The organism is Cupriavidus numazuensis (assembly GCF_905397435.1).
GTDB classification, from domain to species: Bacteria; Pseudomonadota; Gammaproteobacteria; order Burkholderiales; family Burkholderiaceae; genus Cupriavidus; species Cupriavidus numazuensis.
The window spans coordinates 113,550-162,369 of the sequence record NZ_CAJPVI010000013.1; the positions used below are offsets into that span (position 1 = coordinate 113,550).

General features: G+C 65.2%; 39 protein-coding genes, 1 rRNA gene and 1 riboswitch (1 of these 41 running past the window's edge). Of the genes, 16 read left to right on the forward strand and 24 right to left on the reverse strand.

What is annotated here, in order from left to right; genetic code table 11:
* The 6 genes from pqqE to KHO41_RS12725 all read right to left on the reverse strand — a co-directional run.
* Nucleotides 1-993, reverse strand: the 5' portion of a protein-coding gene (pqqE, locus tag KHO41_RS12700; protein WP_211953668.1) for a pyrroloquinoline quinone biosynthesis protein PqqE. The gene continues 159 nt to the left of window position 1, outside the view; only the first 993 of its 1,152 coding nucleotides appear in the window; it begins with the start codon at nucleotides 991-993; its stop codon lies off the left edge, out of view.
* A complete protein-coding gene (gene pqqD / locus KHO41_RS12705) occupies nucleotides 965-1,237 on the reverse strand; it encodes a pyrroloquinoline quinone biosynthesis peptide chaperone PqqD (protein WP_211953632.1) in 273 nt (90 codons plus the stop codon). The genes pqqE and pqqD overlap by 29 nt, the downstream gene beginning before the upstream one ends.
* On the reverse strand, nucleotides 1,234-1,926 hold the full coding sequence (gene pqqC, locus KHO41_RS12710) for a pyrroloquinoline-quinone synthase PqqC (RefSeq protein ID WP_211953633.1): 693 nt from the start codon (nucleotides 1,924-1,926) through the stop codon (nucleotides 1,234-1,236). Before pqqC ends, pqqD begins: the two co-directional genes overlap by 4 nt.
* Entirely contained in the window at nucleotides 1,923-2,840 is a 918-nt protein-coding gene (gene pqqB, locus KHO41_RS12715; protein ID WP_211953634.1) for a pyrroloquinoline quinone biosynthesis protein PqqB, read from the reverse strand. Before pqqB ends, pqqC begins: the two co-directional genes overlap by 4 nt.
* A gap of 97 nt (nucleotides 2,841-2,937) precedes the next feature.
* Nucleotides 2,938-3,012, reverse strand: coding sequence for a pyrroloquinoline quinone precursor peptide PqqA (gene pqqA, locus KHO41_RS12720; protein WP_012355514.1), 75 nt, complete (start codon nucleotides 3,010-3,012; stop codon nucleotides 2,938-2,940).
* Between the two features lie 365 nt (nucleotides 3,013-3,377).
* Nucleotides 3,378-5,393 (reverse strand): sigma-54-dependent Fis family transcriptional regulator, encoded by a 2,016-nt coding sequence (locus KHO41_RS12725; RefSeq protein WP_211953635.1) that lies wholly within the window; start codon nucleotides 5,391-5,393, stop codon nucleotides 3,378-3,380.
* Nucleotides 5,394-5,677: 284 nt separating this feature from the next.
* Between KHO41_RS12725 and pedF the strand changes: the two genes are divergently transcribed.
* Nucleotides 5,678-6,157 carry a cytochrome c-550 PedF gene (pedF, locus tag KHO41_RS12730; protein WP_211953636.1) on the forward strand — a complete coding sequence of 160 codons (480 nt, stop codon included), beginning with the start codon at nucleotides 5,678-5,680 and terminating at the stop codon, nucleotides 6,155-6,157.
* A 43-nt stretch (nucleotides 6,158-6,200) separates the two neighbouring features.
* On the opposite strand, the gene KHO41_RS12735 is transcribed toward pedF, so the two are convergent.
* Both KHO41_RS12735 and KHO41_RS12740 read right to left on the reverse strand, forming a co-directional pair.
* A complete protein-coding gene (locus KHO41_RS12735; protein WP_211953637.1) occupies nucleotides 6,201-7,730 on the reverse strand; it encodes an argininosuccinate lyase in 1,530 nt (509 codons plus the stop codon).
* A 138-nt stretch (nucleotides 7,731-7,868) separates the two neighbouring features.
* The gene (locus tag KHO41_RS12740) at nucleotides 7,869-8,429 is read right to left on the reverse strand and encodes a hemerythrin domain-containing protein (RefSeq protein ID WP_211953638.1); all 561 of its coding nucleotides are present in this window, start codon (nucleotides 8,427-8,429) and stop codon (nucleotides 7,869-7,871) included.
* Between the two features lie 334 nt (nucleotides 8,430-8,763).
* On the opposite strand from KHO41_RS12740, the gene KHO41_RS12745 reads away from it, so the two are divergent.
* Both KHO41_RS12745 and KHO41_RS12750 read left to right on the forward strand, forming a co-directional pair.
* Nucleotides 8,764-9,831 (forward strand): porin, encoded by a 1,068-nt coding sequence (locus KHO41_RS12745; protein WP_211953639.1) that lies wholly within the window; start codon nucleotides 8,764-8,766, stop codon nucleotides 9,829-9,831.
* Nucleotides 9,832-10,098: 267 nt separating this feature from the next.
* Complete coding sequence (locus KHO41_RS12750) at nucleotides 10,099-12,309, forward strand: penicillin-binding protein 1A (protein WP_211953640.1); 2,211 nt, start codon at nucleotides 10,099-10,101, stop codon at nucleotides 12,307-12,309.
* Nucleotides 12,310-12,357: 48 nt separating this feature from the next.
* Here the strand turns inward: KHO41_RS12750 and KHO41_RS12755 are convergent, their stop codons facing one another.
* A complete protein-coding gene (locus KHO41_RS12755) occupies nucleotides 12,358-12,798 on the reverse strand; it encodes a hypothetical protein (protein WP_211953641.1) in 441 nt (146 codons plus the stop codon).
* 156 nt (nucleotides 12,799-12,954) lie between these two features.
* On the opposite strand from KHO41_RS12755, the gene KHO41_RS12760 reads away from it, so the two are divergent.
* Together KHO41_RS12760 and KHO41_RS12765 are read left to right on the forward strand one after the other, a co-directional pair.
* Complete coding sequence (locus KHO41_RS12760; protein WP_211953642.1) at nucleotides 12,955-14,160, forward strand: M48 family metalloprotease; 1,206 nt, start codon at nucleotides 12,955-12,957, stop codon at nucleotides 14,158-14,160.
* Nucleotides 14,157-19,664, forward strand: coding sequence for an AAA domain-containing protein (locus KHO41_RS12765; protein ID WP_211953643.1), 5,508 nt, complete (start codon nucleotides 14,157-14,159; stop codon nucleotides 19,662-19,664). The genes KHO41_RS12760 and KHO41_RS12765 overlap by 4 nt, the downstream gene beginning before the upstream one ends.
* An 8-nt stretch (nucleotides 19,665-19,672) precedes the next feature.
* Here KHO41_RS12765 and hisN read toward each other — a convergent pair whose 3' ends face one another.
* On the reverse strand, nucleotides 19,673-20,464 hold the full coding sequence (gene hisN / locus KHO41_RS12770) for a histidinol-phosphatase (protein WP_211953644.1): 792 nt from the start codon (nucleotides 20,462-20,464) through the stop codon (nucleotides 19,673-19,675).
* A gap of 90 nt (nucleotides 20,465-20,554) precedes the next feature.
* Nucleotides 20,555-20,893 carry a hypothetical protein gene (locus KHO41_RS12775; RefSeq protein ID WP_211953645.1) on the reverse strand — a complete coding sequence of 113 codons (339 nt, stop codon included), beginning with the start codon at nucleotides 20,891-20,893 and terminating at the stop codon, nucleotides 20,555-20,557.
* 353 nt (nucleotides 20,894-21,246) lie between these two features.
* On the opposite strand from KHO41_RS12775, the gene KHO41_RS12780 reads away from it, so the two are divergent.
* The 3 genes from KHO41_RS12780 (at nucleotide 21,247) to KHO41_RS12790 (ending at nucleotide 23,703) form a co-directional block, all read left to right on the forward strand.
* Nucleotides 21,247-22,533, forward strand: a complete 1,287-nt coding sequence (locus KHO41_RS12780; RefSeq protein ID WP_211953669.1) for an MFS transporter — start codon at nucleotides 21,247-21,249, stop codon at nucleotides 22,531-22,533.
* A gap of 115 nt (nucleotides 22,534-22,648) precedes the next feature.
* The gene (locus KHO41_RS12785; RefSeq protein WP_211953646.1) at nucleotides 22,649-23,113 is read left to right on the forward strand and encodes a fumarate hydratase; all 465 of its coding nucleotides are present in this window, start codon (nucleotides 22,649-22,651) and stop codon (nucleotides 23,111-23,113) included.
* A gap of 92 nt (nucleotides 23,114-23,205) precedes the next feature.
* The gene (locus KHO41_RS12790) at nucleotides 23,206-23,703 is read left to right on the forward strand and encodes a hypothetical protein (RefSeq protein ID WP_211953647.1); all 498 of its coding nucleotides are present in this window, start codon (nucleotides 23,206-23,208) and stop codon (nucleotides 23,701-23,703) included.
* Nucleotides 23,704-23,796: 93 nt separating this feature from the next.
* On the opposite strand, the gene KHO41_RS12795 is transcribed toward KHO41_RS12790, so the two are convergent.
* The 5 genes from KHO41_RS12795 to KHO41_RS12815 all read right to left on the reverse strand — a co-directional run bounded on the left by KHO41_RS12795 (nucleotide 23,797) and on the right by KHO41_RS12815 (nucleotide 28,274).
* Nucleotides 23,797-24,567: a ferredoxin--NADP reductase gene (locus KHO41_RS12795; protein ID WP_211953648.1), complete on the reverse strand. Its 771-nt coding sequence runs from the start codon at nucleotides 24,565-24,567 to the stop codon at nucleotides 23,797-23,799.
* Between the two features lie 135 nt (nucleotides 24,568-24,702).
* The gene (locus KHO41_RS12800; RefSeq protein ID WP_211953649.1) at nucleotides 24,703-25,701 is read right to left on the reverse strand and encodes a Bug family tripartite tricarboxylate transporter substrate binding protein; all 999 of its coding nucleotides are present in this window, start codon (nucleotides 25,699-25,701) and stop codon (nucleotides 24,703-24,705) included.
* Nucleotides 25,702-25,788: 87 nt separating this feature from the next.
* Complete coding sequence (locus KHO41_RS12805) at nucleotides 25,789-26,547, reverse strand: SDR family oxidoreductase (protein WP_211953650.1); 759 nt, start codon at nucleotides 26,545-26,547, stop codon at nucleotides 25,789-25,791.
* A gap of 63 nt (nucleotides 26,548-26,610) precedes the next feature.
* Complete coding sequence (locus KHO41_RS12810; RefSeq protein WP_376988880.1) at nucleotides 26,611-27,291, reverse strand: fumarylacetoacetate hydrolase family protein; 681 nt, start codon at nucleotides 27,289-27,291, stop codon at nucleotides 26,611-26,613.
* A 29-nt stretch (nucleotides 27,292-27,320) separates the two neighbouring features.
* Nucleotides 27,321-28,274: a 2-hydroxyacid dehydrogenase gene (locus KHO41_RS12815; RefSeq protein ID WP_211953652.1), complete on the reverse strand. Its 954-nt coding sequence runs from the start codon at nucleotides 28,272-28,274 to the stop codon at nucleotides 27,321-27,323.
* A gap of 107 nt (nucleotides 28,275-28,381) precedes the next feature.
* Between KHO41_RS12815 and KHO41_RS12820 the strand changes: the two genes are divergently transcribed.
* The 4 genes from KHO41_RS12820 (at nucleotide 28,382) to KHO41_RS12835 (ending at nucleotide 34,092) form a co-directional block, all read left to right on the forward strand.
* Complete coding sequence (locus KHO41_RS12820; protein ID WP_244873814.1) at nucleotides 28,382-29,524, forward strand: citrate/2-methylcitrate synthase; 1,143 nt, start codon at nucleotides 28,382-28,384, stop codon at nucleotides 29,522-29,524.
* A gap of 187 nt (nucleotides 29,525-29,711) precedes the next feature.
* Nucleotides 29,712-31,367: a S53 family peptidase gene (locus tag KHO41_RS12825; RefSeq protein ID WP_211953653.1), complete on the forward strand. Its 1,656-nt coding sequence runs from the start codon at nucleotides 29,712-29,714 to the stop codon at nucleotides 31,365-31,367.
* A gap of 40 nt (nucleotides 31,368-31,407) precedes the next feature.
* A complete protein-coding gene (locus KHO41_RS12830) occupies nucleotides 31,408-33,018 on the forward strand; it encodes a S10 family peptidase (RefSeq protein ID WP_211953654.1) in 1,611 nt (536 codons plus the stop codon).
* Nucleotides 33,019-33,246: 228 nt separating this feature from the next.
* A complete protein-coding gene (locus KHO41_RS12835) occupies nucleotides 33,247-34,092 on the forward strand; it encodes a class II glutamine amidotransferase (protein WP_211953655.1) in 846 nt (281 codons plus the stop codon).
* A gap of 38 nt (nucleotides 34,093-34,130) precedes the next feature.
* Here the strand turns inward: KHO41_RS12835 and KHO41_RS12840 are convergent, their stop codons facing one another.
* Nucleotides 34,131-34,637: a CBS domain-containing protein gene (locus KHO41_RS12840; RefSeq protein ID WP_244873815.1), complete on the reverse strand. Its 507-nt coding sequence runs from the start codon at nucleotides 34,635-34,637 to the stop codon at nucleotides 34,131-34,133.
* 102 nt (nucleotides 34,638-34,739) lie between these two features.
* Here KHO41_RS12840 and KHO41_RS41670 point away from each other — a divergent pair, with 102 nt between their 5' ends.
* Complete coding sequence (locus KHO41_RS41670; RefSeq protein ID WP_280519696.1) at nucleotides 34,740-34,868, forward strand: hypothetical protein; 129 nt, start codon at nucleotides 34,740-34,742, stop codon at nucleotides 34,866-34,868.
* A gap of 36 nt (nucleotides 34,869-34,904) precedes the next feature.
* On the opposite strand, the gene KHO41_RS12845 is transcribed toward KHO41_RS41670, so the two are convergent.
* From KHO41_RS12845 to rpoD, 7 genes are all read right to left on the reverse strand, one after another.
* Nucleotides 34,905-35,249, reverse strand: a complete 345-nt coding sequence (locus KHO41_RS12845) for a DUF190 domain-containing protein (RefSeq protein ID WP_211953656.1) — start codon at nucleotides 35,247-35,249, stop codon at nucleotides 34,905-34,907.
* Nucleotides 35,250-35,340: 91 nt separating this feature from the next.
* The gene (locus KHO41_RS12850) at nucleotides 35,341-36,651 is read right to left on the reverse strand and encodes a voltage-gated chloride channel family protein (RefSeq protein WP_211953657.1); all 1,311 of its coding nucleotides are present in this window, start codon (nucleotides 36,649-36,651) and stop codon (nucleotides 35,341-35,343) included.
* Nucleotides 36,652-36,727: 76 nt separating this feature from the next.
* Nucleotides 36,728-36,807, reverse strand: a riboswitch (Fluoride riboswitch).
* Between the two features lie 58 nt (nucleotides 36,808-36,865).
* Nucleotides 36,866-37,774: a DMT family transporter gene (locus KHO41_RS12855; protein ID WP_211953658.1), complete on the reverse strand. Its 909-nt coding sequence runs from the start codon at nucleotides 37,772-37,774 to the stop codon at nucleotides 36,866-36,868.
* A 77-nt stretch (nucleotides 37,775-37,851) separates the two neighbouring features.
* Nucleotides 37,852-40,632 carry an Hsp70 family protein gene (locus tag KHO41_RS12860; protein ID WP_211953659.1) on the reverse strand — a complete coding sequence of 927 codons (2,781 nt, stop codon included), beginning with the start codon at nucleotides 40,630-40,632 and terminating at the stop codon, nucleotides 37,852-37,854.
* Nucleotides 40,633-40,649: 17 nt separating this feature from the next.
* Entirely contained in the window at nucleotides 40,650-42,494 is a 1,845-nt protein-coding gene (locus KHO41_RS12865) for an Hsp70 family protein (protein WP_211953660.1), read from the reverse strand.
* Entirely contained in the window at nucleotides 42,491-43,075 is a 585-nt protein-coding gene (locus KHO41_RS12870; protein ID WP_211953661.1) for a DUF2760 domain-containing protein, read from the reverse strand. Before KHO41_RS12870 ends, KHO41_RS12865 begins: the two co-directional genes overlap by 4 nt.
* Before the next feature lie 295 nt (nucleotides 43,076-43,370).
* Nucleotides 43,371-45,332 (reverse strand): RNA polymerase sigma factor RpoD, encoded by a 1,962-nt coding sequence (gene rpoD / locus KHO41_RS12875; RefSeq protein ID WP_211953662.1) that lies wholly within the window; start codon nucleotides 45,330-45,332, stop codon nucleotides 43,371-43,373.
* Nucleotides 45,333-45,927: 595 nt separating this feature from the next.
* On the opposite strand from rpoD, the gene KHO41_RS12880 reads away from it, so the two are divergent.
* From KHO41_RS12880 to KHO41_RS12890, 3 genes are all read left to right on the forward strand, one after another.
* Nucleotides 45,928-47,247: a sensor domain-containing diguanylate cyclase gene (locus KHO41_RS12880; protein ID WP_342344458.1), complete on the forward strand. Its 1,320-nt coding sequence runs from the start codon at nucleotides 45,928-45,930 to the stop codon at nucleotides 47,245-47,247.
* Between the two features lie 264 nt (nucleotides 47,248-47,511).
* A complete protein-coding gene (locus tag KHO41_RS12885; RefSeq protein ID WP_244873816.1) occupies nucleotides 47,512-48,174 on the forward strand; it encodes a hypothetical protein in 663 nt (220 codons plus the stop codon).
* A 544-nt stretch (nucleotides 48,175-48,718) separates the two neighbouring features.
* A 16S ribosomal RNA gene (locus KHO41_RS12890) occupies nucleotides 48,719-48,820 on the forward strand; the annotation flags it as partial.

The following is a 48,820-nucleotide window of genomic DNA, read 5'->3' on the forward strand; positions in this document are numbered from 1 at the left end:
CAGGAGAGCCTGGCAGCGGCAGCCGCCGTGGTCCTCCTCCCGGTGGTCACATGAGCGGCAGGGCTCCTGCATCCACGCGGTGCCACGAAAGCGGCGGAACGCCTCGCTGTCGCACCAGATCTCACGCAGTCCTTGCGTCGTGACGTTCGGCAAAGCCAGGCCGGGCAGCATGCGCGCCGCGTGGCACGGCAGCGCAGTCCCGTCCGGCGCCACGCCCAGGAAGGTCGTGCCCCAGCCATTCATGCACTTCTTGGGCTTGCCTTCGAAGTAGTCGGGCACCACGAACAGGATCTGGCACTGCTTGCCGATGCGCGCGCGGTATCGCCTGACGACGTCTTCGGCCTCAAGCAATTGCTCCTGCGTCGGCATCAGCGCCAGACGGTTGTGCCATGCCCATCCGTAATACTGCGTGTTGGCCAGCTCCAGGTACTCGGCGCCCATCTGCAACGCCATTTCGATGATGGTGCCGACATGGGGCAGGTTGTGCCGGTGCAGCACGCAATTCATCACCATCGGGTAGTCGTGCGCCTTGATGAGCTTCGCCACGCGCTGCTTGAGGTCGAAGGTGCGGGTGCTGGACAGGAAATCGTTGAGTTCCCGGGTGGAGTCCTGGAATGAGAGTTGAATATGGTCAAGGCCCGCCTCGCGCAGCGCAGCGAGCCGGGCATCGGTCAGGCCAACGCCGGAGGTAATGAGGTTCGTATAGAAACCAAGCCCGTGCGCATGCCGCACCAGCGCTTCCAGATCCTTGCGCAACAGCGGCTCGCCGCCGGACAGTCCGAGCTGTACCGCACCCAGCGCGCGGGCTTGCGTGAATACATCGCACCATTGCGCGGTGTCGAGTTCAGCCGTGTGCCGGGCATAGTCCACCGGGTTGGAGCAGAACGCGCAGTGCAGCGGGCAGCGGTAGGTCAGCTCGGCCAGCAGCCACAGCGGCGGGCCTGGCTGTTCGGCGGCACGGGGCTCAGACCAGCCAGCCGCGTTCGGTCGCATGTTTGACAAAGGCGTGTACCTCAGGGGCGATGCCCTGCACGCCGAATGCGGCCTGCAGGTCGTCAATCACCATGTCCAGCGTATGGCTGCCATCGCAGCGCTGCAGGATGGCGGCAGCGCTGTCGTTAAGGGTCACCATGCCTTCGGGGTAGAGCAGCACCCAGCTCTGCTGGGCCTCTTCCCACTGCAGGCGGAAGGTCCGGTGCAGGACCGGACGGGCGAGGTCTGGCGGATCGGTCGTCATGGGTTGGCTAGCTGGATGGCATCGAGCATCGACCACAGCACGTCGAGCTTGAATTGCAGGATATCGGCGGCGCGCTGCTGTTGCTCCGGCGTGCGGAAGTAGTCCAGCGTCACGCGCAGGCCGTGTTCGACATCGCGCTGCGCGAGCGGGATGCGCGAGCGGAAGTAATCGAGACCGGCGGGCTCGATCCACGGGTAATGCGTGGGCCAGCCTGCGAGCCGCTCCTTGTGGATCTCCGGCGCAAACATCTCGGTGAGCGAAGAACACACCGCTTCCTGCCACGGCGCGCGCCGCGCGAAGTTGACATAGGCGTCGACGGCGAAGCGCACGCCTGGCAGCACGTGCCGATGGTCGAGCAATGCCTCGCGCTCGAGTCCTGTGGCCTCGCCAAGGCGCAGCCAGGCTTCGATGCCACCGGGCTGGGTATCGGTGCCGTCGTGGTCGAGAATGCGTACTACCCACTCGCGGCGCGTGTCGCGGTCGGGGCAGTTGGCCAGGATGGCGGCGTCCTTCAGCGGGATATTGGCTTGATAGTAGAAGCGATTGGCGACCCAGGCGCGAATCTGCCCGGGCGAACACAGTCCGGCCGCCATGCGTTGGTTGAACGGGTGATGAATGTGGTAGCCCGTTTCTTTTGCTCGCAGCCGGGCTTCGAATTCCGCAGGGCTCGATGCGGTGGAATATGTCATAGCGCGATCTCCATGCCGTCGTACGCCAGCTCGATGCCGTGCCGCGCCAGCACGGCGCGCTCCGGCGAGTCTTCCACCAGCACGGGATTGGTATTGTTGATGTGGATAAGGATCTTGCGGCTCGCGGGCAGCCGGGCGAGGATCTCGATCATGCCGCCGGGGCCCGACAGCGGCAGGTGGCCCATATCGGCGGCGGTCTTGGCGGAGAAGCCGAGCGACTGCATCTCGTCCTCACGCCAGAACGTGCCGTCGACCAGCACGATGTCCGCGCTGCGCAGCTCGGCGAAGACATGGTCGTCGATGCTGCCCAACCCCGGCGCATAGAACGCGCGACGCCCGCTTTGGCGGTCTTCGATACGCAAGCCGATGTTGTCGCCGACGCGCGGCGCGTGGCGCCCGGGCGAATAGGGCGGCGCCTTGCTTTGCAATGGCACTGCGGTGAGCATGACACCGTCCAGCGGCGGCACGGAAAACGACGTGCCGTCGCAGGGCAGGGTATGCGTCTCCAGACCGCAGTAGTGCGACAGCATGCGGGTGAGCGGGAACGCGTGGCTCAGGTCGTCGAGCACCGCGGCCGTGGCAAACAGCGGTAACGCCTGGCGATGCTCGCGCAGCATCAGCAGCCCGGTGACATGGTCGATCTGCGCATCCATCAACAACACCGCGGCGATTGCGGTATCGCGTGGCGTGCGTGCCGGCTGCAGCGCGGGCGTCTGGCGCAGTTGCTGCAGGATATCGGGCGATGCGTTGACCAGGATCGAATCCGGCCCGTCGCTGGTCAGGGCGATCGATGACTGCGTGCGCGGCGTGGCGCGTACGGTGCCGCGGCGCACGCCATCGCAGTTGTGGCAGTTGCAGTTCCACTGCGGAAAGCCGCCGCCGGCGGCCGATCCGAGTACGCGAATAGTTGTCATGGCGTGAGCGAGTCGGGGTGGCTCATCACGGCACGGGGCGGGCGTGCGGCCCGGCATGCCGGACCGCACGCAGGCACGCCGCCGCGTGCAGCAGGCTTCAGCGGTTGGCGATGTACATCGTGATCTCGAAGCCCAGCCGCAACTCGGTATAAGCAGGCGTGGTCCAGGTCATGTCTCTCTCCTTGGTTGGCATCGTTAGTGACGTTCGTCTTGGCGCGGCAGACTGGCTGCCGCGTCCACCAAAGGCAACATCCATGCCCAGAGTGATTTCAGCTTATGTCTGCGTCGAACCGCGTATGCCGGATGCTCGTTACGTGCGTGAGCGGCCCCACGGTTGGGGGGGCATGGCTGGCGGGGAATGGCGGTGTGGCCCACGCCTTTGCGCCGCGCGGCGGCGGGCGATGCATGCTGCGATGCATCAGGCCGCACAGTGAGCGTTTACCGCATGCAAGCAGTTGCCTGCTCGCTGTGTCATCACTGCTTTAGCGTGGGACACCTGTTCAGAAATGGGACACTACTGTCTCGCGGCGATCGGGATCAGCCCGGAGGTTGCGACAGCCCGCGCGCCTCTTCCATCTTCCGATAGACCGTATTGCGCGAAATCCCCAGCGCCTTGGCCGCCGCCGAGATATTGCCGTGGTGCGCATTCACCGCGGCGACGATGGCAAGCGCTTCGACCTCTGACAGCCGTGTGGGTTGCGCGGCCGCCTGCCCGACAGATAAGGCCGCGGATGCCGGCACCGCCTGGGCCACCGGCGTCACTGCCTGCTCCTGTCGTTCGCGCAGGTCGTCCAGGAAGTCGTCGGGCAGGTGGTCTTCGGTGATCTCGGCTTCGCCTTCCGCCATCAGGCGCGCCGTGCGCAGCAGGTTGCCGAGCTGGCGCATATTGCCCGGCCAGTGATAGCGCCGGAACATTTCCATCACGGCGTCGCTGATGCGGGGTGGCTCACCGCCGGCATGGCCCTGATCCTGGCGCAGCAGCTTGCCCGCTACCACGTCGAGGTCGCTGCGTTCGCGCAGCGCCGGCAGCCGCACCACGAGCCCGTTCAGGCGGTAGTACAAGTCTTCGCGGAACTGGCCGCTGGCGACCATCTCGCGCAGGTTACGGTTGGTGGCGCACACCACCAGGACATCCACCTGGATCACCTTGCTGCTGCCCAGCGGCTGGACAGCGCGCTCCTGCAGCGCGCGCAACAGCCGCCCCTGAAGATGCAGCGGCATGTCGCCGATCTCGTCCAGAAACAGCGTGCCGCCGTTGGCCAGCAGCATCTTGCCGATGCCGCCTTTCTTGCGCGCGCCGGTGAAGGCGCCTTCCTCGTAACCGAACAGTTCCGACTCGATCAGGTTCTCGGGGATTGACGCGCAGTTCACCGCGATAAAGGGGCCAGCATGGCGCGGGCTGTCCGCATGGATCGCGCGTGCCATGAGTTCCTTGCCCGTGCCGGTTTCGCCGAGCACCATGACCGGGATGTCCTTGCCGATGACCTTGCGCAGCTTTCCGATCACGGTTCGGACCTGCGCGTCGCCAGTGTCCAGATCAGCCAGCCCTTCAGGCCGGGCGGAGGCAGCGCAGAGGCGCCGCGGTGCCGCGACGGCCTCCGGTGTGCTCGTGGACATTGCCGTGGCTGGCATCGAGGCCGGATTGGCTTTCCATTCCATGCGTGCGCTGACCTTGACGCCGCTCGGCATCTGCAACTGCACGATACCGGCCGGCGCGCCGCGCACGGCATCGAAGAACAGGGACAACGGCATCCCGAACAGCGAAGAGAAAGTATGCGCCTGCAGCGCCTTGTTGGTCAGGCCCAGCTGGAAATGTCCGCTGCGGTTAGACGACAGGAAGCGCCCGCCCGGCGTGAACGAGACGATGCCTTCCACCAGCGTGCCCAGGAACTCCGCGCGTGAATGAAAGTGGATGCATACCATGTCGCGGAACGCGTTGCCGAACAACTGGTTTTCGATCATCTGCGCCGACATGCGCACCAGCGCCATGGTGTGCTTGTGGAAACCCCGCTGGTCGCCCGTCACATCGAGCGCTCCGACTGTCTTGCCGTAGGCGTCGAGGATGGTCATGCACGAGCAGGTCAGGAACTGGTTGGCCTGCAGGAAGTGGTCAGCACCGTGGACCAGCGTGGCGCGGTTCTCGGCCAGCGCGGTGCCAATGGCGTTGGTGCCGCGGCTCTCTTCCGACCAGTCCGCGCCCGCGCGCAGCGCCACCTTGTCGGCACGCGCGAGGAAATCGTCGTCACCCAGCGAGTGCAGGATCAGGCCGTCGGCGTCGGTCAGGATCACCATGCTCTGCGTGTTCACGATCTGGTCGTAGAGCGTCTCCATCACCGGCAGCGCGTAGGTGAAGAGCGACTGGCTGCGTTCGATGCGGGTCTTCAGCTCGCTTTGGAGCACCGGGCAGAAGTCCGGCGACTCGTACGGGCGGAGGCCATAGGAGGCGGAACGCTGATGGGCCTGCGCGATGAGTTCGGCTCGCTCGGGCGGGGCAGCCCCGTCGCCCGTCTCTCCGGAGATGGCAGGGCGAGTGGGCTCCGCTGGGATGGTCATGTCTGGGTCTCCTATGGTCATCGCCCGCGATCTGTTGCGCGGGTCGCAGCCGGCCTTCATCGCCGTAGCCGGGCGGGTGGTCGACAGTGTTGCGCCATGAAGCAAAACGCTTGCCAGAGTGTGGCATTCCGGGACACCGACGCGGCGATGGTGCGCCGCACACACGGATGCGTGCGCCGGAAAGCCTGATGCAACGCCGTGCAGCGCCTGTTGCGGCGCGCTGGTATGTCTCTTGCGGAAATGATGGCAAACAAAAATCCCATCCACAACTGTAGGAGACACTCATGAGAACGCAGCGCCGCCTGCTTGCCTTGTTTTCGCTCTGCGCCATGCTTAGCGCTGTCCCGCCCGGGACAGTCTGGGCCCACGGCGATGTCACGCCGCAAGTCGTCGACACCAAATCCTTGCCGCAACTGGGGGACGAATGGCGTCCGGACAACCCCTATCGCGCCGGCGCCGAGCAAAAGGAGGCCCAGCGTATCGGCAGTTCGGCCTACAACCAGAACTGCGCGCGCTGCCACGGCCTGGAAGCGGTGTCTGGCGGCATCGCCCCCGACCTGCGCCAGCTCGATGGCGATTGCGTGTCGCTGGGCGATGCCAAGAAGAAGCAGGCCTGCATGACCGAGATCTCGCAATACTTCACCACCACCGTACGCAAGGGCCGCACCCGCGACGGGCGTGTCTATATGCCGCCGTTCGATGGCGTGCTGAGCCAGGAAGCCGTGTGGGCAATCAAGACCTATCTGGAATCGCGGCACGAGTGAGGCAGCATCGAGCGGGCGGCCTCGCTGGGAAGGCCGCCACGCCTTACTTCAACAGCTTGCTGAAATCCCGATCCAGCCGGGCCAGTGACGCATCGATCGTGCCGCGCGTTGTCTTGATCCACGCGTCCTGTTGTGCAATTTTCTGGTCTTCCTCTTTCAGCATGCGTGCCATCTCCGCGGGTTGCGGTCCGCCGCTCGTGACGCGATGGTTGACGATGGCCACCGGATCCAGCGCCGCGCGAAATTCGGCCTCGCTCATCGGGAAATCCGCGTTGCTGCTGTAGCTGCGTACCGCCTCGGCATAGATGCGCCGCGCCTCGGCGTAGGGAAATGCGCTCGGGCGGATGTCATGCGCCTTCGCGTACTCGACCAGCTCCGACGCGAAATGATGGCCGACGCGGAACGGCAGCTTGTACTTGCGCATCAGTTCATCGGCCAGTTCCTGCGATGCGGTCCAGTCGCTGTCCAGTTCCTCCAGCGCGCGCTTCGGATCGATGACGAGGGCTTGCATGATCTTGTCCCAGCCCTGCAGTACGCGGATCGCGCTGTCGACCATCTCGCCGTTGACGACGGCATCCTTGGCGTCGGACATGCCGGGCGGCAGGTTGTGTGCCCGCATGACGGGTCCCATCGCCAGTGTCAGCGCGGTCGACGCGCGTTCCCGTGTGGAATTCAGCAGTCCGGGGTTCTGCTTCTGTGGCATCGCGCTCGATACATAGGTATTGCCGCCGCCTTCGCGCAGGAGAATCCACGGACGCGGCTGGGCATACTGGGTCATCACATCTTCGATGAAGCTTCCGGCGTGCAGGCCGATGCTGGTCACGATCGACGCCACCTCGACCGGCAGATCGACGGCGCTGATCTGCGACGCGTCATAGGCGTTGTCGACGAGTGCGGAGAAGCCGAGGTAACTCGCCATCCTCGTACGATTCAGCGGCCAGCCGGTGCCATTGAGCACGGTCGTGCCCATCGGCGAGCGGTCGATGCGGCGATAGGCTTCACGGAGCCGCTCGGCATCGCGGTCGAGTCCGGCGGTAATGCCGAGCAGGTAATGCCCGTAGCTGTTCGGCTGCGCGGCTACGCCATTGGTGTAGTTGGGCACGACGGTGCCGGCATGCTGCCTGGCCAGTCCGACGATGGTCGCGGAGGTCTTGTTCAGCTGGTCGGCCAGCGCCAGGACCTTGTCGCGCAGCATCGCCGCGCGGACCGTGGCCAGCATGTCCTGGCTGGAACGGCCGGCGTGGAGCAGGGTGACCTCCTGGCCTGCGGCCTGGATCATCAGCGGCTCGAACGTAATGACGGTCGACGGACGTTTGCCGCCTGGCTTGTCGCCGTTGGCGAGCACGGTGGCAATGCCTCCGGCAACCTTCGGCGCCAGCGACTTGTCGAGCAGGCCTTCGTCGGTGTTGATGACGGCGGATGCCTTGTTGATCTCGCCGAGCCAGTAGAAGGCGTCGTGGTGGACGCCCTCCGCGGCGAAAGCCGGACAGGGTGCTACCGAGGCGGCAACCAGGACGAGGGCGGACGATCTGAGGAGGCGCGAGGTATTGCGCTTCCACCGCGTGAGGGGCATGGCATCTCCTGTATCTGGGGGACGTTTATTGTCGGCAATGTTCGCGCATCATTGCGCGTTCGTCGACCGGTCCAGCCAGGATTGTTGCCGGATGCCCATTCGGGCCGATGGATTGACGCTTCTCTGCTACCTCCCGAGTCAGTGCATGTATGCCTTCGCTTCCCCGTCGATCTGTTTGCGCAAGTTCGCGAAACGTTCCTGCACCCTGGCGCCGAACAGCGGATCGGCAATGGCCGAATCGGCGGCAGCAATCTCTGCCCAGTCCGCTTCGGTCAGCAACTGAGCCGCACGCGGCATGACCAGTCCCTCTTCAGTCGAAAGGTGGTTGCGATAGTAGACAAGGTACATGGCTGCCGCAGCTTCCAAAGCGGCTCGCGACGTAACGATCTCGCTCTCTGCTTCGCGCAGACGGCTGAGCAGTTCTTCGCCCACCGTGGCAATCACGCGATGCTCCTGCAGCAGTCGGCTGAGGATAATCTGCATGCCTGGATCGCGCTCGACGAGCAGGGCATAGGCGACATCTTCGCGCGGGTGGTGCAACAGATCGCCGTAGTTCCGCATGTAATAGATGATCGTGCCCATCAAGCCGTAGTTTGGCTCCTCTCCCCGGTGAAAGGCAGTGACCTGCTGTTCCAGCAGGTTGAGCAGGCTGGCGAAATGGATATGGTCGGTATGCCAGACGGCGAGTGGGTTGGCCATGGTCCCCTCCTGGGAAGCTCGTCAAGTTGGTGGTCGAATCCGCTGCTCGGGTTCGCGAGGCCCGTGTGCACACGATAGTCGTCGGCCACCAATTGGAACTGATCCAGATCAATAGAACGGTTCACGCATAGTGGTCAGACGCGTGCCAACGCCCACCCGGCGATTGTTCGTGATTTTGGAAAGACCATTCTGGATTCCGTGTAATTGTTTACTTATGGGTGTCACATTGCTGACGCAGTATCTGGCGGGCCGAAACGGTAGTGCCGTCGCGGGCTTGAGAGCCGCTAACGCCACCGTGAGGAACAACCGCAAAAAACAGATACTGGAATCGACAGTGAACAAACATCTCTTCGCCGTGGCAGCCGCAGCTTGCGCCGTGTCCGGTGCCGCCTTCGCCCAATCGTCGTCCAGCGTGACGCTGTACGGCATTGCCGATGCCGGCATCAGTTTTCAGAACCACGTCAACGGTGGTGCCAATGGCAGTGGCTCGGTCACGGGCGTGACGTCCGGCGGCCTCTCTGGCTCGCGCTGGGGCCTGCGCGGCGCCGAGGACCTTGGCGGCAATCTGAAGGGCATCTTCGTGCTGGAAAGCGGGTTCGACATCGACACCGGCAAATCGGCCCAGGGCGGCCGGCTGTTCGGCCGGCAAGCCTATGTCGGCCTGCAGGGCGACTTCGGTGCCGTCACGCTGGGCCGTCAGCAGAACTCGCTCTATGACCTGTTCGGTGCTTACGACCCGATGGGGGCCGGGCCCGTCTACTCGCTGAATTCCGTTGATAACCAGTTCAATGGCCGCGCCGACAACGCCATCAAGTACACCGGCAAGTTTGGCGGCCTGACGGCAACCGGCTTCTACAGCTTCGGGCGCGATGTCAACGCCGGTCTTGGCGGTGAAGTCCCTGGCCAATTCAAGGTCGGCACCAATTTCGGCGGTGGCCTGGCCTACGCGAACGGCCCGTTCTCGGTGGGCGCCGCCTATGACCAGTACCAGGGCAGCACCATCGCCACGTCGGACCTCAGCGCCCGGCGTGCGGCAATCGGTGCGTCGTATGCGTTCGGTGATGCCAAGGCGTTCGCCGGCTACCGCTGGATGCGCGACGAAGTCACCACCGGTACTGCGCGCCACGACAACCTGTACTGGCTGGGCGCGCTCTACAAGTTCACCCCGGCCTTCACGCTGACCGGCGCGGCGTACTACACCGACGCCCGGACGGACAGCAAGGATTCGTGGATGTTCGTGCTGAATGCCGACTATGCGTTCTCCAAGCGCACGGACGCGTATGTGCTGCTGGGCTACGTCACGAACAAGGGTAATGCGACGTATGGCGTGACGGGGACCCCCAATACCCTGCCGGGCCAAAACCAGACCGGTGCAATGGTGGGCGTGCGTCACCGCTTCTGATTCGCCTCAGCACGAGAACTGGCTCGCCGCCAGGCAGCCAGGACAGTTCATATCGACCTTGACGTGTCACTGAGTCAGGGATTTTCAGGCCGGCAGTTATGCCGGCCTTTTTTGTCATGGTCGCGAGGGCCGGCGGAACATGATCTTTGCGCAGTCGAAACATTTGTAATCGTCTGTTAATGCGGTGCGCCCGCAGCCTGATTGGGCCGGGGAAGCGTCCTTTCCCTTTGATACGATCGCGCTCTTTCCGCAACGCGCCCCGTCCCCGTGAATCGCCGCTATGTATCGTTGTTTCGTGAGTCTTGCGCACGGGGGCTCGTCCACATCCAGCCGCTGGCCAGAGCCGGCATCGCGGTAGCCAGTCGCGCGCTGGGGGGCGCGCTGCGCCGCCTTCGCCGGCCGACGCGGCGCGGCATCCTCCTGGCGCTCGCCGCTGTGCCCGCGCTGTTCCTGCTTTACGCGCTTGCACTCGTGCCTTTCACCCCGAGCATCGGCGACATCCGCAAGGCTCGCATCGATCGTCCCGCGCTGATCGTGTCGGCCGATGGCAAGGTCATTGACGAGTTCAAGCCGGTCAACCGCGAATGGGTGCCGCTAGGGCAGATCTCGCCATACATGGTGGATGCATTGATCGCCACCGAAGACCGCCGCTTCTACGAGCACCACGGCATCGACGGGTTGCGGATCGCGTCAGCGGCGCTGCATACGTTCTCCGGTGACCGACAGGGCGGTTCGACCATCACGCAGCAACTCGCGCGCAACCTGTATCCCGACGAAATCGGCCGCGCACCGACGCTTGCGCGCAAACTCAGGGAAGCGATCACGGCGCTCAAGATCGAGGCCGTATACAGCAAGGCGCAGATCCTTGAGACATACCTGAACAATGTGCCCTTCCTGTACAACGCCTACGGCGTGGAAATGGCCGCGCGTACCTACTTTGGCAAATCCGCCCGCCAACTCGACATACTCGAAAGCGCGACACTCGTCGGCATGCTGAAGGCCAACAGCACCTACAACCCCGTGCTCAATCCCGAGCGTGCCTTGCAGCGGCGGAACACGGTGCTCGGGCAGATGAACAAGTACGGGACGCTCAAGCCCAGTGCCTACTCGTGGCTCAGACGGCAACCGCTCAATGTCAATTTCCAGTTGCAGACCGCGTCACGAAGCGCGGCACCGCATTTTTCCGCGCAGCTGCGCCGGTGGCTGAGCGCGTGGGCAGATCGCAACGGCTACAACCTCTACGCCGATGGTCTCGTGGTGCGCACGACCCTGGACTCGCGCCTGCAGGCCATGGCGGTGCAGGCGATGGCCTGGCAGGCGAACCAGCTGCAATGGGTCGCGAACGGGGCATGGAACGAATACACGGGTTGCCGGGCGGGCAACGAGCTGTTCCGGACGTTCATGCGGCAAACGTCTGAGTATCGCGCGGCACGCGATGCCGGCGAATCGGACCCGGCCGTGCTCAGGAAGCTCGGTGCGAACCCGAACTTCGTGCGCGCCCTTTGCCGCAGCAAGACGCAGGTGCAGGCGGGCTTCGTCGCGATCGATCCGCGTAACGGCGATATCAAGGCATGGGTGGGCAGCCGCGATTTCAGCGACGCGCCATTCGATCACGTGCTGCAGGCCCGGCGCCAGCCGGGTTCAACCTTCAAGCCGTTCGTCTACGGGGCGGCGTTCGCGGACGGTGCGCGCCCGAGTGACACGCTTTGGGACCGGAACGTTGCCATCCCAACGGCCGGGCAGGTGACCTGGCGGCCTACCGACGCCGAACCGCCGACCGACCAACCGATGACGCTGCGCGACGCGCTGGTGTATTCGCGCAATCGCGTGACCGCCCAGCTCATGCTGAAGGAAGGACCCGAGAAGGTCGCGCGGCTCGCGCGTGCAATGGGCGTTCGCGACAGTGCGCTGGAGGCGGTACCGTCGCTCGCGCTCGGTACCAGCCCGGTCACGCTCAAGGAAATGGTCTCGGCGTACAGCACGATCGCGAACCGCGGCGTTTATCTAGAACCGCGCATGGTGACTCGCATCGAGGACCACGACGGCAAGGTACTCGCTCAGTTTGCCAGCGCGGCGCCCGAACAGGCCCTGCCGGCTGGCGCGGCGCAAACGCTTGTCGATGTGATGCACGACGCAGTGGTTCGTGGCACCGGTGCGGCGATCCGGACGCGCTTCGGCGTCCGCGCGGACGTGGCCGGCAAGACCGGCACGACGCAGGACAACGCGGATGGCTGGTTCATCCTGATGCATCCGCAACTGGTGGCCGGCGCGTGGGTGGGATTTGACGACGGACGCGTGACGCTCGGCGACTACTGGGGGCAGGGTGCGCGCAGCGCGCTGCCGATGGTGGGCGCGTTCTACGATATGGCGCTACGGGGGCGAGTCATCGATCCCGATGCGCGATTCAACCCTGAGAGCCGGCCGCCGCGGAAGGCCCGTCCGCCACGGCATCACCGCTTCCTGTTCTGGAACTTCTGATGCCGTGGCTGGCGGCGAGCACTATCGCCGGCGTGCCCGTCGCGTTGCTCAGTCGTCGTGGCGATGCTTTTTCTGGCCCTTGTGCTTGCCGCGATTGCCGTGATCGTGGTCATCGGCATAGTTGTTGCGCGACACGTTGCCGCCCAGCGCCGAACCCGCTGCGCCACCGGCCGCGGCACCGACGATGCCGCCGGTTCGGCCGCCCAGCGCGTTGCCGGCCGCTGCACCCGCACCGCCGCCCAGCGCGCCACCGACGATGGCACCGGTGCGTTCCTTCTTGTTCGACGTGACCGCGCCGCCGGCGCCGCCACCCAGCGCACCGCCGATCACGGAACCCGTGCTGCCGCCCAGCGCACCGCCGACGGCTGCGCCCGCGGCACCGCCCAGGCCCCCGCCTACCGCGTTCTTCAGGTCATCGGCCAGCGCCGGCGTGGTGGCTGCGGCAAGCAGGAGTGTCAGGCACAGGGTACGAAGTGGTTGTCGAGTCATGTTTTTTCTCAATTCAGGAATGGTTGGCGTCTGGCCAGTGCGCGAGTTTACACGGTGCGCCGAGGCAATCCCTCTGTTCGGCAGGCCGCGGCTGGCCATCCTCTCCCCAATCGTGGCCTGTAGAATCGGCGACCACGCAACCCTGGAACGACCTGCATGGACTCTCACGCTCCGGATCGCGGCGCGCTGATGCCGCTGGCCTATCACGCAACGGTGGTCGATTACCTGCGCCAGCACGAGCCAGAGGTCTGGCGCTGGGCCAACGCGCGCGCGACCGGCGCCGACCACCGCGAGGCATTGCGCGCGATGCTGCTGCGCGACACTTACCGCATCGAGGCGGACGCCCACGCCGATGTACACGCGGTGCTGGCACTGGCGATGGCGCGGCTTGGCATCGACGCACCCGCGACGCTCTACCAGTCCCCGGGCCAGGACATGAATGCGTCGCTGTTCTATGTGCCCGGCGAGATCCACATCGTCCTGCAGGGGCCGCTGCTGGAACGGCTGGCTCCGCCGGAGTTGCTGGCCGTGTTCGGCCACGAGCTCGCGCACTACCTGCTGTGGTCGTGCGACGAGGGCCAGTTCCTGGTGGCCGACCGCATCCTGAACGACGCGCTGGCGGCGCCCGGTGTCAGCGCGAGCCATCGGGAAACCTGGCGCCGCTATGCCTTGCACACCGAGCTGTTCGCGGATCGCGGTGGCGCCGTGGCTGCGGGGGCGGTGGCCCCGGCCGTGTCGACACTGGTGAAGGTGCAGACCGGCATGGGCAGCGTGGACGCGGCCGCCTACCTGCGCCAGGCGGCCGAGATCGAATCCGGCGAGGCAGGCGCGAGTGCCGCCCACAGCCATCCCGAGACGTTCATCCGAGCCCGCGCGCTGGCGTTGTGGTGGGAAGGCGAGAGCCATCTCGATACATGGATTGAATCGCGCCTGCACGGCCCCTTGTCGCTGGAGAAGCTCGACCTGCCGGGGCAGGTCCGGCTGCAGGCGCTGACGCGCGGCTTTCTTGCGCACTTCCTTGCCGGCACGCCGCTGGCAGGCGACGCGGTGCTCGCACAGGTGCGGATGATGTTCCCCGACTGGCGCGACGACGAGCCGGCAATCGGCCCCGAGGGCCTGGGCCCGGACGTGGCTGATGACAGCGTGCGCGGCTACCTCAACGCGCTGATGATGGACCTGTCGCTTGCCGACCCCGACCAGCAGGACGCAGCGCTCCTGCGCGCGGGTCACGTGGCACAAGCGCTCGGCAGCCTGGAGGCGTTTCAAGGCAACCTGCGCCGCGACGCCGGCTTTGGCAAGCGCGAGCTGGACCGATACCAGCGCCAACTCAACCGCCAACTGGCCAGGGAGGGCCAGTCATGACCGATAGCACCACCCACGCCACGAACACGATTCCGGAAGCAACCGGCGGCAACGATCCGCGTACGCTACGGGCCCTGATCGATGCACAGGCGGGCGCGGCGCTGGCGACCGACGACGTGCTGGTGCTCGTATTGCCGCTGTTCTCACAGGTCGCCGCGCTGCACGCGCGGGGCAGGGTGGCGGCCCTCGATCCCGACAGCATCCTCGTGGACGAGGAAGGCGCGCTGCGCCTGCGCCGGCCAGACGGCGAGACGCCGGCGATGGACATCGGTGCGATCCATCGCGTGCAGCCACATCCGACCTCGGCCCTGAACATCGTCGGCGCGCTGCGGCTCGGCCACGCCGATAGCGGGCAGCGCGACCAGGCCGACCTGGCACTGCAACTGGATCTGGCGGCGCCCATCGAACGCCCGGTCTTCCTGCCCGGACCGGCTAGCTGGGAAACGCTGATCGGCCACCACGACGAAATCGGCGACGTCTTCCTGCTCGGCATGGCGCTCGCGAGCCTGGCGTGCGGCCTGGACTTCACCGACGAGGACGACCTGCGCAGCTTCGTGGCACATCGCCGCAACCTGTTCCTGCTGCATGAACGGCTGCATCCGATCGTCGCCGCGGTGATTGTCGAGATGACCGAGATCAATCGCCACGACAGGGCCACCGATGTCGCCGCGCTGGCAACCCGGCTGCGCACCTGGCGCGACCAGCCGGCGGCCCTGGATGTGGAACGCGCGCTGGCGGGCACTGCCGGCGCCACGCCGCGCCGTGCCGCCGTGCTCACGCACCTGCGCGACCGCCTGTTCGACCTGTCGCGGCGCAACCGCCTGCTGCATTTCCGGCCGACCGCGGCCAGCGTCAACCTGACCGTGGCCAGCGTGCCCCTGATGCTGCAGATCGAAAGCGTGCGGCCCGAACACATCTGCACCTGGGGCGGCCCATTCGCCGCGGACCTGGTGGCGGGCAAGCCGGTGTCGCTGCAGCACTGGCTGCGCTTTGACGACCAGCCCTACCTGCCGGCATCGCTCGACCGCCTGATCGCCGAAACCCGCCGCGACCGCGCCGAATACGGCTTCAGCAACCTGCGGCTGGTGGTGGCGTTCCTGCGCTGGCACAACCTGAAAGAGGCGCCGGACGAGCGCATCGTGACGCCGCTGCTGTGGCTGCCGGTGGAACTGGTCAAGCGCAAGGGGGTGCGAGACCAGTATGTGATCCAGAGCGCGGGCGGCGAGGCCGAGTTCAACCCCGTGTTGCGCCACTACCTGAACCAGCTTTACGGCATCCAGTTGGATGAGACCGTCGATCTCGGCAAGACCTCGCTCGAAGAGATCCATGCCGGCATCCTCGCGCAGATTCGGCAATCGGAACCTTCGGTGGAGTTGCGCCTCGTCGACAAGGCGGCGGTGCGGCTCGTGCGGCAGAAGGCGCTGCAGCGCATGCAGCAGTTCCAGCGCCGCAAGCCAGGCACGGCTGTCGCGCGCACCGGTGGCTGGCTGCCGCCGTACAGCTATGCGCAGGACGATTACCGGCCGCTGGGGCGCGCGCTGTTCGAGCATTGGGTGAGGCCGAGCGCGCTGCCACAACGTTTCGAGGCCGGCGCTGCCCCGAGTGCCGGCCCGCGCCAGCCGCAGATGAGTGGCACAGCCACGGCGGAGAGCGAAGAGCGCCAGGGCTACGTGCTTGAGGAGTCCGAGGGCCACCGCTATGCCTGGGACCTGGACCTGACGCAGGTGACGCTGGCGAATTTCAACTACCGCAAGATGTCGCTGGTACGCGACTACGCGCAGTTGCTCGACGAGCCCGGCGCCAATCCGGCGTTCGATCGCGTCTTCTCGATCGACCCGCGCGACGTGGAGACGGACGCTCCCGCGCCACTTGCACCGTCCGAGCAGTGGAATGTGGTGGCGGCCGACGCCACGCAGAACGCGGCGGTCGGCCTGGCACGCAGCGCGCGCAGCTTCATCATCCAGGGGCCGCCGGGCACGGGCAAGTCGCAGACCATCACGAACCTGATCGCCGACTACGCCGGACGTGGCAAGCGCGTGCTGTTCGTCTGCGAGAAGCGCGCCGCGCTAGACGTGGTGTTTCACCGGCTCAGGCAAAGCGGCCTCGACTCGCTGTGTTGCCTGATCCACGACTCGCAGGCCGACAAGAAGGCCTTTATTGCCGACCTGCGCGCGTGTTACGAGCAGTGGATCGCGCAGCCGCACGACGGCGATGCCCTGGCGGCGCGCCGCGCGCAGGTGGCGGATGCGCTGAGTGCGCACCAGCAGCGCATCGATGCGTTCGAGTCGGCGATGGCTGCCGTGCCCGAGGCGCTGGGCGACAGTGTGCGGGCGCTGCTGCGCCGGGTGGCGGCACTGCCCGCCGCGCCTGATACCGGGCCGGCCATGCGCGAGCGCCTGCCGGCGCTGGCCGCATGGGACCGGCAGCGTGATCTCGCGCACCGTGTGCATCGCGCCATGCGCGAGCGCTTTGGCCTGAACAGCCTGGCCGCGCATCCGTTCGCGCGCTTGTCCCCGCCATTGCTCGCAGACGAGCGCGCGTATGGTCGCGCCGAGCAGCTTTGCAGCGACGTCGAGGCGTTGTTCGACGCGCTCGATCCGCTGCTGGACAGCACTGCGAGCCTGACTGGCCAGGACACCGCGCTGGAGCAGGCGCGCACGATCTCCGCCGACAGCCAGTGGCTGCTCGATACAGGCCTCGCTGCACACCTGGACCTGCTGGATCCGGCCTCGCCGGCACAGGCCGCTCTGCGCGAGATTCGCGCGGAACTGGGGCGGCGCACGCAGGCACTCGCCGATGCGCAAGCTGCAACAGCGAATTGGCAAGACAAGCTGAGCCCCGGCGATACCGAGTCTGCGCTCGCGCTCGCGCGGCGACTGGAGCCGTCGTTCGCGCGCTGGCTGCAGCCCGCATGGTGGCGACTGCGCGGCGAACTGAAGCGCCGCTACGATTTCGGCAAGCACGCCGTTCATCCGGGCTTCGGCAAGGTGCTCGAAGCGCTGGCGGCCGAGCATGCCGCGCATGCTGCGCTGGCGGCGGCCGATGCCGACAGCCGCCGGCGCTACGGCGTGAGCGAGATGCAGGCCTTCCTGCGCGCGCTGGGTGAACTCGAACAGCGCCTGCAGTCGGCCACAGGTCCGCGCGAACTGGTCGCGCATCTGCGCCAGGCCGTCGATCCGATCGCAGTCGCGCGTGCCGAGGCCGGTGCGCGTGAAGCGCTGGAAAAGCTCGCACAGCGCGTGCGCGACGGGTTGGTGCTGCACGGCGACGCGCGTCTTGGCGACATCGCCGAACTGCTGCGCGACCTGCGCGAAGCGCTGGACGAGTTGCCGGACCTGTTGCCACTGCTGCGCGCCGTGCACGCCGGCGATCCCGCCTGCGCTGCCACGCTGCAGTGGCTCGATCACGAGCCCGCCCAGCTGGAAGCGTTGGTGGCCGACGAGGCGCTGCGTCGCCTGACGCGCGAAAGCCCGTTGCTCGCGCGCTTCGGCGGCGCTGCGCTGGCGCAGGCCGCGCGCGCTGTGGCGCAGGGTCAGCGCGAACTGCTCGCGCTGAATGCGCAGGTCGTGCGCGCCAATCGCCATCAGCAGTTTGCCGAGCATGTGCGCACCTCCTCGTTGTCGGCCACGATGCTGGACGCCGACGGCAAGGCGTTCAAGAAGCAATTCGCCACGGGCCGCCGGGAACTGGAGCACGAGTTCGGCAAGAGCATGCGCCACCGCTCGATCCGCGATCTTGCCGACGACGAGACCGGCATCGTCATCAACGACCTGAAGCCGATCTGGCTGATGAGCCCGTTGTCGGTGTCCGACACGCTGCCGCTGTCGCCGGACCTGTTCGACGTCGTGATCTTCGATGAGGCGAGCCAGATTCCGACCGAGGAGGCCGTGCCCGCGCTGAGCCGCGCGCGCCAGGTGGTGGTGGTCGGCGACGAGATGCAGTTGCCGCCGACGAACTTCTTTACGGCCGGCGGCGCGGACGGCGACGACGAGATCGTCGTGGAAGAGGAGGGCGAGCGCATCGCGATCAACCTGGATTCCGACAGCCTGCTGAACCAGGCCGCGCGCAACCTGCCCGCCACGCTGCTGGCGTGGCACTACCGCAGCCGCCACGAGTCGCTCATCAGCTTTTCCAATGCGGCGTTCTACGACGGGCGTCTCGTCACCATTCCTGACCGTGTGCTGGAAACGGCCGAGCACGACGCACCGCCGCTCCGGTCGGACCAGGACGATGCGGGCGTTGCCGGTGCGGACGCATTGCTGGCGCGCCCGGTCAGCTTCCATCGACTGGCCGATGGTGTCTATGCGGAGCGCCGCAATGCGCCCGAGGCCGTCTACATCGCCCGGACCGTGCGCGAGATGCTCCGTCGCGAGACGGGCCTGAGCCTCGGTATCGTGGCGTTCTCCGAGGCGCAGCAGGGTGCCATCGAATCCGCGCTTGAAGCATTGGCTGCCGAGGACGCGGACTTCGCGATGCGTCTCGAGCGCGAATACGTGCGCGAGGACGACGACCAGTTCAACGGGCTCTTCGTGAAGAACCTGGAGAATGTGCAGGGCGACGAGCGCGACGTGATCATCCTGAGCATCTGTTATGCGCCGGGACCGGACGGCAAGATGCTGATGAATTTCGGGCCGATCAACCAGCGTGGCGGCGAGAAGCGCCTGAATGTGATTTTCAGCCGTGCACGCCACCGCATGGCGGTGGTATCGACGATCCAGGCCGAGGCGATCACCAACGTGCACAACGATGGCGCGGCCGCGCTGCGCGCATTCCTGCAGTTCGCGCAGGCCAGTGCACGCGGCGAGTTCGAGCGCGCGCAGTCGGTGCTAGGCGCGCTGAACCCCGGCGCGCGCGATGCCTTCACGCGCGCTGCGACGCCCGACAGCATCCGCGATGCGCTGGCCGAGGCATTGCGTGGGCGCGGCCATCAGGTGCACGTGAACGTCGGCCGGTCACAGTTCCGCTGCGACCTGGCTATTGCCGAGCCATCGGGACAGGGCTATGCGTTGGCCATCCTGCTCGACACGCCAACTGAAGCGGTGCCGGACACCGCCGAACGCTATGTGTTTCGCCCCGGGATCCTGCGCAACTTCGGCTGGCGCGTACTGGACATCCCGGGCAAGGACTGGCTCGACGACCGGCATGCTGTGCTGGCCCGCATCGAAGCCATGCTGGCCGACGGCGAGGATCGTGCGCTGGATGTGTTGACGGAAACCACGGTGCCGCTAGCCAGGCCGGTTGCGGTGCAGAGCGAGGCTTCCACGGATGCGGCAACAGCCGCGGCGGCTCAGGCAGAGTTCGCGCAGATGCTGCGCTTTGAACAAGGCACGTCACGCAAATTCTGGCGCGCGAGCGTAAGCGGCGCAGAACTCTCCGTCACCTACGGCCGCATCGGCAGTGCCGGACAGACCAGCGTCAAGGTGTTCGATGACCCCGACCGGGCCCGGCGCGAAATGGACAAGCTGGTAGCGGAGAAACTACGCAAGGGCTACGTGGAAGAGTAGCCCGCCGATCAGCCCGGTGTATTCAACAGCCGAAGAATCTCGGCATGCACACGGGCATCGCCACAAGCGACGACGGCCCCGCCATGCTGAGGATCGCCGCCGGTCCAGCTGGTCATGATGCCGCCGGCGCCCTCGACGATCGGGATCAGGGCCTGCACGTCATACGGCTGCAGGCCCGCTTCGACCACCGCGTCGACCTGGCCTGCGGCGACCATGCAATAGCCGTAGCAATCGCCGCCGTAACGCTGCATGCGCGCGGCGCGTGCCACGCGCTGGAACGCGTCCCACTGTTCGCCGGATTCGAACATGTCCGGCGTGGTGCAGAGCAGCTTGGCTTCCGACAGCGCCGCGCAGGGACGCACCTGCAGCGGATTTCCATTGAGCCAGGCTCGCTCGCGGTCACCGGAAAAACGCTCGCGCGTGAAGGGCTGGTCCATCACGCCGAGCACCGGACGCTGGCCATCATTGAGTGCAATCAGCGTGCCCCAGAGCGGCAGCCCGGTAATGAAGGCGCGCGTGCCGTCGATCGGATCGAGTACCCAATGGAGCGGGTCGGTCCCGGTAATCCTTTGCTCTTCTTCGCCAAGGATGCCGTGGGTGGGATACGTGCTTCGGATCAGGGCGCGCATCGCCAGTTCCGCTTCCCGATCGGCCACAGTGACGGGGTCGAAGCGGGCGGTACCTTTGTCGACCACGCTAAGCGGGGCGCGAAAATAGGGAAGCGTCACGGCACTTGCCGCATCGGCCAGGCGACCGGCGAAGGCGAGATATTCGGACTGCTGGTCGGCGTGCATTGACATTACGGTGTGCCTGCTGTGGCGAGAAGGGAAGGGCGTCCATTGTAGCGGGCAGCATGCCGCCTGCTTGCACGCGCACCGGTCGGGGCATGTCTAGTCCTGCCGCCGCCCAAGTGGACCCGGCAGCATCTTGAGCCCGACCCACAGCGCACCGATGACCACATTGACCGGCACGCTGAGTACGCCCGGCACATAGAACAACGCCGATAGCGCAGGTGCGCGAAGCCCCAGCTCCACGACACCGCCGGCGGCGGACAGGATCACGCCACACCAGAGCCAGCGCCGCATGTAGGTCAGCAGCCAGTGCGCGTGCGCCTTGTTGAAATGCCAGGCCATGGACCGCTCGGCCAAATTGCCGCGACTGGCGTCCCTGAACAGCCAGTTGAAAAAGAAATAGCGATATAGCAGGGTGCGAAAGGCCAACTCTTGCATGACTCATCCTTTGGCCACAACCAGCAGCGCAGAGGACGGCTCACTCTGGCATTCAGAGGGTTGTACCTACAGAATCCAGCCTACCAAAAAGTCGGCGGGTATGGGCAATGACGCTTGATAGCCAGTTTCTGCCCGCTTCTGTTTGCACCAATGTGGTGACGCCAAGCGAAGGGCAGGTCGGCGAATTGGCACATTGGGATATGGTGCGATCTACCGTTCGCTCGATGTAGTGGGCCCCGGTAGTTTCTTCACCTACACTTAGTTCGCTCGAGAGCCCTGAACGGCGCTCCTGAGGCCGCCCGCGCGCCGGGCAGATGCCGAGCCAAATCCAGCCTTGCCGATGAGCGATGAACATGCCGGCCGCTACTGGTGGAACGGGTTCCGAGGGCAGTGACCGAACCCTGCTGTACTTCGGTTGGCTGACCCTGTTCATCTATCTGGCAACGCCGGCCGGATACCTGATCGATATCCAGACGTCGTACCTGCTCAAGAATGAGCTGCATGCGTCGGCGACACAGATATCGACATTCCGGCTGCTGACGGGCATACCGGTCTATCTGGCGTTCGCGTTCGGGCTGGCGCGCGACCATTGGAACCCGCTGGGATTGCGGGATCGCGGCTTCTTCCTGATCTTTGCTCCGGTCACCGCGGCGGCATGCATTGGCATGGCGTTGTCAGGCTTTTCATTTGAAGGACTGGCCGTCGGCATGCTGCTGGCCATGCTGTCGTCCCGATTCGTTGCCGCGGCCTACCAGGGACTGGTCGCGCTCGTGGGCCAGGAGAAGCTTATGTCGGGGCGCCTGAGCGCGCTGCTGAACGTCGTCAGTTCCGTCCCGGTCGTTGCGGGAGCGTTCGCTTCCGGATACGTCTCTGACCATCTCGCCGCGAGTCAGGCCTTCTTTCTGGTGGCGGCGTTCAATGTATTGATTGCCGTATTGGCGCTCTGGAAGCCCGAGTCCGTCTTTGGCCATGCCTACGAGAAACCGGAAGCCAGAGGCGGGGACTTTTTCGCAAACGTTCGGCGACTGGTTCGGCATCGGGCCGTCTATCCGGCGGTCCTTATCTGTTTTCTGTGGAACTTTGCGCCGGGAGCTGCCACGCCTCTGCAGTTCTACCTGACCAATGAGCTGCACGCATCGGATTCCGTCTACTCGTACTACAACGGGATCTTTGCCCTCGCGTTTATCCCGACATTCGTACTGTATGGCTATCTCTGCAAGCGGGTCTCGCTGAGCAAGCTGCTGTGGTGGGGCACGATCGTTGCGGTGCCGCAGATGATTCCGCTGGCCTTCATTCATTCCGCCAACCTGGCGCTGGTATTGGCGGCACCGATCGGGCTGATGGGCGGCATCGCCACCGCGGCGTATCTCGATCTCGCGATGCGGTCGTGTCCGCCAGGCCTGCAAGGAACCCTGATGATGCTGGTCGATGGTGTGTTCGCGCTGTCGGCGCGTGCCGGCGATCTGCTGGGCTCATGGATCTACAACAGCGGTGCGGCGCAGGGATTTACTTACTGTGTGATTGCGACCACCGTAGTCTATGCACTGATACTGCCGTTGATCGCGCTGGCGCCGAAGGAATTGATTGCTACCAGGGATGGTGAACCGGGTCCGGAGGTCGATGCCAGGGGCGGAACGTGACCCGCGAAACCTGGTTTTGTTGAAGTCCCGCGACGCGCGCGGAAGCAGGGCCGCTATGGATTCAGCGATCCACGAGCTATACTCCGCGCTCCACAACTAACGGGTAATGATCGATATGGTCGCAACAACCAAGGCAACGCCTGAGAAGAGCGCTGTCGCAAAGAAGAAGCCTGTCGCCAGGAAAATCGCTGCACCGACGAAGAAGGCCAGCGTGCTGGCACGTGAAGCCCAGGCAGCGAAGAAGCGCCTGCTGAAGCTGCGCGCCGACACGAAGAAGGCGATCGAAGCGGCAAAGCGTGAGATTGCCCAGGCTGTAGACGCCGCAAAGTCTGCACTGCGTTTTGAGAAGCAAGCCGCCAAGGAAAAGCTCGCGGCGAAGAAGGCCAAGGCTACTGGCGCCAAGAAGGCAACGGCGAGCAAGACCGCTGGCAAGAAGGCCGCCCCGAAGAAGGCCGCGCCTGCAAAGGCAGCCGTGAAGGCTCCGCGCAAGGCAGCAGCGACGCCTGCAGCGAAGAAGCCGGTAGCGGCGAAGAAGGTCTCGCGCAAGGCAGCTGTCGCAGCGCCGGCGGTTTCCGCCTGATTTTTGCCCCGCCGACTGGTTTGACTGGTTCGGACCAGTCGGTTGAAACAGGGGCGCGCGCGGATGACGCGCAAACCAGTACGACAAGATTGATGCACGACACCGACGACGCTCACTCGGAGCACGAATCCTCTGCCATCCATGAGCCCCGACTCTGGCGGGACAAAGGTTGGACGGCCCGCGTGATCAAGAACGAGGACGGCGATGGCTGGGCCGTCGAGATGATCCGCGACGGCAGCGCCGAACCGGCGCTGGTCGGCCCCTGGACCATGGGGAGAAACAAGGTCGATCCGAAGCCGCTCGATGCCACGGCCCATCAGACGCTGGTCAAGACCGCGGCCGAAGTGATCCGGCGGCATGAGCAGCAGTTGCATGCCCAACTCAACAAGCAGTGCAGCATCGAGACCGAATCGGGAAGCCTGACGGTCAGGCTGGTGGTCACGCCGGATGAGTTCGAGCCTTTCGGCACGCTGACAGCCGTGGATCCTTTTGGGGATGTCATCGCCATGGTGAAGGTGCCGCCCGACTTCAAGCTGACGCGCGCGCGTGCGGAGCGCTGGGCAGCCGACGGATTCGGCAGGATCCAGTAGCGCTTCATGCGGTCCCAAGGACCGCAACGCGGCGAAGGGTACTGAAAAAGGGCGGAGCGCCTCCGCCCTCTTGATGAACCGATAGCAGCCGACTTAGCCGACAAATGCCTTTTCGAGCACAAAGTGCCCGGGATGGCTCATATTGCCCTCGATAAATCCGCGCTCATCCAGCATGGCGCGGACTTCCTTGAGCATGTCCGGGCTTCCGCACAGCATGATCCGGTCGTCTTCCTTCGAGAAGGACGGCATATCGAGGCGCTCGAACAGTTCGCCGGTTTCGATCAGCTCGGTAATGCGGCCGCGGGTGTGGAAATCCTCGCGCGTGACGGTCGGGAAATACACCAGCTTTTCGCGGACCAGGTCGCCCAGGTGTTCGTGCTGCGGCAGGTGTTCCGAAATCAGTTCGCGATACGCCAGTTCCTCCACAAAGCGGCAGGTATGGGTCAGCACGATCTTGTCGTAGCGTTCATACACTTCCGGGTCGCGGATGATCGACAGGAACGGCGCCAGGCCGGTACCCGTGGCGAGCAGCCACAGGGTCTTGCCAGGCAGCAGGTTGTCGACCAGCAGCGTGCCGGTCGGCTTCTTGCCGACGAAGATCTGGTCGCCTTCCTGCAGGTGCTGCAGGCGCGAGGTCAGCGGACCGTCCGGTACCTTGATGCTGAAGAACTCCAGGGTCTCTTCGTAGTTGGCGCTGGCGATGCTGTAAGCGCGAAGCAACGGGCGGCCATTGACTTCGAGACCGACCATGGCGAACTGGCCGTTCTCGAAGCGGAAGCCCGGGTCGCGCGTGCACGTGAAGCTGAACAGCGTGTCAGTCCAGTGGTGAACGGAAAGTACGGATTGCGGGTTGAGATTGCTCATCGAAAAAGCGCCGGAGGGAGCACCTTAGGCGTAAAAGTAGCAAGAATGCGGAGATCGCCGAATATTAGCGCGAATCGGGGCGAGCTTGCTGCAGAGCCTTCGGCAGCCATTCCGCCACAAGGGGCATGTTCCCGATCACTCTGCCTGGATGTTCGCTTCCTTGACGACCTTTCCCCACTTGGCCAGGTCCGACCGGATCAGCGCCGCATAGTCTTGCGGCGTGCCGCCCTGGATGTCGATGCCCGCAGTCTCCAGCTTGGCCCGGACTTCCGGCAGCTTCAACGCGGCGTTGATCTCGGCGTTGAGCTTTGCCACGATGTCCTTCGGCGTGCCGGCCGGCGCGAGGAAGCCGCCGTTGGTGCTGGCGTCATAGCCCATCAGGCCCTGTTCTTCGGCTGTCGGTACATTGGGCAGGGCCTTTGAGCGCTTGCGTGTCGATACCGCGAGTGCTCGGACATTGCCGGACTTGACCTGCTCCTGGATCGCACTGAGGGTGTCGATGTACAGGACCGTACGGCCGGCAATCAGGTCGGGATGGGCGGCGGACGAGCCCTTGTACGGCACCAGCAGCACGGGCGCACCGCTGACCATGCGGAACATTTCCGCCGCCATCTCCTGCGCGCTGCCGCGGCCCGAGGTGGCCACCTTGGCCTCGGCCGGATTCGCCTTCATCCACGTGACGAGTTCGGGCACTGTCTTCACTGGCAGCTTCGGGTAGGCCGCGAACACCAGCGGAATCTCGTGGGTGTAGACGATCGGCTCAAAGCTCTTTTCCGGGTCCCAGCCGAGGTTCTTGAACAGGAACTTGTTGATGTTGTGGCTGCCACCGACGATACCGATCGTATAGCCGTCGGGCTTGGCGTTGGCCAGCACGGCGGTGCCGAGGTTATTGGAGGCCCCCGGGCGGTTTTCGACGATAAAGGGCTGGCCGAGCTTTACCGAAAGCTTTTCCCCGACCACGCGCGCAATCAGGTCGATGCCGCCGCCGGCCGGTGCCGGGACGATGATCGTGACCGGGCGGGTCGGATAGTTCTGTGCGGCCGCCGCGCCCGTCGCAGTGACAAGGGCGACGCAGCCTGCCAGGGCGCCGATCAGCGTGGTGAGCGTGGTGAATTTCGATGTGGTGATGCGCATGGGGTGTCTCCGTCTGGATGCTGGTCAACTCGTGTCAACTCTGGTGGTGCCCCGGGGATGCGATGCCCCGGGGACGCTGGATTCCCGTCAGCCGCGGCCGACGAATGGCATGGCGCTGGCCATGACCGTCATGTTCAGCACATTGGCGTCCAGCGGCAGCGATGCCATGTGGCGCACGGCATTGGCCACGTGCCGCGCTTCCATCATCGGCTCCGGCGCCGTCGTGCCGTTTGCCTGCAGCACGCCGCGCGTCATGCGTTCCGACAGTTCGGTCAACGCGTTGCCGATGTCGATCTGGCCCGCGGTAATGTTGAAGGCCCGGCCATCGAGCGCCAGGGCCTTGGTCAGGCCGCTGACGGCGTGCTTGCTCGCGGTGTAGGGCGCCGTGAACGGACGCGGCGTGTGCGCGGAGACCGAGCCGTTGTTGATGATGCGTCCGCCCTGCGGGGACTGGCGACGCATCAGGCCGAAGGCGGCCCGCGCGCACAGAAACACGCCGGTCACGTTGGTGTTGATGACGTTGAACCACTTGTCCAGCGGCAGTTCGTCCATCGGGACGGCGGGTGCATTGACGCCGGCGTTGTTGAACAGCATGTCGAGCCGCCCGAATTCGCGCTCGATCGTGTCGAACAGGCTCTGCACGCTGGCGGGGTCCGTGACGTCGGTCGGTACGGCCAGTGCGGCCTGTCCACGCGCAGCCGCTTCGGCGGCCAGCGTTTGCAGCGGATCGGCTCGGCGGCCGGCAAGTACGACCGTCCATCCGTCGTCGAGAAGTGCCAGCGCAGTCAGCCGGCCCACGCCACTGCCAGCGCCCGTGACAAGTGCGATTTTTCGGGAAGTATTCACTGTGTTCTCCGGATTGCTGTTGGGTGTTCTTTTTTCAATGCGCAGGATTGGAAGCGGCCGGGGCTAAGTCACGACCAGCGAGATTTCGCCGATGCCCGTGACGCTGGCATCCATCACATCGCCGCGCTGCAACGGGCCTACGCCCGCGGGCGTGCCGGTGAAGATCAGGTCGCCAGCCATCAGCGTGACCGAGCGCGACAGCATGGCGATCAGGTCCGGCACTGGCCAGATCAGGTCGGACAGGTCGGCACGCTGACGCACTGTCCCGTTGACCGCCAGCCGGATTTCGCCTTGGCGCGGATGGCCGAGCGTGGCAGCAGGCACGATCGGACTGCACGGTGCCGAATGATCAAAGGCTTTCGCCGGTTCCCACGGGCCGCCAAGCCGCTTGGCTTTCTGCTGCAGGTCCCTGCGCGTCATGTCGAGGCCCACGGCATAGCCCCAGATATGGGAGCTCGCCTGAGCCGGATCGACATCGCGTCCGCCACGCCCGATGGCGACGACGAGTTCCACTTCATGGCAAAACTCTTCGGTGCCAGGCGGGTAGGGCAGCACGCCGCTTGCCTCAGACACGGCGGTGGCCGGCTTCATGAACCACGCGGGCATTTCCGTCGGCGCGGGCTCGTTGGCGGCCCAGCGGTAGTTGCGCCCGATGCAGAAGATCCTGGCGATCGGAAACCGCGCACGACTGCTGGCCACAGGTACCGAGGCTGGCGCCGGCGCGGGCAGAACGAATTCCATCACGGCGCTCCTGAGTGGATGTGTTTGTCAGCTCAGGTCGTCAGGCTCATGGCAGGGCGCTTGCCGGCGAGCCCCTCGGCCACGCTGTCCAGCACCATCCGGATCATGGCTGCGCGGGTTTCCCACGTGGCACTGGCGCGATGCGCCTGCAGCGTCGTGCGATCCGACTGGCGCAGGGCCAGCGGCACGCGCGGTTCGTCCACGAAGACATCGAGGCCAGCGCCGGCAATACGGCCGGCCTCGATGGCCTGTGCCAGGTCGTCTTCATTGACCAGGCGCCCGCGTGCCACATTGATCAGGAAGCCGCGCGGTCCCAGTGCGTCGAGGACGGCGCCGTTCACGATGCCTTCGGCCTTGTCGGCCGCCGCGCACAGCACCAGCGCATCGCTGTGGCGTGCGAGGTCGATCAGGTCGGGCACGAACTCGTGCGGCAGATCGTCCATGCGTCGCAGGTCGGTGTAGCGGATCGGGCAACCAAAGGCAGCGGCCCGCGTGGCGACCGCGCGGCCTACGCGGCCCATGCCGACGATGCCGACGCGCATGCCGCTGAACCGGCGCGCAAGCGGAATGGCCGACGGTTGCGGAAAGCGTTCCCACTGGCCGTCGCGGACAAAGCGGTCGCCCGCGCAGATGTTCCGGCAGGCGGCAATCAGCAGGCCGATGGCCAGGTCGGCCACGTCCTCGGTCAGTGCACCGAGCGTGGCGGTGACCGGCAACCCGCGCTCGCGGCAATAGGCCAGGTCCACTGCGTCGGTGCCCACGCCGTTGACGGCCACTACCTTCAGCGCCGGCAACTGTTCCAGCATTGCCCGGGAAATCCCAGTGTGCCCGCCGGTGATGACGGCCTGGATGGCCGTGCCGTGCTCCTTGAGCCAGGCGGCCTGGTCCTCGACCTCGAACAGCTTGTGCACTTGGTAAAGCGCGGCCAGTTCGTCATTGGCGGCGGGAATCAGGATGGGATTCAGTTGCAGGATGTGCGGCTTCATGGGCTGTCTTCGTCGGCTGGAATGTAGAACCCATGGTAGTTAATAGTTGATTGTCAATGCAATATTGATATATAAAATCAACATAAATAGATGCGGAGTGAATCACCATGGGTCCCTGGATATCGATGGACGAGGCGTGTGCGCGGCTCGGCGTGCGGCCGCAGACGGTCTATGCGTACGTCAGCCGCGGCAAGATCGAGGTCATGTCCGATCCGGTCGATACGCGTCGCAGCCTGTATCGCGCCGAAGACGTGGCGACGCTGGCCAAACGCAAGCAGGCCGGGCGCAAGCATGAGACGCTGGCCACCAACACGCTGTTTGGCGCCGAGCCCAGTATCCCGACCGCGATCTCCACGTTCCTGCGCGAACGGCTCTACTACCGTGGCCGCGACGCGGTGGCGCTGGCCGAAAACGCCACGCTGGAAGAGGCCGCGCAACTGCTGTGGGATTCGGCGCAGCCGGTGAACTTCTCGTCGTCCACCAAGGTGGCCAAACCGGGGCGTGTGGCGGCCTTCAAGACGTTGGCCGAACTGGCTGCCACCGGTCACTCGACGCATGGCCGCATGACGCGCGTCCTGCATGCGGAAGGCCAGGGCCTGGTCGGCCAGCTGGCCAACGCGTTTGGCGCGCAGCCGGGGCAGCAAGCGCTGCATATGCGCTTCGCGCAAGGGTGGGCGCTGAAGCCGGCAGGGGCGGAGCTGCTGAGGATGGCCATGGTGCTGCTGGTCGACCATGAACTGACCAGTTCCGCGTTTGCGTCGCGCATCGCGGCGTCGAATGGTGCGTCGTTGCCCGCGTGCCTGCTCTCAGGCTTGTCTACGCTGTCCGGTCCGCTGCATGGCGATGCCTCCGGCCGCGTCAAGGCGCTGTTCAACGACGTGGAGCGGCAGGGCGAGGATCAGGTCATCACGCACTACCTGTCGACCGGACAAGCCCTTGCGGGTTTTGGGCACCATCTCTATCCCGAGGGCGACCCGCGCGCCGCCGCGCTGCTGGCCCGGTTCGAGCCGCCGCCGGTCATTGCAAGGTTCATCGCACAGGCAACACGCCTGACCGGCTTGCAGCCCAATATCGACGTTGCGCTGGCCGCGCTGGTGATTCACTGCGGCCTGCCCGACGATGCAGCGTTCGGGATGTTCGCCACGGCGCGCAGCATCGGACTGCTCGCGCACAGCCTGGAGCAGTTGGGGGTCGGACAGGTTATCCGTCCAAGAGGGCGCTATGTCGGCGTAATGCCGGAACGAGTATGAGCTGACGACATTCGCTGCGGGGGTTCTTGTATGTGCGGGCAGACAGGCATGCGGTCCATTGCACTCTGCCTTATCACAGATATAAAACACGCTCAGCAGCGGCATTTTGACGAATCGCCCCGCAATACCTAAGCTCGTTTGAGCCTGCCGGCGAAGCCGCTGGCAACGGTCAGTGCGGGAGGAAAACATGGCGGACACCCACGTACAGCTTGCCGGCAGTCGCCGGCCGCTGCCGCACAACGCCATCCGGGTGCGCGACGTGGATCCGCACGCGATCGTCGACGTTACGGTCACGCTCAAGGGTCCCGATCTTCCCGCACCGGGGCAGATGCCCGACAAGGCGTTGTCACGCGAAGAGATCGCGCAGCGCTTCGGCGTGCCTGCGGAAACGGTGCGCAAGGTCGAGGACGTGCTGCGTAGCTACGGCCTTCAGATCCTCGAGGTGAAGCAGGGTGGCCGCAGCATTCGGGTGCGCGGAACGGCGTCGGCGATGATCGCTGCGTTCAGGCCCGAACTTGGCATCTACCACGTGCCCGGACAGGGCCAGATCCGCGCGCGCCAGGGCGTGCTGATGGTGCCAGGCGAGATCGCCGACGTCGTGGAGGGTGTGTTCGGGCTGGACCAGCGACAGATGGCGAAGCGTCATGCGCAAGCCGTGGCGTTGGCGCGCACGCCGGCCCCGCTGACCCCGGCCGACCTTGTAAAGCGATACCACTTTCCCGATGGCGATGGCGCCGGCAGGACGATCGCCATCGCCGAATTCGGCCAGAACGTCGGCAATGGGCAGGTGCTGCCGCCCGCGTATCTTCCCTCGGACGTATCCATGTTCTGCAAGCGGCAGGGAGTGCCGGTGCCCGTGGTGCGAATCGAAAGCGTCGGCCTGTCGCCGCTCAGCGAACAACAGTTCAGGGCCGAGATTCAGGAGCTCCCCAAGGACCTGCAGGACCTGCTGTTCATGCAGACCGCCGAGACGATGATGGATATCGAGATCGTCGCCGGACTTTGTCCGAAGGCGGATATCGGCGTGTATTTCGCGACGTGGGGAGAGAGCGGCTGGATCAATCTGCTCGACGAGGTCACGTCGGGGAAAGGTCCGGTGCCCGTGGCGCTGTCCATCAGCTACGGTCTCGCCGAAGAGGCGACGGACTGGAGCCACGGCGCGATGGCATCGATCAATCAACGGCTCCAGATCGCGGCGATGCAGGGCGTGACCGTGTGCGTATCGTCGGGCGATGATGGCAGTGGCTGCAATCAACCCGGCAACCGCTGCCATGTCGAGTTCCCGACATCGAGTCCCTATGTGCTGAGCGTGGGCGGCACCATGCTCGTGGCACACGCGGACGGGAAGGCCGAGGAAGTGGCCTGGTGGGAAGCGCCAGGCGAGCGCACGCAGCAGGGTGGTGGCTCGACCGGTGGTGGCGTGAGCGTGCTGAATCCGCGGCCGCCGTGGCAGAACGTCTCGGTGGCGTCGCTGAATTCCGGCGCTGCGAACGGGCGCGTGGTGCCTGACGTAGCCGCATTGGCCGGGCCGCCGCTCTACGACCTGCTGCTCGATGGCCACGCATTGCCCGACGGCGGCACGAGCGCCGCTGCGCCGCTGTGGGCCGCGCTGGTGGCGCGCATCGACGCGGCGTTGCCGGCCGGCAAGCGGCAGCGTTTCCTTGCGCCGCTGCTCTACAAGGGCGATGTGGGGCGCGCGGGCTTCAGCGACATCGTCTCGGGCCAGAACACCTCGCGTCCGAGCCCCGGCAAGGGCTATACGGCCAAGGCGGGCTTTGATGCTGTCACCGGCTGGGGCGTGCCCAATGGCCAGGGGTTGCTCGCAGCCCTGGCTGCTGTCTGACGCCATCGGGTCCGCCATTTCGAACACGGAGGCCAATGCAATGAGCCCGACGACACGAAAGGAAGTCCCGCCCGATGAGCCGCTCGTCGACACCACGCCCTATGGCTATGGCCCGGACGATTCGGTGACCGACGTCACCGAGACCGCGGCGATCACGCAGCACACGCTGAAGCTGCATGGCAAGTCGCTCGCCTACACGGCGCGAGCGGGCCATCTGGTGACAACGGACCCATACAGCGCCATGCCGGCCGCCAAGCTGTTCTATGTCGCCTTCACGCTCAATGGCGCGGTGGCATCCAAACGACCCGTGACCTTCTTCTACAACGGCGGCCCCGGATCGTCATCGGTCTTCCTGCTGCTCGGCTCCTTCGGACCACGCCGGATCAAGACCAGCATGCCCGGTTTCACGCCACCCGCGCCCTACGAGATGGAAGACAACGAGGACTGCCTGCTCGACCATACCGACCTCGTCTTCATCAACCCCGTTGGAACAGGCTATTCCGGCGCGATCGCGCCGGGCACCAACAAGGACTTCTGGGGCGTGGACGAAGACGCCAGTTGCATCAAGCAGTTCATCAAGCGTTATCTGACCGTGTTCAACCGCTGGAATTCGCCGAAGTACCTGTTCGGGGAGTCTTATGGAACGCCGCGCACCTGCGTGCTGACATGGCTGCTGCATGAGGATGGCGTGGACCTCAATGGCATCGTGCTGCAGTCCTCGATCCTCGACTATTCGCAGGCGGGCAACCCAATCGGGCTGCTTCCCACGCTCGCGGCTGACGCGTGGTTCCACAAGATGGTCACGCTGTCGCCGGTGCCTGCCGAGCTGGCGGCGTTCATGGAGGACGTGGAGGCGTTTGCCATCGATGCCTACGTCGACGCGCTATCCGGGTTTCCAATGTTCGACCAGAAATCGCTTGAGTACCTGAGCGCCATTCTCGGCATTCCGCAGGAGGTCCTCCGGTACTGGAAGCTCGACCCGTCGACCGCGAACGGCTCGGTGTTCCTGACCAGCCTGTTGCTGGACAAGGGCCTTGCCGTGGGGGCATACGACGGGCGGGTGACGGCGCAAGATACGGGTATCGCCGAATACATCGCCCCGAACTCGGGCGGCAATGATCCGACCATGACCGCCGTCGGCGGCGTCTATACGGCGATGTGGAACGTGTATCTCAACGAGGAACTGCAGTTCACGTCGACCTCGCCGTTCATGGACCTGAACGACGAGGCCTTTCTCAACTGGAATTTCGGTCACGTCGATCCCACCGGCGCGCAACGCGGCGGTGTCGAAAGCCTCTACACGGCCGGCGATCTCGCTGCGGCGATGGCGCTGAATCCTTACCTGCGCGTGTTCTCCGCGAACGGTTACTACGACGCCGTGACGCCGTTCTTCCAGACCATCCTCAACTTCCAGAACATGCCGGCCGCCCATGCGGGCATCGCGACGACGCTGACCGTCAGAAACTATCCCTCCGGCCATATGATCTACCTCGACAATGCGTCCCGTACGGCGATGAAGGCGGACCTGTCCGACTTCTATGCGGGCTCGGACCGGCATGTGGAAGCGGTCCAGGCCGCGTTGCCGGTGCAGGAGCAACAGGAGGCGTATGCGGCGCGGTATCGGAGGCGGCTGAGCCGGACGCCGTATTAAGGGCGGGATTTGCGGGCGCCGCCCTGGGCTGCGCGCCAAAAGTGACCAATCGTGCGTATGGCGAGGTCCTTTCGCTTTCCGAATCCTCTTCTGGCATGCCAGACCGTCGCGCGCCGGCTGCAGCGAGCGCCGGGTGTGGCGGCGTTCCTTTGCCGTTCGCGGGCAGCCGTCCTAAAACAGAGTGTGGGGCGGCAGTCACCGGGCCCCGCCGACAAGAGGAGGAACACCATGTGCCGCTGGCTGGCCTACTCAGGCAGATCCGTGCCGCTCGAAGCGGTGCTGTTCCAGCCGGAACACTCTCTGATTGACCAGAGCCTGAATGCGCGGCTGGGCCATACCACTACCAATGGCGATGGCTTTGGCGTTGGCTGGTATGGACGCCACTCCGAGGTGCCATTCCGCTACCGTTGCCTGCACCCGGCCTGGAGTGATACCAACCTGCGCGAGACGGCGCGGGCGGTGCGGGCGCCGCTGTTCCTTGCGCACGTCAGGGCGGCTACCGGTACGCCTACGCAGGAAACCAATTGCCATCCGTTCCGCTTCGGCCGCTGGCTCTTCGTCCACAACGGCCTGATCCGGGAGTTTCCACTGTTGCGGCGCGACCTGATGATGGCGGTCTCGCCGCAGCTGTTTCGCTGGATCGAAGGGTCCACGGATTCCGAGATCATGTTCTTCCTGGCGCTGACCTTCGGTCTGGAGCGCGATCCGCGCGCCGCGCTGGAGCAGATGGTGGGGCTGATCGAGGAGGTCGGCCACCGCTACGACGTCGAGCACCCGATCAACATGACCGTCTGCGTGACCGACGGGCGGCAGATTGTTGCGGTGCGCTATTCCAGCGAAGCGGAATCGCGCTCGCTGTTCCACAGCACCTCGTTCCGCCAGTTGCGCGAACTGTATCCCGACGACCCGCGCATCATCGCGGCAGGCGACGACGCATTTCTTGTGCTGTCGGAGCCGCTGATCGATGTGCAAGGCGTGTGGCAGGAGATACCCGAAGCCACGATCCTGGTCGGGCGCGCCGGGGTGATCGACTACAGCCGTTTCACCCCGCGGATGCCGGAGCTTTCCAGTTAGTCCACTGCACTTGTACCTCCGCAGCGCGGCATGCCGGACTAATAGCAGCCGCCCGTGTCGACGGTCAGGTTGAGCATGTCGTGCTCGAGGTCGCGTATCAGGTGTTCGTCTTCGCTGAGCAGTTCTTCCAGGATGTCATGGCTGGACAGCACCCCGGCGATGCGCCCGGATTCGAGAACAGGCAGATGGCGGATGCGCCTGGCGTGCATCAGCGCAAGGCATTGGTCGCAGGTATGGTCGGGCGAAACACAGACGACCTGGGTCGTCATGATGTCGCGGACCTTCGTCGCGCTGGCGCTGCGGCCAGCCAGTTCGACGCCACGGGCATAATCCCGCTGGGACAGTATCCCGGCCAGCTTGTCGTCGTGCATCACCAGCACCGTGCTGATGTCCTTGTCGGTCATGAGTTGGAGCGCCGCCAGCACGGAATCATCCGGCGCTACCGAAATGACATCGCGGGGCTTGTCGGCCAGAAGCTGGCGCGCTGTTTTTCTGACTTTGTTCATCGTCGTCTCCGGCTGAGGGTCCGTTGCGGTGCGTTGCATCGATCTGACACTGGCACGCTAATTGCCATCTCCATTCGCGGAAGGGACAGGGGAGCGCTATTGTTAAAGCATCCCCGCATCCAATCACTATTGGGGGTCATCATGAAACCGGTCGTGCACCATTTCCATTCGCATCCGCCCCATCACGGCGCCCGGTACTACGCGGTGCTGGCAACAGCATTGCTGGTGCCAGGCGTGCTGTATGTCTGCGTGGCGTTGCTGACGCAGTGAAGGCGCGGGCAAGGTCCGCCGTCGTGTGACGAGCGTTCACGTGGGCTCGTCGTCCACGTCCGGCGCGGCCTTGCCAAGGAAGCCGAACTCCACGGGAAACTTGGTGTAGAACACGCGCACGTCTTCGGCCGCCAGGCGATCGAACAGTGCCTGCGTCTCCGACTCGGTCGCGATCATCGTGATTTCCTCGGGGCGATCGGCCAGTTCGACGAAATGCCAGCTGTGGAAACGGTGATCGTGTCCCATGCCTTCGGCCGCCACGCGATGCGTTGCGCCGCGAACATTCATGTCCCGCATGAGTTGCAGCAGCCAGTGCGACAGCTGCTTGCCGTGGTGGCGGCGGTTCTCCACGGTGTAGAAAGTGACCTGATAGCCATGCACGATTGTCTCCCGGCGCACTGCCATCCCTGAGCGGGCACACTATTCAGTCTACTCTCCAATCGTCGGCTGCTTGACCTGCCCGCCTCCCGGTTCAGTCCCGCTTGTCGAGTGAATCGGGCTGTCCTTTTTGCCGCAAGCCAGGCACTTCCGACAGGCCCACGCCTTCGGGAATGCGCAGGCGTTTTGCCTGTCCGATACGCTGCGCGTGGTAAATGCCGGTATGGCCCGAGAACAGATAGCTCACGACGCACGCGATGCCGGCGAATGTACCGACCTCGGGCCCGAACAGTTCGATTGCCATGATGGTCGACGCAATCGGCGTATTGGCCGCGCCGGCGAACACCGCCACGAAGCCCAGCCCCGCCAGCAGCGGAAACGGCAGCGGCAGGACGTAACCGAGCGCATTGCCGAGCGTTGCGCCGATATAGAAGAGCGGGGTGACCTCGCCACCCTTGAAGCCGGAGGCGAGCGTCATCACGGTGAACACGGCCTTGCCCGCGAAATCATAGGCGGGAAGCGGCTGCCTGAACGCCTCGACGATGGTCGGGATGCCAAGGCCGAGATACTTGTCGGTGCCGAGCAGCAATGCGGCGCCCGCTACCACGCAGCCCCCAAGGAACGGACGAAGCGGGCCGAACGCAATCCTGCGCTTGAGCATGCGCGACAGCCGATGCGTGCATTGCGCGAACGCCATGCCGGCGACGCCAAACGCAATGCCTGCAATGACGGCGCAAGCCAGGGTCAAGGGTCCGAGGTGCGGGACGAAGGGAATGGCGTAATGCGTATGGTGAACGCCAAGCAGCGGGGGAACCAGGTCGCCGACGATGGCGGCCACGAAACACGGCAGGATCGCGTCATAGCGCAGCCGGCCAATGGCCAGCACCTCAAGCCCGAAGACCGCGCCGGCCAGCGGCGTGCCGAACACCGACGCAAAACCCGCGCTGATGCCGGCCATCAGCAGGATGCGGCGCGCCTCCTTGTCGAGACGAAACAGGCGCGTCAGGTAGTCGGCAAAGGTGCCGCCCATCTGCACGGCGGTGCCTTCGCGCCCGGCGGAGCCGCCAAACAGGTGCGTGATGACGGTGCCGAGCAGGATCATCGGCGCCATGCGTTTCGGGACGATGCGTTTCGGGTCGTGGATCTCGTCGATCAGCAGGTTATTGCCGCCCTCGACCGACTGCCCCATGTAGTGGTAGATGAGCCCGACAGACAGGCCGGCCAGCGGCAGCAGCCAGAGTAGCCAGGGATGCGCGTGCCGTGTATCGGTGGCCCAGTCGAGGGCGAGCAGCAGCGCGGCCGAACCGGCGCCGGACAGGATCCCGACCAGTGCGCCCAGAAACAGCCAGCGGCCCAGATAGGGCAGCATGGCCAATGGCTCCGGTGGAGCGAATGTCTTCTTCATGATGACCAGATTCGAAGAACTCAAACCTGGACGGCGGGACGCCGTATGGACGTGTGCCTACAACTTCCCTGTCCAGGAACTTGCAGGCATCATCAGCTGCCCGGCACATGCGAACCAGTCAGCGGTTAAGGGAGGAATGCCATCTCCGCAAGGTTGGCATTCTGCCTGACCCGCGTAATGTGGGCAAGCAGCGCCATGTGCCCCGCAGGGCAGTTCAGCGCCGCTGCGCCAGCCAGATGCCGGCCCCGATCGTCACCAGCCCGACCGCGTGGTACCAGCGCGGCCAGTCGCCGAGCAACAGCGTAGACAGCAGCGCCGCGAACACTGGCGTCAGCGTGATGAAGAAGACCGGCAATTGCGCGCCGGCACGCGCGATTGCACGGTCCCAGGCGAAATAGGCAAGCAGCGAAGGGATGGTGGCCACATAGAGCAGGATCGCCGCGACCTTGCCGCTCCATTGGAAAGGCTGCTCGAGTGTCATCAGTTCCCACGCGGTCACGGGCATGCTGACCACGAGGCCGGTCACGATCTGTGCGAACAGCAGCACGGGCAGCGGCAACTCGGGGCGCCGCTTGCGCAGCAGCCAGGTGTAGGCGCTCCACGCGATGGTGGCGGCCAGCATATAGAGATCGCCCGCGACAAAATCGAGCTGGGCAAGGCGGCCAAGCTCGCCGCGCACTAGCACGAACGACACGCCAACGAGGCACAGCAGCGCGCCCGCGACATGCCACGGCTTCATCTTCTCGTGAAAGCACGTGGCGCCGATCACCAGCAGGAACAGCGGCGTGGAGGCGCCGATCAGCGTCACATTGATCGGCGTCGACGTGGTCAGTGCCAGGTACTGCAACGCGTTATAGCTGGCGATCGACAGCATGCCGAGGGCAAGGATCACACCCGCATGCCGGCGCAGCGCAGCGCGGTGCTCGACGACGCCGCGCCATGCGTAAGGCGCCAGCAGCAGCCCGGCCAGCAGCCAGCGTACGAAGTTCAGCGTGACCGGCGGCACCGTCCCGGCAGCCAGCCGGCCAACGATGGCGTTGCCGGCCCAGCTCAATGGCGGGAAGGTGAGCAGGAACAGTGTGGTCCAGTCGAGGCGTCTGGAACCGGTGGCGCTGGCGTGCATGGGTGTGGCGGTGGTTTCTTCTTGTAAAGCCGCATTATCCGCCAGTCGCGCGGCGCCGGCGGCTCTTGCAATACGGCTCAGGCAGTTCCGCCGATCAGCTTCAGGCCGGCAGGCAAGGCCTCGCCAAATACGCGTCCCTCGTCGGCCGCATCCAGCTCCACAGCCTCGCGCACCATGGCGATCCAGCTTTGCGGCGCGTTGGCGGCTTCCAGGCGGCGCACGACGGCCGCGCGTACGTCATCGGGCAGGTCCCGCGTGCGGTCGCCGGTCATGCGTGCGATCTGCGTTGCGGCGAACGCCGCCGGTTCGACCTTCTTCCAGTCGAGCGCCAGGATGGCATCCACCCACCGCGCGGCAATGTCGGCCGGCACGACGCCGTGCGCGCTGCCATAGAACGGCCGGCGCGCGCCGATGCGGCCCACGGCCCACCAGCTCTGGTTGTTTTCCGATGGCTTGCGCAGCCGGGCCAGCAACCATTCGGCGACCTCGATCTTGCGCTCGGCGGGGATGTTCTCGAGCGAACCGGCCAGCCGCACCATGTCGGCGTACCCGGAACGCGTCGGGCCTGCGGGCTTCTTGTAGTGGGCGCTGCCCGGCGGTTGAAGATAGAAGGCCATGTCGTCGAGCAGGCGCAGTTGCGCGCTCTCATCGAGGCCGCCTGCTGCACGGCGCCACAGCGTCCACCATTCTGACCAGTTCTGGTTTTCGTTGACGTACTGGATGCCCTGGTCGTACATCGACCACAGCTGTTCGACGCGCCACTCGTCCAGCGGATAGCCGAAGCCCGGCCGAACGCAATACCCGGCCAGGTTCAGCCAAAGGCGTTCGTGGTCGGCAGTGCGCCGCCGGCGCTTGGCACGGTCCCAGAAGGCGCCGAACAGTTCGCGCAGCAGCGCGCTGTCCCATTGCTCGCGCGGCCCAAGCAGTTGTTCCAGATGGGCGCGCTGCCGTTTGACTTCCTTCGGATCGACGCCTTGCGCGCGTGCGCCGAAGGTGCGGTCGATAGCCTCGACGGCTTGCGGCAGCGATGGGTGCAGCGTTTCAGTCGTCGGTGCTTCGGCTGGCGCTTCATTGCCACGCAACTGGAACTCGAGCCGCCAGCGCTGCGCGGTATCCGCAATCTCGCTGCAGTGGACTTCGAGCGTGCCGACCTCGGTCAGCGATGTCGTGATCTGCACCGGCGTTTCGCGCGGACCGCTGTTGCCGCGCGTCGGCACGACGGTGGCGATCGGCGGCAGGCGCACGAAGTCGCCGCCCTCGAGCCCCGTCAATTCGCCGGGCTGGTAGGACGTGTCGGCCACGGAGGAGACCAGATGGAACTGGACCGGATGGCCAAGCCGCAGCGCGAAGGTGCGGTCCTTCAGGTGAATTTCGTGGCCTTCCTCTGTGCCTTTTGGCAGCAGGCAGATGCCTTGCTGCCCCGATGCGCCGTCATCGAGCACCAGGAAATAGCTGCGCGGCGAACCACCGCCGATGCGCGGTGCCTGCCCCGCTCGCGCACGCGCATAGGCCACTGCGCCGCGTGCAACGGCGACATCGGGATCGGCGTTGTGCAGGACATTCATTGGCGACCCGCGCCATGTGCCCAGCGTGTCGGCGATGCGACTCGCCAGCGCTTCGGCACGGAATACCCCACCGTTGAGCAGCAGCGTGTCGGGCATTGGCAGCGCATCGTCGCCGGTGTGCGGCTGGTCCAGCGCCACGCGCGACTGCGCGGCGTGCTGGCTCAGGAACGCTGCGACGTGTCGCGTGACGCCTGGGTCGGACGCATACGGGAGGCCGAATTCGACGATGGCGCCGCGCGCGCGGCCGGGCCGCTCGGTGGACGCCACCTTGGGAAAGAAGCCATCGACAACGAGCTGTTCGACTTCCTGCCGTGTCACCTCCACGGAACGTGCGCCGCCGATCAGCTTCGAGCCGGCACCGAGCAGCGTGACCGTGACCGCATCCGGTGCCTGTGCACTCAGCAACTGTTCCTTGGCCGCTCGGCAGCGGGCCACGAGCTGGGACAAGCCCGACGCCGACAGGCGCGCCTGCGTGGGACCGAGCCGCGCCTCGACCACATGCGCGAGCGCCAGGTCCATGTTGTCGCCGCCGAGCATCAGGTGGTTGCCCACGCCGATCCGCGTGAGTTGCGGCTGCCCGTCCTGCATGTCGACGCGAATCAGCGTCAGGTCGGTGGTGCCGCCGCCCACGTCGCAGATCAGCACCAGACGAGTTTGCGCGAGCTCGGTATCGAGCGTCTCGCGATGATGGAACAGCCAGTCGTAGAGCGCGGCCTGCGGCTCTTCGAGCAGACGCAGCGCGGGCAGGCCGGCCATGCGCGCGGCCTCCAGCGTCAGCGCGCGCGCGCCCTCGTCGAACGACGCGGGCACAGTCAGCACGACGTCCTGTTCTTCAAGGCGGGCGTCGGGGAAGCGATGATTCCACGCGGCAGCCACATAGCCGAGATAGCTCGCGCTCGCGGCGACCGGCGAGATCTTGCCGACTTCCTCGTCCGCGCCCCAGGGCAGGATGGGTGCGGTGCGATCGACCGAGGCATGCGACAGCCAGCTTTTGGCGCTGGCCACAAGCCGGCCCGGCACCTGTGCGCCAAGCGTAGCCGCCAGGCGGCCGAACACGGTGCGACGCGCGGCGGCGCTCGCCGCCGACTGCCATGGCAACTGTAAATCGTCGCCGCTGATTTCACCGGGCGCCGCGTGGTAGCGAACCGAAGGCAGCAGCGGGCGCGCCGCGACTTCGCCGAGACCTACGAGCTGGTCGATATCGAAGACGCGGATATCGTCCGATCCAGTCTCCGCATAGGCCACCACGGTATTGCTGGTGCCAAGGTCAATGCCGACGGTGTACCGCTTCATCGCTTATCCGTCAGTCCTCAGGCTTGCGCGCCGCCGCGCACGTCGAACTCGACCTTCCAGCGCTCGTCGCTGCCACGGACGGCCTCGAGTTCGAGCGTGCCGGCTTCGGTCACGCGCGCATGCAGCCTGACCGGCACCACTTCGCCGGGCGTGCGCCCGTCGGCCGGCAGGGTGGCCTGGATTTCCTCGAGTTCGTGCAGTTCCTCGGGGCCCCAGAAGTCCAGCAGGGTGCCGACCTGGTCCTGGCGGCGTACCGACGAGCCGAAGAACCGGAAATGCACGGGTTCGCCGACGACCAGGCCAAGTTCCTGCGGCGGCAACTCGGCTTCGGTGCCTTCTTCCATGCCGAACGGTGCCACGCACAGTGCCTGGATCGGCGGCTCGAACCCTGGCACCGCAGGCATCGACGATTCCACCGCGATGTAGTACGAGCGCGCGGTACCGCCACGGATGCGCACGCCCTTGCCGCGTCGCACATAGCCGTAGTACGCGGCGCCGCGTGCCACCGCCAGGTCCAGCTCGGCACCGCCGAGCAGGCGTGCAGGCGCTGCACCTTCCGCGGCGAGCCAGCCGTTCAGGGTCTGCAGGATACGGTCCGCCAGCAGTCCGGACTTGAATACGCCGCCATTGAACAGGACCGCGGTCGGATGCAGGAAGGTCGCGCTTTCCCGCTGCGTACCCTGGAACCCTTCCAGATCGGCGAGTGCACTGACCTGGCGGCCAAGGAACGCGGCCAGGTGCCGCGTGATTGCCGCATCCTGCGCATAGGGCAGGCCAAGCTGCGTCAGGCCGACGCGCGCACGGCTGACCGGCCGGGCTGCAGCGTCCACCTGCGGGAAGAAGCCTTCCAGGATGATCTGCGTGAGTTCAGTACGCGTAAGGTCCGTACGGATCGAGCCGCCGATCAGCTTGGAGCCACGGCTGGGCACGACCAGCGGCACGGTATCGACCGTCGGGTCGGTCAGCAGCGTTTCCTTGGCCGCGCGGCACGCATAGGTCAGCGCGCGCAGTTGCCACGGGTCGGCCTGCGTGCCTTGCGCGGCGAGCTTGCGCGCGACCACGTGGGCCAGTGCCAGATCCATGTTGTCGCCGCCGAGCAGGATATGCTCGCCGACGGCCACACGATGCAGTTCCAGGTTGCCATCACGCTCGATGACCGCGATCAGCGACAGGTCGGTGGTGCCGCCGCCAACGTCCACGACGAGGATGATGTCGCCAACCTTGACGTCCTTGCGCCACTGGCCACCGCTTTTCTCGATCCAGCTATAGAGCGCGGCCTGCGGCTCTTCGAGCAGCGTCATGCGCGTGTAGCCAGCGGCCGCGGCGGCCTCTGCGGTGAGTTCGCGCGCGGCCGGGTCGAACGAGGCCGGAATCGTCACCGTCACGTCCTGCTCGGCGAACGGCGCGTCGGGATGCGCCTGGTCCCACGCTTCGCGCAGGTGAGTGAGATAGCGCACCGATGCCTCGAGCGGCGAGACGCGCGGCACTTCGGGCGGCGCATCGTTAGGCAGGATCGCGGCGCGGCGGTCCACGCCAGGGTGGCACAGCCAGCTTTTCGCGCTCGATACCAGGCGGATAGGGGTGCCGGCACCGCGGCTGCGGGCCAACTCGCCCACGGCGAATTCGCGCGTGGCACTCCATGGCAGGGCCAGGTCGCCCGGCGCCAGTTCGCTCTCGTGCGGCAAGTACAGGAAGGAGGGCAGCAGGTCGCGTGCTTCTGTCGCGCCCGGTCCGGTCAGCTGCGGGATCGCCAGGACACCCTGGCTGGTCTTCTCGCCGTCACTGCCGGTCAGGTCGACATAGGACAGGGCGCTGTGCGTGGTGCCCAGGTCGATGCCGATGGAATAGCGGGCGTCGCTCATAGCTCGACCTCCGCGGGGGCGATGACGGTGGCGTCATGACGCTCGGCCAGGCGCGGCAGCCTGACTTCCTCGGCCTTCCAGCCGCGATGGCTGAGGCTGCCGTGGAACGGCGCGCTGCCGACCACATTGCCGGTCAGGCGGACGGCCGTGGCGTCGAAGCCGTCGGCCAGCGTCACGCGGCTGCCTTCGGCTTCGCTGCGTACGGGACGGATCGTGAAATGCTCGCGCAGCACGGCGCGGCAGCCATCGTGGACGAGACGGGCGGCGCCGCCGATCTCGGTGTCGGTATAGCCGGCAATGTCTTCCTCGACGAAGTCGATGAAGCGCGCATCGCGCTGGAGCAGTCCCAACAGTTGCAGGGCTGCCACGGGGCTCGCTTCCTTCAGTGCGGGCGCCGGTGCGGGCGCAGCGGGAGCCGGGGTTGCCACGGGCGCGGCCACCGGGGCCGGCGCGGCGGCAGGCAGTTCGCCGTTGCGCAGGCGGCGTACGCCGGCAGCCAGTTCACCGTTGCCAAGGATGGCAAAGAAGGTGCCCACGGCAAGCGAGATCCTGCCGAGGAAAGAGATGTTCGAGTCAGTCATGGAAAAACTCCTGTGTGCTCTGTTGCAGGACGAGCTGTCCCGGGCCGCGGCGAGTCGGCGATGCGGCATGCGATCCGATGCATCGTAACGCTACGCAGCGCATTTCGTGCCGGATGCGCCACACCGGGCCATCCAAGTATTCCAGCCGGAATTTTGCACTAACCGATATGTCAGCCAGCATGGCATGTGTGATGAACCGGCTATCCATGCGAAAACCGGCAGCCCAAGGGCCGCCGGCATTCGTATTCATGGTAAGCGAAAGCATCCTGCTGGCTGCAGGATGCCCCGCCATGGATCACGCGTCCCGCAGATAGGTGATCAGCTGATCCGCGCGGCTCGGGTGGCGCAGCTTGCGCATGGCCTTGCTTTCGATCTGGCGGATACGCTCACGCGTCACGTCGAACTGCTTGCCGACTTCTTCCAGCGTGTAGTCGGTCGCCATATCGATGCCGAAGCGCATGCGCAGCACCTTGGCTTCACGCGGCGTGAGCTCGTCGAGCATTTCACGCACGACCTCGCGCAGGCTCGCCTGGAGGGCGGCGTCGGCCGGCGTCGCGGTGTCCGAGTCGGCAATCATGTCGCCGAGGCTCGTGTCGCCGTCTTCGCCCACGGGCGTTTCCATCGAGACCGGTTCGCGGGCGATCTTCATGATCGCGCGGACCTTCTCTTCGGGCATGTCCATGCGCTCGGCCAGCACGGCCGGATCCGGCTCCTTGCCGGTCTGCTGCATGAGCTCGCGCGACAGGCGGTTGAGCTTGTTGATCTGCTCGATCATGTGGACCGGCACGCGGATCGTGCGGGCCTGGTCGGCAATGGCGCGCGTCACAGCCTGGCGCACCCACCACGTCGCATATGTCGAGAATTTCCAGCCGCGGCGGTACTCGAACTTGTCCACGGCCTTCATCAGGCCGATGTTGCCTTCCTGGATCAGGTCCAGGAACTGCAGGCCGCGGTTCGTGTACTTCTTGGCGATCGAGATCACCAGGCGCAGGTTGGCCTGGGTCATTTCGTGCTTGGCTTGCCGCATCTGGCGCTCGGCGGCGAGCATCTTGCGGTTCACCGACTTCAGCTCGGCCAGCGGCAATGCCGCGCGGGCCTGGATGTCGATCAGCTTCTGCTGGTGGGCTTCGAGGTCCGGCAGCGCACGCGCCACGGCGGCGCTGTACGGGCGCGATGCGGCGGCCAGGTCGCGGCCCCAGCTCAGGTTGGTTTCATTGCCCGGGAAGCGTGCGATGACGTCCTCGCGGTCCATGCCGCAACGGTCGACCAGCAGCTGGACCACCTGGCGTTCGACCACGCGTACATCGTCGACCATGGACTGGACGTCGGCGCACAGGCGTTCAATGGTCTTTGCGGTGAAGCGGATCGTGCGCAGTTCGTCGCGCACTGTGTCACGGGCGGTCACGAAGCCTTCCGAGGCGCTGCCGTTGGCGGCGTATTCCTGCTGCATGCGCTCGAACTGCTCGGACACGCGCGCAAAACGCTTCAGGCATTCGTCGCGCAGCTTGGCGAGATCGGCTTCGGCGCTCTGCTGCGTCGAGCCTTCTTCGGTATCGTCGTCTTCCTCATCGCCGTCGGCTTCATCCGTCGTGTCGGCGCTGTCGTCGTCGCTGTCGTCAGCGCTGGCGGCCACGGGAGCATCAGCGCCGCTTTCGTCGGTCAGGCCGTCGACGAGATCGTCGATGCCCATCTCGCCGCTGGCCACGCGGCCCGACAGTTCGAGGATGGTGGCAATCGTGGACGGGCAGGCCGAAATGGCGTGCACCATATTGTTCAGGCCGTCTTCGATCCGCTTGGCGAGCTCGACTTCTTCCTTGCGCGTCAGCAGCGTGGCGGAGCTCATCTCGCGCATGTACATGCGCACCGGATCGGTCGTGCGGCCGAATTCCGAGTCCACGGTCGAAAGCGCCACTTCGGCTTCTTCATCGGCCTGGTCGTCGGAAGCGACTACCGCGTTGTCGCTGAGCAGCAGCGTCTCGGCATCGGGCGTCTGCTCGAAGATCTTCACGCCCATTTCGGCGAACGTGGTGACGATGCTTTCCATCGCTGCCGTGTCGGTGAAGTTCTCCTGCAGATGGTCGCTGATATCCGCGTGGGTCAGATACCCACGTTGCCTGCCCAGCTGGATCAGCGCACGCAGTTGCTGGGTGCGCGCATTGGCTTCATCCGGCGACATGGATTCCGTCGAGCCGCCGAGGCCCTTGACAATACCTGCTTCGCGGGCTTTCGCAGCCGTTCGTTGTGGACCGCTCGTCATCTACTGCTGTTTCCTTCGTGATCGCGTTTTGATTGCAGCGCGCACTCATTGCGTGCGTTTTCTGGCCCGCTGTCAAGGCTTCGGACTGACATTGGCGTGGCGATGAGCCGAACCCCGGCGTTATGGGCCGGTGAGCAGGGGGCGCATATTCTACAGTGTTTGGTGCGTTGCAGCATACCGGGACGTGCAAGCGTGGGCTGGACTGCGGGTGAGTCCACTGCAGCCCCATCATTCACGGCCTGTTCCTTGCGCCCCCGTTTGCCGGCCGCACCGACTACCGGCGGCAAAGCCCGGAAGTCAAAAAATGGCGCCCATCAGGTCCCCGAAGCGCGGACGGCCCTGAATACAGCCTCACCCGGAACCCAAGGATTTGCTGCGACAACCTACTAGTATACCCCGGGTACGGATTCTGGGTAAGTCGGTTATTGAGTTGTCACGTGACGAAAGGCTTACGCGCAACATCCTGCTGCGTACGGAATAGCACATGTATACTCGCTGCAGGCCCATCTCTGACGTGTGTATGCTTGCACCGCCGACCTCAGAAGACGTACCGACCGCATCGCGATCCCTGGCGCAATCGGCGGAGGGCCCTGCCGTGGAAGGGGTGTTGCAGGGCGATGATATCGAGACACTTCGCAAGCGCGAACGGCTGCTTGCGCTGGCGATTGCAGGCAGTGGCACTGGAATCTGGGACCGCAACGTCGTGACCGGCGAAATCCAGTATTCGAGCGGCTGGAAAGCCATGCTGGGCTATGCCGACGGGGAGGTATCCAACCGGATCGAGGACAGCTACCAGCGTCTTCACCCCGACGATCTCGACTATGTCAAAGCGACGATGCAGGCCCACTTCGAGGGCCATAGCGACAGCTATGAAGTCGAACACCGCATCCGTTGCCGCGACGGCAGCTACAAATGGATCTGCAGCCGGGGCAGGGTCGTGGACCGCGACGCATCCGGCCGCGCGCTGCGCATGGTGGGCACGTCCACGGACATTACCTCGCAGCGAGCGATGTCGGAGAGCCTGCTTGAAGCGGTCAATCTGATCACGAACCTGACAAACGAGGTGCCGGGGCTGGTGTTCCAGTACCGCTTGGTGCCCGGTGGCCGGTCGTTCTTTCCCTACGCAAGCGCGGGCATCACCGAGATCTACGAACTGACTCCGGCGCAGGTGGCGGCGGATGCGTCGCGCATCGACGCGCTGATTCACCCGGCCGATCTGGCCGCCTATCGAGCTTCGTTCGACGCTTCGGCGGTGCAGCTTTCGCCGTGGCATCTCGAATATCGCGTGCAACTGCCAATGCAGGGGCTGCGCTGGCGGCAGGGCGATGCCAGGCCGCAGCGTCTTCCCGATGGCAGCATCCTGTGGCACGGCTTCATTACGGACGTGACCGAGCGCAAGCGTATCGAAGCCGAATTGCAGGAGCTTGCGACCATCGACAGCCTGACGGGCTTGCCGAACCGGCGCCATTTCATGGCGCAGATCGAGACGCGCCTGGCGAGCCTGCAGGGCGGCCGCGGCGCGGCTACGGCACTCATGATGTGCGACCTGGACCATTTCAAGTCGATCAATGACCGCTGGGGACACGGGGTCGGCGACCGGGTGCTGCGCCATTTCGGCAGCATCCTGCGCGCGCATTTGCGGCCCGGCGATATGGCCGGGCGTCTCGGCGGCGAAGAGTTCGGAATTCTGCTCGACGGGGCCGACATGCGCGGCGCGATCGGCGTGGCGCGGCGGATCCAGCAACGCATTGCCGAGTACCCGCTGATCGAGCATGAGCAGCGGATCGAGTTGACAGTCAGCATCGGTATTGCGCTCATGACCGCGGCCGATGCCAATGCCGAAGCCCCGCTATCGCGCAGCGACCTGGCGCTGTACCGCGCGAAGAAGGGCGGGCGCAACCGGATCGAATCCTGACGCGTTCAGGCCTGCAATCAACCAGGCAAAGAGGGCATCCTGACCATGCGGAATGCACGCACTTCGTTCTTGAGTGGCCTTGCGCAGAACATGCCCGTGCCGGTTCGGCGCAGCCTTGCCAGCTTTTTCCTTCTGGCCGGCTTTATATCTGTTGGGACGCCATTGGCATGGGCTGACGAGCCTGTGGCACGCGAGCATGCGAACGTCTGCGCCACCGTGTGGTTCACGCGCGGCGCACGCGTGCAGATGGAGGCTGATGGCTCGATGCCGCTGTCGCGCCGGACTATATTGCAACCGCCATTGCCCACGGATGCGGGCTGCCAGGCTGACATCGAAATTCATTCCAAGACGGCGCTCGCTGCGTTGATGGGGCCGCCCGTCGTGACGGAGCAGCAGCAACGGGTGCTGCTCCGGCCCGCGGCAAACGGCGCTCCGCCGAGCATCACTGGCGAGGCAACGGTCAATGCGTGGGGCAAATACGCACGCCTGTATGGCACCACAAGCATTGACGGGCTGGGTCTGCTGGATAACCAGTACCGCGGCCTGCCGCTGCGAGAAGGCGATGTGATTCCCGGCGAGTCCGTCGACGCCAGTGCGTCCTTCACTATCTATGCGCGCGAATCCGGTGACGAAGTCGGCAAGCTCGTCGCGCCGCACGCGACTGTTTCGGTGGCCTCCCGGCGCGTTGGCAAGCGGCAGGTCATTCGCACGGCACTTGGTCTTTCGGAATGCGTGCCGATTGAATATGTGCGTACGACCTCGCTGGGACCGATGGTCATCGCGGGCGAGCAGATCCTGACCAAGCCCACGCAGATGCAGGTCACCGACTGGTATTGCCCGGCCCAATCCATCGTTATGCGGCAGGACATCAGCGAAGAGGGCAAGGTGCAGCACATTCAAACCACAGTGGTCGAGTCGCTGCAGTAGGCATTAGGAAGGGGACCTTGGAGTTTGGGTGCGGTCGGCGTCTCCTTTTGTGCTGCCACCGCATAGAGGCATATTTGTATCCCCAAAGTCTCTTCACGAGCTTTTTAGAAAAAGACTTGCCAGTCGCGAAGTAACGCTTTAGTATTCGCTCCCTTCTGCTGGAGCCGTCGCCGCAAAGCGGCGCAGGCAAAGGCAAAAAGCGGGAACAAGTTCGGCAGGCAAAGCCGCCGGGGAAAAAAGAAATTTCGCGAAAATGCTTGATTAATCGTCGAAAATACTTTAAAGTCTTGTTTCCCTGCTGCTGACGCAGCAACGCAAACGGCAAAGCCGGTAGCGTAACCCGAAAGGGTGGCTTCTTTAACAATCAAACAACCGATAAGTGTGGGCGCTTGATAATGGATGCGAAAGACTTCGGTCTTTTAGCTCAAAAGTTATCAGTGCTCGCACAGTAAAACGTGACTGGGTCTTCGGATCTGGTCAGTCAGTTTTCTGAGAGTGAGCGACCGCTCGAAAGAGCGAGGACCTTCGGGTCCACACAGAGATTGAACTGAAGAGTTTGATCCTGGCTCAGATTGAACGCTGGCGGCATGCCTTACACATGCAAGTCGAACGGCAGCACGGGCTTCGGCCTGGTGGCGAGTGGCGA

Excerpts from the sequence above, each read along its gene's own strand:
- pqqD (WP_211953632.1), bottom strand. The coding sequence starts at position 1,237 with ATGACGACCGATCCGCCAGACCTCGCCCGTCCGGTCCTGCACCGGACC.
- pqqC (WP_211953633.1), bottom strand. The coding sequence starts at position 1,926 with ATGACATATTCCACCGCATCGAGCCCTGCGGAATTCGAAGCCCGGCTG.
- pqqB (WP_211953634.1), bottom strand. The coding sequence starts at position 2,840 with ATGACAACTATTCGCGTACTCGGATCGGCCGCCGGCGGCGGCTTTCCG.
- KHO41_RS12725 (WP_211953635.1), bottom strand. The coding sequence starts at position 5,393 with ATGACCATCCCAGCGGAGCCCACTCGCCCTGCCATCTCCGGAGAGACG.
- pedF (WP_211953636.1), top strand. The coding sequence starts at position 5,678 with ATGAGAACGCAGCGCCGCCTGCTTGCCTTGTTTTCGCTCTGCGCCATG.
- KHO41_RS12735 (WP_211953637.1), bottom strand. The coding sequence starts at position 7,730 with ATGCCCCTCACGCGGTGGAAGCGCAATACCTCGCGCCTCCTCAGATCG.
- KHO41_RS12740 (WP_211953638.1), bottom strand. The coding sequence starts at position 8,429 with ATGGCCAACCCACTCGCCGTCTGGCATACCGACCATATCCATTTCGCC.
- KHO41_RS12755 (WP_211953641.1), bottom strand. The coding sequence starts at position 12,798 with ATGACTCGACAACCACTTCGTACCCTGTGCCTGACACTCCTGCTTGCC.
- KHO41_RS12760 (WP_211953642.1), top strand. The coding sequence starts at position 12,955 with ATGGACTCTCACGCTCCGGATCGCGGCGCGCTGATGCCGCTGGCCTAT.
- KHO41_RS12765 (WP_211953643.1), top strand. The coding sequence starts at position 14,157 with ATGACCGATAGCACCACCCACGCCACGAACACGATTCCGGAAGCAACC.
- hisN (WP_211953644.1), bottom strand. The coding sequence starts at position 20,464 with ATGTCAATGCACGCCGACCAGCAGTCCGAATATCTCGCCTTCGCCGGT.
- KHO41_RS12775 (WP_211953645.1), bottom strand. The coding sequence starts at position 20,893 with ATGCAAGAGTTGGCCTTTCGCACCCTGCTATATCGCTATTTCTTTTTC.
- KHO41_RS12780 (WP_211953669.1), top strand. The coding sequence starts at position 21,247 with ATGCCGGCCGCTACTGGTGGAACGGGTTCCGAGGGCAGTGACCGAACC.
- KHO41_RS12785 (WP_211953646.1), top strand. The coding sequence starts at position 22,649 with ATGGTCGCAACAACCAAGGCAACGCCTGAGAAGAGCGCTGTCGCAAAG.
- KHO41_RS12790 (WP_211953647.1), top strand. The coding sequence starts at position 23,206 with ATGCACGACACCGACGACGCTCACTCGGAGCACGAATCCTCTGCCATC.
- KHO41_RS12795 (WP_211953648.1), bottom strand. The coding sequence starts at position 24,567 with ATGAGCAATCTCAACCCGCAATCCGTACTTTCCGTTCACCACTGGACT.
- KHO41_RS12800 (WP_211953649.1), bottom strand. The coding sequence starts at position 25,701 with ATGCGCATCACCACATCGAAATTCACCACGCTCACCACGCTGATCGGC.
- KHO41_RS12815 (WP_211953652.1), bottom strand. The coding sequence starts at position 28,274 with ATGAAGCCGCACATCCTGCAACTGAATCCCATCCTGATTCCCGCCGCC.
- KHO41_RS12820 (WP_244873814.1), top strand. The coding sequence starts at position 28,382 with ATGGGTCCCTGGATATCGATGGACGAGGCGTGTGCGCGGCTCGGCGTG.
- KHO41_RS12825 (WP_211953653.1), top strand. The coding sequence starts at position 29,712 with ATGGCGGACACCCACGTACAGCTTGCCGGCAGTCGCCGGCCGCTGCCG.
- KHO41_RS12830 (WP_211953654.1), top strand. The coding sequence starts at position 31,408 with ATGAGCCCGACGACACGAAAGGAAGTCCCGCCCGATGAGCCGCTCGTC.
- KHO41_RS12835 (WP_211953655.1), top strand. The coding sequence starts at position 33,247 with ATGTGCCGCTGGCTGGCCTACTCAGGCAGATCCGTGCCGCTCGAAGCG.
- KHO41_RS12840 (WP_244873815.1), bottom strand. The coding sequence starts at position 34,637 with ATGCAACGCACCGCAACGGACCCTCAGCCGGAGACGACGATGAACAAA.
- KHO41_RS41670 (WP_280519696.1), top strand. The coding sequence starts at position 34,740 with ATGAAACCGGTCGTGCACCATTTCCATTCGCATCCGCCCCATCACGGC.
- KHO41_RS12850 (WP_211953657.1), bottom strand. The coding sequence starts at position 36,651 with ATGAAGAAGACATTCGCTCCACCGGAGCCATTGGCCATGCTGCCCTAT.
- KHO41_RS12855 (WP_211953658.1), bottom strand. The coding sequence starts at position 37,774 with ATGCACGCCAGCGCCACCGGTTCCAGACGCCTCGACTGGACCACACTG.
- KHO41_RS12860 (WP_211953659.1), bottom strand. The coding sequence starts at position 40,632 with ATGAAGCGGTACACCGTCGGCATTGACCTTGGCACCAGCAATACCGTG.
- KHO41_RS12865 (WP_211953660.1), bottom strand. The coding sequence starts at position 42,494 with ATGAGCGACGCCCGCTATTCCATCGGCATCGACCTGGGCACCACGCAC.
- KHO41_RS12870 (WP_211953661.1), bottom strand. The coding sequence starts at position 43,075 with ATGACTGACTCGAACATCTCTTTCCTCGGCAGGATCTCGCTTGCCGTG.
- rpoD (WP_211953662.1), bottom strand. The coding sequence starts at position 45,332 with ATGACGAGCGGTCCACAACGAACGGCTGCGAAAGCCCGCGAAGCAGGT.
- KHO41_RS12885 (WP_244873816.1), top strand. The coding sequence starts at position 47,512 with ATGCCGCTGTCGCGCCGGACTATATTGCAACCGCCATTGCCCACGGAT.